Origin of the sequence: Pseudonocardia xinjiangensis, assembly GCF_012911925.1 — a bacterium.
GTDB lineage: Bacteria > Actinomycetota > Actinomycetes > Mycobacteriales > Pseudonocardiaceae > Pseudonocardia > Pseudonocardia xinjiangensis.
Window position 1 is genome coordinate 1 of sequence record NZ_JAAXKY010000002.1, and the last position, 56,484, is coordinate 56,484.

Annotated in this window: 56 protein-coding genes and 3 pseudogenes (1 of these 59 only partly in view); 22 read left to right on the forward strand and 37 right to left on the reverse strand. The window is 69.9% G+C overall.

From position 1 onward, the window contains the following. From HF577_RS01075 to HF577_RS01090, 4 genes are all read right to left on the reverse strand, one after another. On the reverse strand, positions 1–601 hold a 601-nt coding region (locus HF577_RS01075), incomplete at its 3' end, for an FAD-dependent oxidoreductase (RefSeq protein ID WP_169393791.1). Next, complete coding sequence (locus HF577_RS01080; RefSeq protein ID WP_312858866.1) at positions 601–924, reverse strand: ferredoxin; 324 nt, start codon at positions 922–924, stop codon at positions 601–603. The genes HF577_RS01075 and HF577_RS01080, both read right to left, overlap by 1 nt. Positions 925–1,568: 644 nt before the next feature. Next, entirely contained in the window at positions 1,569–2,198 is a 630-nt protein-coding gene (locus tag HF577_RS01085) for a maleylpyruvate isomerase family mycothiol-dependent enzyme (RefSeq protein WP_169393793.1), read from the reverse strand. After that, positions 2,191–3,099, reverse strand: coding sequence for an alpha/beta hydrolase (locus tag HF577_RS01090; protein ID WP_169393794.1), 909 nt, complete (start codon positions 3,097–3,099; stop codon positions 2,191–2,193). Before HF577_RS01090 ends, HF577_RS01085 begins: the two co-directional genes overlap by 8 nt. Before the next feature lie 79 nt (positions 3,100–3,178). Between HF577_RS01090 and HF577_RS01095 the strand changes: the two genes are divergently transcribed. The 4 genes from HF577_RS01095 to HF577_RS01110 all read left to right on the forward strand — a co-directional run bounded on the left by HF577_RS01095 (position 3,179) and on the right by HF577_RS01110 (position 5,863). Then, a complete protein-coding gene (locus tag HF577_RS01095; RefSeq protein WP_169393795.1) occupies positions 3,179–3,832 on the forward strand; it encodes a TetR/AcrR family transcriptional regulator in 654 nt (217 codons plus the stop codon). A gap of 305 nt (positions 3,833–4,137) precedes the next feature. Continuing rightward, positions 4,138–4,698 (forward strand): MBL fold metallo-hydrolase, encoded by a 561-nt coding sequence (locus tag HF577_RS01100; RefSeq protein WP_169393796.1) that lies wholly within the window; start codon positions 4,138–4,140, stop codon positions 4,696–4,698. A 694-nt stretch (positions 4,699–5,392) separates the two neighbouring features. Further along, entirely contained in the window at positions 5,393–5,620 is a 228-nt protein-coding gene (locus HF577_RS37270; protein WP_211173627.1) for a hypothetical protein, read from the forward strand. Between the two features lie 33 nt (positions 5,621–5,653). Continuing rightward, positions 5,654–5,863, forward strand: a complete 210-nt coding sequence (locus HF577_RS01110; protein WP_169393797.1) for a DUF4177 domain-containing protein — start codon at positions 5,654–5,656, stop codon at positions 5,861–5,863. A 438-nt stretch (positions 5,864–6,301) separates the two neighbouring features. Here the strand turns inward: HF577_RS01110 and HF577_RS01115 are convergent, their stop codons facing one another. Beyond that, on the reverse strand, positions 6,302–6,679 hold the full coding sequence (locus HF577_RS01115; protein ID WP_169393798.1) for a putative quinol monooxygenase: 378 nt from the start codon (positions 6,677–6,679) through the stop codon (positions 6,302–6,304). A 199-nt stretch (positions 6,680–6,878) separates the two neighbouring features. On the opposite strand from HF577_RS01115, the gene HF577_RS01120 reads away from it, so the two are divergent. After that, the gene (locus HF577_RS01120) at positions 6,879–7,637 is read left to right on the forward strand and encodes a MerR family transcriptional regulator (protein WP_169393799.1); all 759 of its coding nucleotides are present in this window, start codon (positions 6,879–6,881) and stop codon (positions 7,635–7,637) included. Positions 7,638–7,923: 286 nt separating this feature from the next. Here the strand turns inward: HF577_RS01120 and HF577_RS39555 are convergent, their stop codons facing one another. The 3 genes from HF577_RS39555 to HF577_RS01135 form a co-directional block, all read right to left on the reverse strand. Next, positions 7,924–8,844 (reverse strand): CPBP family intramembrane glutamic endopeptidase, encoded by a 921-nt coding sequence (locus HF577_RS39555; protein ID WP_211173628.1) that lies wholly within the window; start codon positions 8,842–8,844, stop codon positions 7,924–7,926. Between the two features lie 88 nt (positions 8,845–8,932). Further along, positions 8,933–9,574: a hypothetical protein gene (locus HF577_RS01130; RefSeq protein ID WP_169393801.1), complete on the reverse strand. Its 642-nt coding sequence runs from the start codon at positions 9,572–9,574 to the stop codon at positions 8,933–8,935. 8 nt (positions 9,575–9,582) lie between these two features. Continuing rightward, a complete protein-coding gene (locus HF577_RS01135) occupies positions 9,583–11,133 on the reverse strand; it encodes an alpha/beta hydrolase (protein WP_211173629.1) in 1,551 nt (516 codons plus the stop codon). Positions 11,134–11,281: 148 nt separating this feature from the next. Between HF577_RS01135 and HF577_RS01140 the strand changes: the two genes are divergently transcribed. Then, positions 11,282–11,950: a DUF3159 domain-containing protein gene (locus HF577_RS01140; protein WP_169393802.1), complete on the forward strand. Its 669-nt coding sequence runs from the start codon at positions 11,282–11,284 to the stop codon at positions 11,948–11,950. Positions 11,951–12,081: 131 nt separating this feature from the next. Here the strand turns inward: HF577_RS01140 and HF577_RS01145 are convergent. After that, positions 12,082–12,375 (reverse strand): annotated as a pseudogene (locus HF577_RS01145) (cupin domain-containing protein); the annotation flags it as partial. Between the two features lie 231 nt (positions 12,376–12,606). Between HF577_RS01145 and HF577_RS01150 the strand changes: the two are divergent. Next, complete coding sequence (locus HF577_RS01150) at positions 12,607–13,200, forward strand: class I SAM-dependent methyltransferase (RefSeq protein WP_169393804.1); 594 nt, start codon at positions 12,607–12,609, stop codon at positions 13,198–13,200. Positions 13,201–13,477: 277 nt separating this feature from the next. Here HF577_RS01150 and HF577_RS01155 read toward each other — a convergent pair whose 3' ends face one another. The 17 genes and pseudogenes from HF577_RS01155 to HF577_RS01230 all read right to left on the reverse strand — a co-directional run bounded on the left by HF577_RS01155 (position 13,478) and on the right by HF577_RS01230 (position 27,407). Beyond that, on the reverse strand, positions 13,478–13,735 hold the full coding sequence (locus HF577_RS01155) for a monooxygenase family protein (protein WP_246265314.1): 258 nt from the start codon (positions 13,733–13,735) through the stop codon (positions 13,478–13,480). 124 nt (positions 13,736–13,859) lie between these two features. Continuing rightward, positions 13,860–14,228, reverse strand: a pseudogene (locus HF577_RS01160) (SDR family oxidoreductase); the annotation flags it as partial. Positions 14,229–14,288: 60 nt separating this feature from the next. Beyond that, complete coding sequence (locus HF577_RS01165) at positions 14,289–14,681, reverse strand: ester cyclase (RefSeq protein ID WP_169393805.1); 393 nt, start codon at positions 14,679–14,681, stop codon at positions 14,289–14,291. 202 nt (positions 14,682–14,883) lie between these two features. Beyond that, positions 14,884–15,741: an SDR family oxidoreductase gene (locus HF577_RS01170; protein WP_169393806.1), complete on the reverse strand. Its 858-nt coding sequence runs from the start codon at positions 15,739–15,741 to the stop codon at positions 14,884–14,886. Positions 15,742–15,838: 97 nt separating this feature from the next. Continuing rightward, positions 15,839–16,054 (reverse strand): hypothetical protein, encoded by a 216-nt coding sequence (locus tag HF577_RS01175; RefSeq protein WP_169393807.1) that lies wholly within the window; start codon positions 16,052–16,054, stop codon positions 15,839–15,841. Further along, the gene (locus HF577_RS01180; protein WP_169393808.1) at positions 16,051–16,401 is read right to left on the reverse strand and encodes a hypothetical protein; all 351 of its coding nucleotides are present in this window, start codon (positions 16,399–16,401) and stop codon (positions 16,051–16,053) included. The genes HF577_RS01175 and HF577_RS01180 overlap by 4 nt, the downstream gene beginning before the upstream one ends. An 11-nt stretch (positions 16,402–16,412) precedes the next feature. After that, positions 16,413–17,729 carry a Rieske 2Fe-2S domain-containing protein gene (locus tag HF577_RS01185; RefSeq protein WP_169393809.1) on the reverse strand — a complete coding sequence of 439 codons (1,317 nt, stop codon included), beginning with the start codon at positions 17,727–17,729 and terminating at the stop codon, positions 16,413–16,415. Positions 17,730–17,759: 30 nt separating this feature from the next. Continuing rightward, positions 17,760–18,890 carry an ABC transporter substrate-binding protein gene (locus HF577_RS01190; RefSeq protein WP_169393810.1) on the reverse strand — a complete coding sequence of 377 codons (1,131 nt, stop codon included), beginning with the start codon at positions 18,888–18,890 and terminating at the stop codon, positions 17,760–17,762. A gap of 25 nt (positions 18,891–18,915) precedes the next feature. Further along, positions 18,916–20,019 (reverse strand): ABC transporter ATP-binding protein, encoded by a 1,104-nt coding sequence (locus HF577_RS01195; protein ID WP_169393811.1) that lies wholly within the window; start codon positions 20,017–20,019, stop codon positions 18,916–18,918. Between the two features lie 2 nt (positions 20,020–20,021). After that, the gene (locus tag HF577_RS01200; protein WP_169393812.1) at positions 20,022–21,869 is read right to left on the reverse strand and encodes an ABC transporter permease; all 1,848 of its coding nucleotides are present in this window, start codon (positions 21,867–21,869) and stop codon (positions 20,022–20,024) included. A gap of 226 nt (positions 21,870–22,095) precedes the next feature. Then, complete coding sequence (locus tag HF577_RS01205) at positions 22,096–23,049, reverse strand: IclR family transcriptional regulator (protein ID WP_169393813.1); 954 nt, start codon at positions 23,047–23,049, stop codon at positions 22,096–22,098. A 139-nt stretch (positions 23,050–23,188) separates the two neighbouring features. Continuing rightward, the gene (locus tag HF577_RS01210) at positions 23,189–23,755 is read right to left on the reverse strand and encodes an IclR family transcriptional regulator (protein WP_312858867.1); all 567 of its coding nucleotides are present in this window, start codon (positions 23,753–23,755) and stop codon (positions 23,189–23,191) included. A gap of 42 nt (positions 23,756–23,797) precedes the next feature. Further along, positions 23,798–23,962 (reverse strand): annotated as a pseudogene (locus HF577_RS40055) (helix-turn-helix domain-containing protein); the annotation flags it as partial. Between the two features lie 31 nt (positions 23,963–23,993). Next, the gene (locus HF577_RS01215; RefSeq protein ID WP_169393815.1) at positions 23,994–24,659 is read right to left on the reverse strand and encodes an RraA family protein; all 666 of its coding nucleotides are present in this window, start codon (positions 24,657–24,659) and stop codon (positions 23,994–23,996) included. Then, on the reverse strand, positions 24,656–25,345 hold the full coding sequence (locus HF577_RS01220) for an RraA family protein (protein WP_169393816.1): 690 nt from the start codon (positions 25,343–25,345) through the stop codon (positions 24,656–24,658). Before HF577_RS01220 ends, HF577_RS01215 begins: the two co-directional genes overlap by 4 nt. A 13-nt stretch (positions 25,346–25,358) precedes the next feature. Continuing rightward, positions 25,359–26,393, reverse strand: a complete 1,035-nt coding sequence (locus HF577_RS01225) for a DODA-type extradiol aromatic ring-opening family dioxygenase (RefSeq protein ID WP_169393817.1) — start codon at positions 26,391–26,393, stop codon at positions 25,359–25,361. Between the two features lie 12 nt (positions 26,394–26,405). After that, positions 26,406–27,407, reverse strand: a complete 1,002-nt coding sequence (locus HF577_RS01230) for an amidohydrolase family protein (protein WP_169393818.1) — start codon at positions 27,405–27,407, stop codon at positions 26,406–26,408. A gap of 184 nt (positions 27,408–27,591) precedes the next feature. Between HF577_RS01230 and HF577_RS01235 the strand changes: the two genes are divergently transcribed. Further along, the gene (locus HF577_RS01235) at positions 27,592–28,815 is read left to right on the forward strand and encodes a cytochrome P450 (protein WP_169393819.1); all 1,224 of its coding nucleotides are present in this window, start codon (positions 27,592–27,594) and stop codon (positions 28,813–28,815) included. Positions 28,816–28,877: 62 nt separating this feature from the next. Beyond that, on the forward strand, positions 28,878–29,972 hold the full coding sequence (locus tag HF577_RS01240) for an alpha/beta hydrolase (protein ID WP_169393820.1): 1,095 nt from the start codon (positions 28,878–28,880) through the stop codon (positions 29,970–29,972). Between the two features lie 248 nt (positions 29,973–30,220). Here the strand turns inward: HF577_RS01240 and HF577_RS01245 are convergent, their stop codons facing one another. Continuing rightward, entirely contained in the window at positions 30,221–31,123 is a 903-nt protein-coding gene (locus HF577_RS01245; RefSeq protein WP_169393821.1) for a LysR family transcriptional regulator, read from the reverse strand. A gap of 100 nt (positions 31,124–31,223) precedes the next feature. Here HF577_RS01245 and HF577_RS01250 point away from each other — a divergent pair, with 100 nt between their 5' ends. Together HF577_RS01250 and HF577_RS01255 are read left to right on the forward strand one after the other, a co-directional pair. Beyond that, a complete protein-coding gene (locus HF577_RS01250; protein WP_169393822.1) occupies positions 31,224–32,063 on the forward strand; it encodes an oxidoreductase in 840 nt (279 codons plus the stop codon). Between the two features lie 69 nt (positions 32,064–32,132). Beyond that, positions 32,133–33,527, forward strand: coding sequence for an FAD-binding oxidoreductase (locus HF577_RS01255; RefSeq protein WP_312858868.1), 1,395 nt, complete (start codon positions 32,133–32,135; stop codon positions 33,525–33,527). Positions 33,528–33,718: 191 nt separating this feature from the next. On the opposite strand, the gene HF577_RS01265 is transcribed toward HF577_RS01255, so the two are convergent. The 3 genes from HF577_RS01265 to HF577_RS01275 are packed head-to-tail and all read right to left on the reverse strand — an operon-like array spanning position 33,719 to position 36,140. Continuing rightward, positions 33,719–33,886, reverse strand: a complete 168-nt coding sequence (locus HF577_RS01265; protein ID WP_169393824.1) for a hypothetical protein — start codon at positions 33,884–33,886, stop codon at positions 33,719–33,721. Between the two features lie 59 nt (positions 33,887–33,945). Further along, complete coding sequence (locus HF577_RS01270) at positions 33,946–34,587, reverse strand: hypothetical protein (protein WP_169393825.1); 642 nt, start codon at positions 34,585–34,587, stop codon at positions 33,946–33,948. A gap of 50 nt (positions 34,588–34,637) precedes the next feature. Then, on the reverse strand, positions 34,638–36,140 hold the full coding sequence (locus HF577_RS01275; RefSeq protein ID WP_169393826.1) for an alpha/beta hydrolase: 1,503 nt from the start codon (positions 36,138–36,140) through the stop codon (positions 34,638–34,640). A 130-nt stretch (positions 36,141–36,270) separates the two neighbouring features. On the opposite strand from HF577_RS01275, the gene HF577_RS01280 reads away from it, so the two are divergent. The 3 genes from HF577_RS01280 to HF577_RS01290 all read left to right on the forward strand — a co-directional run bounded on the left by HF577_RS01280 (position 36,271) and on the right by HF577_RS01290 (position 39,441). Next, entirely contained in the window at positions 36,271–37,416 is a 1,146-nt protein-coding gene (locus tag HF577_RS01280; RefSeq protein ID WP_169393827.1) for a sensor histidine kinase, read from the forward strand. A 29-nt stretch (positions 37,417–37,445) separates the two neighbouring features. Further along, positions 37,446–38,105, forward strand: a complete 660-nt coding sequence (locus HF577_RS01285; RefSeq protein WP_312858887.1) for a response regulator transcription factor — start codon at positions 37,446–37,448, stop codon at positions 38,103–38,105. A 790-nt stretch (positions 38,106–38,895) separates the two neighbouring features. Beyond that, the gene (locus tag HF577_RS01290) at positions 38,896–39,441 is read left to right on the forward strand and encodes a nuclear transport factor 2 family protein (protein WP_211173631.1); all 546 of its coding nucleotides are present in this window, start codon (positions 38,896–38,898) and stop codon (positions 39,439–39,441) included. A 131-nt stretch (positions 39,442–39,572) separates the two neighbouring features. On the opposite strand, the gene HF577_RS01295 is transcribed toward HF577_RS01290, so the two are convergent. Together HF577_RS01295 and HF577_RS01300 are read right to left on the reverse strand one after the other, a co-directional pair. Beyond that, on the reverse strand, positions 39,573–40,466 hold the full coding sequence (locus HF577_RS01295; protein WP_211173632.1) for a zinc-binding dehydrogenase: 894 nt from the start codon (positions 40,464–40,466) through the stop codon (positions 39,573–39,575). An 8-nt stretch (positions 40,467–40,474) separates the two neighbouring features. Further along, positions 40,475–40,774 (reverse strand): hypothetical protein, encoded by a 300-nt coding sequence (locus HF577_RS01300; RefSeq protein ID WP_169393789.1) that lies wholly within the window; start codon positions 40,772–40,774, stop codon positions 40,475–40,477. A gap of 1,323 nt (positions 40,775–42,097) precedes the next feature. Between HF577_RS01300 and HF577_RS01305 the strand changes: the two genes are divergently transcribed. The 3 genes from HF577_RS01305 to HF577_RS01315 all read left to right on the forward strand — a co-directional run bounded on the left by HF577_RS01305 (position 42,098) and on the right by HF577_RS01315 (position 45,600). Further along, positions 42,098–42,976, forward strand: a complete 879-nt coding sequence (locus HF577_RS01305; protein WP_169393829.1) for an amidohydrolase family protein — start codon at positions 42,098–42,100, stop codon at positions 42,974–42,976. A 182-nt stretch (positions 42,977–43,158) separates the two neighbouring features. Then, positions 43,159–43,896 (forward strand): amidase family protein, encoded by a 738-nt coding sequence (locus tag HF577_RS01310; protein ID WP_312858869.1) that lies wholly within the window; start codon positions 43,159–43,161, stop codon positions 43,894–43,896. An 816-nt stretch (positions 43,897–44,712) separates the two neighbouring features. Further along, positions 44,713–45,600, forward strand: coding sequence for a helix-turn-helix transcriptional regulator (locus tag HF577_RS01315; RefSeq protein WP_312858870.1), 888 nt, complete (start codon positions 44,713–44,715; stop codon positions 45,598–45,600). A gap of 881 nt (positions 45,601–46,481) precedes the next feature. Here HF577_RS01315 and HF577_RS01325 read toward each other — a convergent pair. From HF577_RS01325 to HF577_RS01340, 4 genes are all read right to left on the reverse strand, one after another. Then, positions 46,482–46,799, reverse strand: a complete 318-nt coding sequence (locus HF577_RS01325) for a hypothetical protein (RefSeq protein WP_169393831.1) — start codon at positions 46,797–46,799, stop codon at positions 46,482–46,484. 623 nt (positions 46,800–47,422) lie between these two features. Next, on the reverse strand, positions 47,423–48,769 hold the full coding sequence (locus HF577_RS01330; RefSeq protein WP_169393832.1) for a glycine cleavage T C-terminal barrel domain-containing protein: 1,347 nt from the start codon (positions 48,767–48,769) through the stop codon (positions 47,423–47,425). A 24-nt stretch (positions 48,770–48,793) separates the two neighbouring features. Next, positions 48,794–49,171, reverse strand: coding sequence for a cobalamin-dependent protein (locus HF577_RS01335; protein ID WP_169393833.1), 378 nt, complete (start codon positions 49,169–49,171; stop codon positions 48,794–48,796). Positions 49,172–49,231: 60 nt separating this feature from the next. Beyond that, entirely contained in the window at positions 49,232–50,002 is a 771-nt protein-coding gene (locus HF577_RS01340) for an IclR family transcriptional regulator (protein WP_169393834.1), read from the reverse strand. 335 nt (positions 50,003–50,337) lie between these two features. Here HF577_RS01340 and HF577_RS01345 point away from each other — a divergent pair, with 335 nt between their 5' ends. Genes HF577_RS01345 through HF577_RS01360 form a run of 5 tightly spaced genes read left to right on the forward strand, consistent with a single transcriptional unit; the run spans position 50,338 to position 55,935 of the window. After that, positions 50,338–52,848 (forward strand): GcvT family protein, encoded by a 2,511-nt coding sequence (locus HF577_RS01345; RefSeq protein WP_169393835.1) that lies wholly within the window; start codon positions 50,338–50,340, stop codon positions 52,846–52,848. A gap of 5 nt (positions 52,849–52,853) precedes the next feature. Then, on the forward strand, positions 52,854–53,057 hold the full coding sequence (locus HF577_RS37275) for a hypothetical protein (RefSeq protein WP_211173634.1): 204 nt from the start codon (positions 52,854–52,856) through the stop codon (positions 53,055–53,057). Then, positions 53,054–53,311, forward strand: coding sequence for an electron transfer flavoprotein subunit alpha/FixB family protein (locus tag HF577_RS37280; protein ID WP_211173635.1), 258 nt, complete (start codon positions 53,054–53,056; stop codon positions 53,309–53,311). Before HF577_RS37275 ends, HF577_RS37280 begins: the two co-directional genes overlap by 4 nt. A 30-nt stretch (positions 53,312–53,341) precedes the next feature. Then, the gene (locus HF577_RS01355; protein WP_169393836.1) at positions 53,342–54,238 is read left to right on the forward strand and encodes a methylenetetrahydrofolate reductase; all 897 of its coding nucleotides are present in this window, start codon (positions 53,342–53,344) and stop codon (positions 54,236–54,238) included. Next, the gene (locus tag HF577_RS01360; RefSeq protein ID WP_169393837.1) at positions 54,238–55,935 is read left to right on the forward strand and encodes a formate--tetrahydrofolate ligase; all 1,698 of its coding nucleotides are present in this window, start codon (positions 54,238–54,240) and stop codon (positions 55,933–55,935) included. Before HF577_RS01355 ends, HF577_RS01360 begins: the two co-directional genes overlap by 1 nt. 409 nt (positions 55,936–56,344) lie before the next feature. Here HF577_RS01360 and HF577_RS01365 read toward each other — a convergent pair whose 3' ends face one another. Then, positions 56,345–56,484: the 3' portion of a hypothetical protein gene (locus HF577_RS01365; RefSeq protein WP_169393838.1), read on the reverse strand. 247 nt of this gene lie beyond the right edge of the window; the window shows 140 of its 387 coding nt (coding positions 248–387); the start codon falls outside the window, past its right edge; its stop codon occupies positions 56,345–56,347.

Here is a 56,484-nt window from a genome sequence, read left to right on the forward strand (position 1 = left end):
GTACCTGGGCAGCCCCCAGGCCCGCCGCCCCGCCCAGCGCCCCGGCCAGCGGTGCCGCGGACCGTTCGGCGAGCGTGACCGGCAGGTCGAGCTCACGGCAGATCGAGGCGATCTCCGATCCGGTGAAGCCACCGCCGATCACCAGCACTCGCCGTGGACCGGCAGCCAGCCGCTCCCGCAGCACGGCGGCATCCTGCCGGGTACGCACGCTGATCACCCCGTCCAAGGCGGCCTGCCCGGGATCCGGCCATGATCGGGCGCGGGTTCCGGTGGCGATGAGCAACCGGTCGAACTCGATTCGCCGCCCGTCGGCGAGCCGGACCTGACGAGCCGCGAGGTCCAGCCCGTCGGCAGGCACTCCGAGCAGCCATTCCGCGTCGATGTCGCGGCTCTCCGGCAACGAGGTGTGATCGGCGGGAAGCCGACCAGCGAGCACCACCTTCGACAGCGGTGGCCGGTCGTAGGGCTCGCAGTCCTCATCTCCCACCAACGTCAACCGGCCCGTGAACCCCTCGTCACGCAGCGCCTCCGCCGCCCGCAGCCCGGCCAGCGACGCACCGACCACGACCACCCGCTGCGGGTCCGGCCCACCGGTGGTCATCACCCGTCCCCGCCGGTGCGGACCGGGACCGCATCGCCCACGCTGATCGCCTGTACCGGGCACGCCGCCGCCGCGCGCTCGACCGGTCCCCGCAGGCTCTCGTCGGGTGCGTAGTCGTACTCCAACGACTCCTCCCCGCTCCACCGGAAGACCGGCGGCGCGGCAAAGACACACTGCCCGTAACTCAGGCATCGGTTTAAATCGACAACGACTCGCATGCCCTCTCCTCCCCTGTCCGTAGCTCGAACCCTGTGATCTCTCGAGTGCCGCCGGCGCACGGGTGGTTGCGCACGCGGACGTGGCCGCCGACGGAAACAAGCCATGACCCCGGCGGTATTGGTGCGGTCAGGAAGAAGCCCCCGGGCACCGGTACGGCAACGAGTCGATGCGGTACTCCTGTCCGCTGTTCGACTACGAAGACGCAAACGACTAAACGACAATGATGTTCAGAGCTCTCGTCGCGAACCTTACATCGCCACATCGGTCGAGGCAATGCGTTGGCGATATTGGCTATCTCAGACGCAACCGGATGACCAGGCCTGTTCGGTCCTGGAATACTCATTTACGGAGTTCTGGACTGATATCACACGTCCCCCGGCGGGTGCAGCCCGGCCAGATCCTGTGCACAGGCTCGGCATCGCCGACCAGACGTCCACTCCCACGACGGCGTAATGTGTGAAAAATCCATAGACGTACCATTCGTGGGGCGCGATTGCGACGATCCGGCGAACTCGGAAGATCCGCCGAGCCGCGAACTGCGTCGCCTTACCGTTGAGGTTTCCTCAGTGACGTCTGCATGCCTGGGAGGGTGTTACCTGGAAAGGCGGGACAGGGGACGGCGGCATGCATGCGGCGCAGTTGGCCGACCGGCAGCTCACCGTGCCCGATCACACGCACCATGATCTGCGTGACCAGCTCACCCATCGTGCCGAGCGTCTCCTCGATCGGACGGACTGGTCCTTCCCGGTCACATTCGGTTCTGCAATGTGGCGATGCCGTTGCCTGTCAGGCGTGGCAGGGCATGGGGGCGGCCGGCGAGGACGGAGACGAGGCTGTCCGCGGGTCCGACGACGTCGAGGGCCGGGTTGCCGGGGCGTGACCACGTCGTGTCGGTGGTCCGCAGCGTCAGGCCCCGGGCCCGTGCCGCCGCCGGAACGAACGGGTTGGGGATCCGAGTTTCGACGGCGAGGACGGCGTTGGCGATTTCCGAGGGCAGGACGTCGGACCTACCGAGCGCGAGGGCGATGTCGAGGTGGTGCACGGCGTGGTCGCCGAGCATCAGCGGGGTCGGCAACAGGCGCCCGATCCCACGCGGGCGTACCCGGATGCGGTCGAAGGCGTCAACCAGCTCCGAGGCGGCGTGTCGGTCGGCATGCTCGCGGCTGAGGACCTCGTTTGTCGCGTCGAACGACCACCGATGCCGGCTCATCGCGGCCGCCAGCCGGGGGACGGGCAGCTGTAGGCCGAGCACCAGGTGCGCGAGCACATCCTTGTTCGTCCAGCCCCGACACAGGCTGGGCTCGTTCCACTCCTGCTCGGTCAGCGTGCCGGCGAAGGCGAGGAAGTTCTGGTCCTGGACGGCGACGAGGTCACGCATCGCCCGCTCCCTTCGTCGGTGCCAGATGCGCGCTCAGGAAGGACACCTGGTCGGCGATGACCTGCTCGACCTGCGGTGGGTGGTAGACCGAGAAGTGGTCGGCCGGATAGTGAATGGCCTTTCCGTGAGGAGCGCGCTGCGCGGCCCGCGCGGCGATGCGCGGGTCCATGAGCGTCTCCTGGTCGGACACGCACACCAGCAATGGCGGGCGGATCTGCGGCGCCTTGCTCGCGGCGTTGAGCCGGATCAGCTCGAGCCCGATCGCCGCGGTCACCCGGTTGTCGAACTCGACACCGGGCGGAACCATGCTGTTCCAGCCCTCCTTCGCGCCGGGGACGGTGACGATCGCCGTGCGCCCGGGTTCGTCGACGATGCCGACGTATCGGCGCGGCAGGCCGAGGGTGGACCGGACGAGGTCGCTGGTGATGGGTCCTGCCAGCCGTGCGACTGCACGGGGACCGGAGCTCATCGCAGCGTTGCGCGTGTTGATCACCGGGCACTGCACGACGGCGGCCGCGAGTTCCGGGTGCTGCGCGGCGGTCAGCAGTACGTGGGTCGCCCCCAGCGACGTGCCCCACAGGGCGACGCGGTCGGCGTCGACGTCCGAGCGTCGACGCAGGAAGTGCAGTGCCGCTTCGATGTCGCTCAGTTGGCGCCGGATCGAGATGAGCTGCCGCGGCGTGCCCTCCGAGGCGCCCAGGTGTCGGAAGTCGAACGAGAGCGTGACCATCCCGGCGGCGGCGAACGCGTGCTCGTACTGGGTGAGCCCCATCTCGTGCGTGGCGCCGAAGCCGTGGACGAGGAGCACCGCGGGATGAGGGCCTTCGCCCTCGGGATGAGTGAGCCACGCCGCGCAGCGCTGGCCCTGGGAGCGAAAGGAGGTGGTCTGGGTGGTGATCATGGCGAGCCTCCGCATAAGTACGTTGTACGTGTTGTACGGTACCACTGATACGTACGACGTACGTGAAGGAGTCGTGAGCATGAAGGCCCGTTTCACCCTTGCGGAGATCCAGCAGCACGCGCTGGGCATCGTCGACCGGGACGGCCTGGTGGGACTCACCATGCGCTCGCTCGCGGCGTCCCTGGGAACGGGACCGATGACCCTGTACAACTACGTCGACGGGCGCGAGGCGCTCGAGGAACTCGTGGTCGACGCCGTGGCGGCCCGTGTCGAAACGCCGGAGCCGAGCGACGACTGGCTGGCGGATACCCGCGCCGTCGCTACCGCACTGTGGCGCACCGTCCGGGCGCACCCGGCGACCGTTCCGCTCGTGCTCACCCGCCGAACCTCATCCGCCGGCAGCCTTGCTCCGGCCGAGGCCCTCGCGGCGGCACTGGCACGCGGCGGCTTGCAGGGCGCCGATCTGCTGGTTGCCTTCCGCGTCGTGATGGCCTTCGTCATGGGTATCGCGCAATCCGAACTCGCCGGCCCCCTCGCCCGTGACGAGAGCCAGGACGCTGCGGCCGAGCGCATCGGTGCACTCGCGCACGACACCCTGCCCACGCTCTCCGAACTCGCCTCCATCGGAGCCAAGTTCGCCGATCTGGAGTTCGAACAGGGACTGACCGTCATCCTCACCGGCGTAGCGTCCACAACGCGCCCACGTCAGGCTTACGGTCTCTCCGAACGCTGAGCCGCGAACCCGACCGGGCCCGGTAGGCCAAGTACTACCTCGACGCAGACCGTGAGTCGGCCTTACCTATTGGGTGGTGGCCGGCCGCGCAGCACCCGGATTGGTGGAGCGTTCGATTGAGTCCTTCGGATCGGTGTTGCTCGAAGTACACGCCCGGCGACATGAGCAGGGATGTTGCCGGGAGTAGACGGATCTGTACGAAGCTGATCACCGATCCCGAACACGACCGCACCCGGGCTTTCCTGCGCCGGATCAACGACTCACACTGAGCCCCGCACCGACGAACGAGAGACGGAATGACGGCGATGACCGCAACCGTGCAGATCCTCACCACCGGATACGCCTCCGACCGGGTCGCGGGCACCGTCACCCTCATCCGCGACACGGATGTGACGATCGTGGTCGATCCAGGCATGGTCGCCCACCGAGGACTCATCCTGGATCCCCTGTCCGAGCTGGGGATCGATCCGAACGATGTGACGGACGTGGTGTTCTCCCACCACCATCCCGACCACACCCTCAACGCCGCGCTGTTCCCCGAGGCCCGGTTTCACGACCATTGGGCGATCTACCACCGCGACGTCTGGGAGGACCGCGACGCCGACGGCTTCGAGCTGTCGCCCTCGGTCCGGCTGATCCGCACACCCGGACACACTGCCGAGGACATCACGACACTCGCCACGACCGGCACCGGCCTGGTTGCGGCCACCCACCTGTGGTGGAGCGCCGACGGGCCCGAAGACGACCCCCTGGCCCACGACGGTGACCAGCTGAAGGCATCTCGCGAGCGGCTCCTCGCGATGGAACCGACATTGATCATCCCCGGTCACGGCGCGGCCTTCGCGCCGACCGGCCGGGTCCGCTGATCGTCCGACCGGAGAACCATGCCCGTTACGGCCCGATGTACGACCCCGACGTCACCTTCCTCGGTGTCGACCCCTGCACGCTGATTCTCTGTTTTCGCAGGTCAGCGTGACCTTTTGACCGTACGGGGGGTAAGAGGATCGTGTATGTGCCTCTAACGCGTCGAATGCGCTCTGACCTGCGCCTACTCCGTGGTTTTTGATCTTCGGTCGAAAGACCTCTTGACGATCCGTAAGGTCCGGGTGGACTTGACGATAGGTCAAGTGCGGCCGGCCGGGCGCGCTCGTGCGGTTCGGCTGTGACGATCTCGCCAGGCAGAGCGATGTCCTGCTTTGTCCTCTGGCTGTCAGGTGCTGCCGCGCTGAGTGCGACCGGGGCGGCGAGCGCCGACAAGACTCTCTGGTCAGGCCGGTTTACCAACCGCCTACCTCGTCAGTACCGCGGTCGCGGATGCGCCCCGCATGCGCATGTGGAGGCGCTCGGTCCTTCGGGCCTCCACCCACCGTGCAGCGCCTCCGCCGCAGGGCGCTGGCCGCAGAGCTGCCACCGCATCGGGTCAGGTGAACTCGATCCCCGACCACTGCCGGCACCCCGATGGTCGACAACATTGACACCAGCGAGCACGTTCTGCCCGCGGTGCCAGACTCCCACCCGGACACCCGCGGCCGACGGGCTGAACGCCCTCCCGGTCCGTGGGTGGAGGCGATCGTCGTCAGCAACGCCGCCCGGTGGCTGGCCTCGGACGAAGCCCGGTACGTCACCGGGGTGGCTCTGCCGGTGGACGTCGGCGCGGCCGCTCCGTTCACGGTCGGCACGGCTGACCGGGCCGTCGAGGCGCTGCACGCCGATCGAGCGAACCACCATCGCAGGGCCTCCGTGCAGTCGCGGGACACGGTCGGGTGCTCGGCGTCGCGCCCGGCTTGACCGTGCCGCAACGGCACAGTGTGTGCTGCGTCCATGTCGACGATCGAGCACGGAGTCCTCAAGTTCGAGCACAGAGTCCTCAAGTTCACATGGGGCTGGAAGGGGTTCGACTACGGCGCGATGGAGAAGGAGCTCAATGACCTCGGCGCCCAGGGGTGGGAGGCAGTCGGGACGATCGTGCCCAGCGTGGGGGCGGGGCAGTCGATCGAGATCGGGATCATCCTCAAGCGGAGCCTGGCGTGACGCGGAGCGACGTCGACCGCCTCCACCGGCGGAACCGGTAGCGCGCTGAGCGTCAGGCCGGTCGACGGGCGCGGACGCCGACGGCGGGGTGGCGTTCTGCCCTTCCTGTACGGCGCGGTCGCCACGACCAACCGGCCCGTGGGACCGTCCGGCTGCCTGATGGTCCAGGGAGCTCTGGCCGCCGGGCCGGCGGAGGGGACCGTCCATGACCTGCAGGCCGGCTGGCGCGAGGAGGACCGCTCCCGCCTGGAGGCGAGGTTCCGCCGCGCCCGCGGAGAGGGCGACCTCCCGGCGACGTCCGACCCGGCGCTGCTCGCCCGGTACGTGATGACCGTGGGGGAACGGGATCGCCGTGCGGGCCGCCGGCGGGGCCGGGCTCGACGAGCTGCACCGCGTCGCCGACGTCGCGCCGCGGGCCAGGCCGCCCGCCTGGCGGGCTCAGCGGAACACGTCGAGCACCGTGACGACCCGCGGAGCGGCGTAGGCGTCCTCGCTGATGCGCACGTACTCGCGGTAGTAGTCCTTCTGCAGGACGACGTCGCGGAACTCGACGAGGTCGCGCCAGCTCTCCGAGAGCACGAACACGGTCGGGTCGGCGACGCTGCGGCCCACGTTCAGGTAGAGGCAGGCGTCCTCGGCGCGGGCCGGCGGGAGCACCTTGCGCAGGGCGTCGCCGAACGGGTCGAGCCGGTCGGGTCGGATGGTGAGTGTGACGGTGAGCAGGAGCGGTACCCCGGGCTCGGTCACGGTCCACAGGCGGGACTGAGCCTCCTCCTCGGTCATGGCGGATCGGTGGGCGAGCTCGTGATCGGACATGACGCGGAGCAGACACTGTGCCCACACGGCATGCTCAAGCCCGCTCTCCGATCGTCCGGAACCTGGCAGGAGCGGACCGCACACCAGAGCGCAAACACCGAAGCCCTCGACGGTCGCCCGGAATGGTGACTCCGCTCGTGAGAGGACCGCCGGGATCGCGCGCTTGACCGTGCCGTCGGGGCACGGTGTGAGGTGGGCCATGGCCTGGAGCACGCGGGAGATCGCCGAAATCGCCGGGACCAGCCTCCGGGCGGTGCGGCACTACCACGACGTCGGGCTGCTGCCCGAGCCCGAGCGGCGCCCCAACGGCTACAAGCAATACGGCGTCGCCCACTTGGTCCGGCTGCTGCGCATCAAGCGCATGGTCGACCTCGGGTTCTCGCTGGCCCGGATCGCCGAGCTGCGTGAGGACGACCACCATCCAGAGGAGGCGCTACGTATCCTGGACGCCGAGCTGGGCGCCACCATCGAGCGACTGCAGCGGGTGCGCGTGGAGCTCGGCCTGATCCTGCGGCACCACGCGCCCGCCGACCTGCCCGCCGACCTCACCCCGCCGGCCGTCGCCGCGGGATTGTCGGAGGCCGACCGATCGCTCGTGCTCGTCATGACCCGGGTCCTGGATCCGCGGCGCCTGGACGCCTACGCCGAGATACTGCGCAGCGTGTCCCCCGACCCGACCGACGGCGAGTTCGACACCCTGCCCGCCGACGCCGGCGAGGAAGCGCGCCAAAGCCTGGCCGAACGCATGGTCCCGCACATCCGCCGGATCCTGACCGAGCACCCGGAGATGGCGGACCCGCACGCCGACGCCCCGCGTGGGGCACGGTCGGCCACCCGGATCGCGGCGGCCGCGATCCGGGAGCTCTACAACCCCGCCCAGGTCGACGTCTTCCGTCGGATCCAGCACCTCCTGCGAGCCGAACCCCGACCGACGGACTCCCGAAGGGACAGCACATGAGCCCGGTTCACCACCGGGCCGTCACCCCTCGACCGCCACGAGATCTCCTACCCCGAGCTGGGCCCCGTCGATGCCCGGCGAGCTACACAGCTACCCGACCAGCTCGTTCACGTTCCGCGAGCTCATCCCGCTGCTTGTCGCCGGGGAACGACACGTCGTCGCGCCAGGCCACCTTGGCTTCGGCCACCCCGCCCCCCTTTCGGCGAGTGGACACGGCATGCCTCCTGACACAGGTGATGGTGGCCAGCGGCTCGCCGCCGTCGGACCAGGGCGGGGATCGCACTCGTCACCGGGCTCGCGGAGCACCAGGATGTCCGCTGGTGTGGCGGCGGCGTCGTTCGTACGTCGCGACGAGGGCGACCATGCCGACGTTGACGGCGACGAGGACCAGCAGGGACGCGTCGCCGGTGTCGGTGGCGCGGTCGATGGTGGTGGTCCCCCCACCGGACATGACGTTGCTGATCACGCCGAAGAGGACGTTGTTGACGACGTGGAAGGCGATCGGCGCCTCCATGCCGCCGCTGAGGATCGCCATCAGCCCGGTGCTGACGGCGACCACCGTGAAGTAGCCGGCCAGCCAGGGGTCGGTCGAGCCGTGGACCACGGCGAAGCCCAGGGCGGAGACCACGAGCCCGACGGCCAGCGCCGGCCGGACCGGGCGCACCCAGCTCGCGGCCGCGGGCAGCATGACGCTGCGGTAGATCAGTTCCTCGCCGGCGGCCTGGATGGGGGTGGTGAGCAGGGTGATCGTCAGGAAGGCGATCGTCGTACCGCTGATCGCGAAGGTCGTCCAGCCGGTGGATGTCGGTGCGACGGCGCCCACGACTCCCGCTCCGGCCCCCACCATCAGCGCTGCGCCGATCGCGTAGTGGGCCAGGCGCCCCCGGTCGAACGCCCGCCGCGAGCTGAACAGCGCGCGCCACGGCACCCGGGTCATCCACACCAGGAGCAGGACCGCGACCAGGCCGGTCGCGCCGGTGGCCAGGTTGACGGCCAGGGACTTCAGCGGCGTGAGCTCGGGGGACAGCGGGTCGTCGCTGCCCTCGATGACGCCGACGAGCTGGTAGGCCAGCACCTGGAGGACCACGAGGACGAGCGGCAACGCCAGGACGAGGACGAACGGCTTCCACCAGCTCATCCGCAGGTGGGCGCCGAACGGCCGCGAGGTGTCGACCGCGGACGGAGCGGGCTGCGCTGTACGGCTCACGGTCGCGGGGATCAGCGCCCCGCGGTGGTGGCTGGGATCAGGTGACGGCATGGAACGGCCCTTCCGGGTTCGGGTGTCGGTTCGGCGGTCAGTCCGCCATCCAGGTGCTCTTGAGCCGCAACGCGCGGTCGGTGGCGGCGAGCGCCCCGGCGACGGCGAGCGCGATGGTCGCCCAGAGGGGCAGGCGGATCGGCGAGGTGAACGTGCCGACGTGCTGGGCGACGGCCTCGATGCGGGTGATCTGCTCCGCGACCCCCGACAGCGTGCCCGCGAGCCCCACCAGCAGCACGACGAGACCTACGGCCCCGATCACCGCGCTGGTGCGGGGGAACCGCTGCTCGAACCGCGCTCGCCGCCCCTCCAGGGAACGCGGATCCGGGCGCAGCACCCGCTCGCGGCCGTCGTCGGTGACGTGGTGCATGCGCTTGACGCCGTACTGGCCGACGGCGACCTCGATGACGCCGCCGGGCACCGGGAAGGTCACGGGCAGGTTGGCCTGGAGCACCTGGACGCCGTCGCGGTAGAGCGCGGCCGGTCGCTTGGCAGACGAGCTGTCCCGCAGGTGGTGGACGTCAACCTCGAAGACCTGCGGGCGCCCTGACCCGTCGGGCAGCTCCAGGGCGAACAGCGAGCGGGACAGCAGGTGCCAGAAGCGGAACCGTTGTAGCCGGCTGCCGTCGCCGGGCTTGGCCTTCGACAGCTGCCAGCGCCGCCGGTACTTCTTGAACACGATCTCCTCTACAGGGTGCAGCGGACGTCGGCGGGCGGGGTGCGCAGGTCGATCAGGTACTCGGTGACGGCCTGGTCGACGCAGGTGCTCTGGCCGAACAGCGCGACGCCGTGCTGGGCGCCCTCGACGGTGAGCAGGCTCCCGCCGAGCAGGCGGGCCAGGGTGATGCCGCCCTGGTACGGGGTGCCCGGGTCGCCGGTGACCGAGACCGTCAGGGTGGGGGGCACATCGACGCCGCCGTCGAGCCAGGGCAGGTCCCGGCTCGGCGGCTCCGGCCAGGCCGCGCACTCGTAGTGCGCCGGAGCGGGCGACCGGCCGGGGTCGAGGAACGGGGCGGCGGCGCGCGCCTGGCGGGCCAGTTCGGTGTTCTCCTCGGGGCTGCGTCGCGGGTTGTCCATGCACCGGATCGCGAGGTTCGCGTCGATGTTCAGCCCGGCCCCGTACCGGCCGTCCGGGCCGCGCCCGAGGGCGGCGTCCCGCATTCCGAGCAGGATGTCGCCCCGGCCGGCGGACAGCTCGGCGAGCCCGTGGAGGATCATCGGCCGCTGGGATTCGGCGAAGAGCGCCGTCTGCACGGCCTGGATCGCGTCCGGGTAGGTCAGCGCGCGGCCGTCGGCCGTCGGTGCGGGCCGGTCCTGCAGGGGTCGGACGAGGTCCTGGAACGCCGCGGTCGCGCGGGCCGGGTCGGTGCCCAACGGGCAGGCCGCGTCGGCCGCGCACGAGACGGCCAGCTCGTCGAACGCCCCCTGGAAGGCCACGAACTGGGTCAGCCGGAAGTCGGCCTCGCTCCTCTCGGGGTCGACCGCGCCGTCGATCACCATCGCCCGCAGGTTCCGGCCGAACACCTCGGCGTACATGCCACCCAGTTCGCTGCCGTAGCTGTAGCCGAGGTAGGACAGCTTCTCGTCGCCCAGCACGGCGCGCAGCACGTCCATGTCCCGCACGACGTCGGCGCTGCCGACGCTGGTGAGCGCGTCCACCCCGCCGGTGCGCTCGGTGCACCGCCGGGCCACCTCGGCGGCGGCCTGCTCGTCAGGGACGTCGAAGAGGTAGGCCGCGGGGGGCTCGCCCCCGTCGGTCTCGGCGTCGGTGAAGCACTCCACGCGCGGGGTGGACGCGCCGACGCCGCGCGGGTCGAACCCGATCACGTCGAACCGCTCGCCGACCTGGCCGTTGTCCCACACCGGCCCGAGCGTGGCGACGAAGTTCATTCCCGAGCCGCCGGGACCGCCCGGGTTGACCAGCAGCGACCCGATCTTCTCCCCGCGCGCCTTGGCCCGCAGCAGGGCGACCTCCCCGCGCGGGCCGTCCGGGTCGGCGTAGTCGAGCGGCACCTGCACGCGGGCGCAGTCGAAGCGGCTGTTCGCGTAGAGCCGCTGGTCGATCGCCGACGTCGCGTAGGGCGCGCACGGCTCGAATACGACCTGCTGGCCGTAGAACCCGGCCAGCCCGGACGGCGGTGGACTCCCGATCTGCGCCACGGGTGCGCCGCACGCGCCGACGAGGACCAGCGATGCCGCCACCAGGGCGGCGGCGACCGTCGAGCGGACAGGGAACACAGGAACTCCTTCGGTGGTCGTCGTCCGGAAGGGGACACCGTGCCGTCGCGGCAGGGTCAACCCGCGTGGTTCAGACCACAGCGGCTTGAGTGTGCCGCGACGGCACGGCCTTCCCTGGGGCCACACGCCACGCGACCCAGGAGGACACATGACTGCCACCGACTCCCACCGCGGCCCGGCCGGGGAGGAGCCCGGCGGCCCGGTACCCGCCCCCGCACCGCAGCCGACGCTGCTGGAGCAAACGGGTGGCCCGATGGGGTTCGTCTACTCCGCCGTGCCCGTCGTCGTCTTCGTGGCGGCCAACGCCTTCCTGTCCCTGACCGCGACGATCATCGTGTCGGTCGCCGTCGGGCTGGTTATCACCGGCTACCGGCTCCTGCGCGGGGAGCGGTTCAGCCTCGCGGCCGGCGGGCTGCTCGGGCTCGCCGTTGCCATCGGCATCGTCGCCCTGACCGGGTCGGCGCGGGACTTCTTCGTCGTCGGCATCTGGGCGTACCTGGTGGCGTTCGTCGTCGCGCTCGCCTCGGTGCTGGCCCGCCGGCCGCTGAGCGGCGTCGTGTGGAACCTCGTGCACGGCGGCACGCACGACTGGCGGGCCGACCGCCGCGTGTTGCGCGCCCACGACGTCGCCACGCTCGCCGCGGCGGCGGTGTCCGGCGCCCGGTTCGGCGTGCAGCAGTGGCTCTACGTCAGCTACGAGACCGGTTGGCTGGGCGTCGCCCGCGTCGCGATGGGCTGGCCGCTGACCATCCTGGCCGCGCTGGTCGTGGTCTGGGCCTGGCGGCGCAGCAGCAAGCGCCTGCTGCCGTCGGCCTGACGGTGTCCGGCCCGCTGATCGTCGCGCCGCCCCGGTCGTCGACGTCGCGCATACAGCGCTTTCCACGCCGACTGGCGCGTGCCAGATGGCAGTGAGCATCCACTGAGTGTTTGTTCGAGAGTGGTGGATTGTCAGTCTCGTCGGTAGCGGGCTTTGATGTGGAAGCGTTCGCCCTGGGGGCCGAGGATGCTCAGTAACTCCACGGAGTGTGCGTCGGCGTTGCCGAACCAGTGGGGGAGGTGGGTGTCGAATTCGGCGACCTCGCCGGCGGTGAGGACGAAGTCCTGCTCGCCGAGTTTCACCCGCAGCCGTCCGTGGAGGACGTAGAGCCAGTGGTAACCCTCGTGTGAACGTGGATCGGGTTCGAGATGGTCGGTCAGGCCGGCTGGGAGGATCTGTTTGTTCACCTGCAGTCCGCCGGGGTTGCTCATGCGTCCCACGGTGAACCCGGTTTTGCAGTTTTCGCAAAGACCCGTGCCATCGCGGGCCGGCTGGGCGCAGATTGGTCGCGGAGGTGGTCGTGATGAGTCAGGGAGGTGGCCCCGGCGCCGATGTGCGGCCTGATCATCCGACCGGGCCGCAACCTGGAAAACCACGCCCGCCGAGAACACCCCGGCTCCGGCCGCCTGACACCCACCCCCCGAGAAGAGGACGCCATGGACACACCGTCCTGGGACGAGATGTACCGCAGCCGCGACCAGGTCTTCAGCGGCAACCCCAACGCAGTGCTCGTCACCGAGGCCTCCGGCATGCCGCCCGGACGGGCGCTCGACGTCGGATGCGGCGAAGGCGCCGACGCACGGTGGCTGGCCCGCCGCGGCTGGCAGGTCACGGCGGTGGACATCTCACCCACCGCCCTGACCCGGGCCGCCAACACCAGCGCAGACCTCGCCGACCGCGTGACGTGGACACCTGCCGACGTGATCAGCACAACACCGAGCGGAGCGTTCGACCTGGTCTCCGTCCACTACTTCCCCCTCCCACGCCAGCCGAGCCACGGCGCGCTGCGCGGCCTGCTGGCCGCCGTCGCGCCCGGTGGCACCCTGCTCTTCGCCACGCACGATCTCGCCGACCTGACCCCACGCCCCGGCTTCGACCCGGGCGACTACTACCAGCCGGACGACATCGCCAGGCTCCTCGACGACACCTGGGCGATCCAGGTCAACGGAACCCGCCCGCGCACGACCCCCGCCCCCGCGGGCACCCACCACACCCACGACACCGTCCTGCGGGCGCGACGGCTCCGGTGACGTGCCACGGATACGGGTGGCCGGGTCGGCAGAACGCGCGGCCTGCTGCGGTTCCGTTCCCTGTCCGTGCGGTGAGCGCCCGCGGTCCTGACGTGCACATGTGCACGTCAGGACCGATCTCGCTGATCATGAGCAGCTCGGCGGCCGCCGTCGCACGAGCAGAGGAGCCCGTGGTCAGTCCGTACTCCCGGCGGTCGGATGGCTCCGATCCGCCGGGCTCGTGGGCAGCGTGGTGGCGCCGTCCGCCAGGCGCGCGCGGGCGCGGTGGTGTCGCTTCTCAACGGGCATGATCTTCGTCGCCCGCGGGCAGCCCCATGGCCGGGGTCCCGACGTACATGCTCTCGGCCCGCTCGACGACGAAGGTCTCGTGCCAGATCCCGACCGCGCCGGGGTTCTTCTTCGCCATTGCGTTGAACCGCGTCCAGGCCGGCCGGTGACTCAGCGAGCCGGCGGATGCGTAGTCGTAGAGCTTGTGGAACACCACCAGCTCTCCGCCGTACTGGTGCATGACCCTGCCCGGGACGATCTTCGCCATAGCTCCCCCGAAACTGAATAGTTGCACTGTCGCGTATCCACGCATGTGGCCGGCGCCCCTCGCGGCTCGTACTTCCGGCGACGGGATCCGGCCACCGAGGCCTGCAACCAGGACCAGGCGCGGCTCAGTTGGGTCCGGCGACCATGGCTCCGGTGACTGGCACGACCGCGCCGGACACGTAGGAGCCCGGCTGGACGAGCCAGGTGATCGCGGTGGCGACGTCGTCCGGCGTGCCGAGCCGCCGGACCGGGATGCTCTCCACGACCGACCGGGTGGCGTCCTCGATCGTCGCCCCGGTCGAGGGGGCGACCGGGCCCATCACGTTGATCAGCCAGGACAGGTCCCACCGGTGGTCGGTCAGCTCGATGAACTCACCCACCCCGATGCCTGTTCCCGCGTTGTTGACCAGCACGTCGAGCCCGCCGAAGATGCTCACCGCAGCCTCGACCGCCGCGTCGATCTGAGCGGGCGGCCCTGCAGAGATGTCGTGTTCTACAAGATGTCCTCCTCGAGTTGATGTCCTGAGATGCCGACGAGGGCCAGGCCCCGGACGTCAGGAGCCCAGCTGTCGCTGCACTGCCTGGGCGTCGATCAGGTAGTTCATCTCGTAGAAGCGCCCGTCACGGACCTTGTGGAAGGCGTACTCGGCGAACTCCAGCGTGGCGCCGGTGGGGGCCACACCGAGCCACTCCTTCGTGTGCGTGCCCTTGTTGAACAGGCGGGCTGCCACGCGGTCACCGTCGATGGCGATGTCCTGGACCCGCCAGGTGAAGTCCGGCACCGCAGCGCCGTGCCCCTTGAGCTCGGCGATGACGTCGTCCCGCATGACCGGCTGGCCGTTCTCGATGAGCTCGTCGTGGATGAACTCGGTCATGCGGTCGAAATCATGATCGTTGAGCGCGTCGATGTAGCGCTCGAAGACCTCGCGCACGTCGGAGTCGGACATGATGACCTCCTGTCGCCCCGTGTCGGGGCTGTACTCGTGTGTTCATGACTGGCGATGCCCTTCCGCGCTCTCGTCGAGCGGCCACCGTCGATCGGGGAGAACCTCGGGTCCGCGACTTCTACTCCGATCGGTACAGAAGTCGACATGTCGCGCTGCCGGGGTGTGGCGCCGCAGCAGGGTCAGCAGGGCTTGTGACAGCGGGCTACCGGGAGGACCGGGCGAAGGCTCGGTAGCGCGACAGATAGCGGGGCACCTGCCGGAGGGCGACGGGCCGGGGCCACTCGCCGGGGCGGAACCACGCCTCGGAGCCGCCGTCGACGACAATGACGCTGCCACACAGGAACGCCGCCGCAGGCGAGAGCATCATCATCACCCAGTCGGCGAGGTGCCCGGCATCGCCCACGCCACCGACCGGGACGGGGAACGCGCGGAACGCTCTCGCCGCGACCGGGTTCGCGAGGTCCTCGTCGAGCAAGCGGGTCTGCACCGGTCCCGGAGCGAGCACGTTGAGGCGGATCCCGGCGCCGGCCCACGCCGGGGTCACGGCCGCCCGGCGCGCCCATTCGGTCACCGCGATCTTCGACGCCGCGTAGGCGATGTTCGGGGCGACCGGCCCGAACAGTCGCAGCGCCCGCACCGCGCGGTCGATCTTGCCCGTGCGCAGGGCGCGGAGCACCCGCCGCGGCACTCCAGGGGTGACGGTTGCCGAGTTGCTGCCGAGAACCACGGCTCGGGCGTCGCCGCTCGCCGCGAGCGCCGGTCGCAGAGCAGTCAGCAGCTCGACCGTGCCCAGCTGGTTGACCTGCGCGATCTTCCGTGGACGGTCGGGTCCGGGGGAGGGGCCGATCCCGGCGGCGAGCACGGCGCCGTCGAGCACGCCACCGGAGCGCCCGAGGACCCCGGTGGCCGCAGCCGCGCGGCCTTCCGGTGTTCCGAGGTCGGCGACGACGTCGGCGTCGCGCAGATCCACCTCGATCACGGAGTGCCCGGCGGCACGGAGCCGCTCGGTCACCGCGGCGCCGATCCCCGACGCCGAACCCGTCACTGCATAGCTGCCCATTCGAACCCCTGCCCGATTGAAGCCGTGATCAGCCTCTCCGGAGCAGCAGACGGTATGCCGTCACGGCACACGCAAGTGCCTCGTACCGCGACGCGCCTCACGTCGACATGGCGCGGTTCGGCCCTGGTGGAGGGGGCTCGTCGACGGCGGACGCCGGCGCGTCCTGGGCCTGCGCCGGGAGGAGGTCGCCCTGCTGCGGCCTGCGAAACGGGCCTCCGATGACCGTCGACGACACCAACGTGTACGGCAACGCCTCGAACCGGGCCACGATCATGGCGGCGCACCCGGGCGCGGCGCTCCGGGGCGGGGTCACGTGGATGCGCTGTGTGGGCTCCGCCTCCGATCCGCCTCCGCGATCCGGTCCCGCAGCCTCGTGAGCGCGGCCAGCGCCTGCGTTCGGTCGCCGTCGCCGACGTGGTCGTGCGCCTGCCAGAGGAGTTCGAGCCACTCGGACGCGTCCGTGTCGCCTGCCTGCGCAGCCATGTCCGCGAGAGTCCAGAGCGCGTCGATCTCCGACTCGCGGTAGGCCAGTTGATCGGCTCGCGGCGAGATCTCGACCTGGCGGATGACCAGGGTGACCGTGTCGACGTCCAGCGTCTCCACGTCCACGATGTGCCACGGGTCAGCCCCGCCGGCCCCGTTCTCCTCCCCGTTGATCATCGAGCAGACGCTCATCCGCTCGCTGCCGGCGTCACGCGCGCGGGCGTCACCTCGGACATGTGCTCCGCGAGCACGTCCTCGAACTCCGCATGCCGCGACACCACGTCGTAGCCGCGGGTACGGAAGGCCCACGCCTGCTTGGCGAGGGCCGGCTCCACCCCGTCGGCGAGGTCCCTGGCCATCTTGATCAGGCGGCGACGCATCGCGATGATCGCGATGTCGCTCGTCCCGAGGTGTTCCTTGCTGCGGTCGAGCACCGGTTCCATCGTCTCGGTCATCGCCCGGTCCTCCTCGGGCGGCGTCCCGAGAATTCCACTGAACCGCTTGGTCCTCTGCACGTGCCTGTCGATCTTGAAGTCGTTGTCGCGGTTGAGTGGGGACCGGCGCGTGTCGATCACATACCCGTCGGCGAGCTCCCACGGATGCAGCGGCTGTCCGTTGTTCCGTCCGTTCGCGATGGCCTCTTCTGCCGACAGTGCACGGTGCGGGTGCCAGACGAAGGAGAACGACATCGAGTTGCGGTCGTCGATCGGCACGACGATGCGTCCCGGGCGTTCGGCCGAGCCCGGCGTCTCCGACGTGGACGGCACGAGCCAGTGCGAGAACCGCCAGTAGTAGTCGTCCTCACCACCGACTCGCCGGCCGCCGTAGACGAAGCCGTAGTCGGTGCTCTTCACGGTCAGGGACGGCGACCGGTCCTTGGTGACGTACTCGGTGAAGTTCTCGACGAATCGCGCCCACTTGAGCGTGGTGCTCGGATTGAGCGTGCGGTGCAGGAACGACACGTGCGCCGTGTCGATGTCGCCCTCGAGCGTCTGCAACCAGTTGCATTCGACGAGGCTCGCACTGATCACGCGTTGGTTGGCCGGGACCTCCGCCCACTCGTACTCCGGGAACTCAGGCTGCTTGTCCGGAGGGCCCATATAGGCCCACACAAGCCCGCCGCGTTCCTGCGTGGGATATCCCGGGGCGCGCACCTTGTCCTTGAAGTTCGACCGGGCCGGTTCCGACGGGATGTGCAGGCACCGGCCCGTCACGTCGAACTTCCAGCCGTGGTAGATGCACCGCAGGCCGCCCTCCTCGTTGCGGGCGTAGAACAGGTTGGCCCGCCGGTGGGGGCAGTAGGCGGACAGGACGCCGACCTTTCCGTCGGTGTCGCGGAACGCGACCAGATCTTCACCGAGGATCCGGAGCCGGACCGGAGCGCCGTCGGGGTCCTCCATGTCCTCGCTCGCCACGACCGGGAGCCAGAAGCGGCGGAACAGTTCGCCCATCGGGGTCCCCGGCCCGACCTCCGTGATCAGCTTGTTGTCCTCAGGCCGAAGCATGTGCGCGTCCTCCCGTGCCGGTGGCCGGCGTTATCGGGACCGCCCGAAGACGGTCTGGAACTGTTCGAGGTACTTCTGCTGACGCTCCAGCTCGGTGTAGTCGACCGGCCGGGGCGGGGTGACGGCGTCGAGCTCGTCGAGTGCGGGGAAGCCGGGCGGGCCGGGCACGCCGTCGCGTACCGGGTATTCGTTCCCCTCCTGGGAGAGGCAGGTCTGCCCCTCCTCGCTGAGCAGCCAGCTCTCCAGCAGCCGGGCCGCGTTGGGGTGCGGGGCGTTCGTGATGATGCCGATGAAATGGCCGGTGACCGGCGAGGCGCCCGCTACGGGGAACACCCACTTCAGGGTGGAGCCCTCCGCGAGAGGCGGTCCCGTCATCTGGTCCAGGCCGCCCATCATCACCGCGTACTCGCCGCTGCGGAGCGCCTCGATGGCAGGCTGAACGCCCTGGATCAGCGCCGGTTCGTTGGCGGCGTACCGCTCCAGCCAGGCGTCGTCGGTGGCGCCGCCGGTCTGCAGGAGCTCCTGCAGGATGCTGAGCCCGGCTCCGGGGCCAGTCGGGTCCGGCATCACGATCTTGCCCTTGAGCCGGGGGTCGGCCAGGTCGGTCCAGCTCTTCGGAGCTTCCTCCGGGGAAAGCTGAGCCGTGTTGTAGGCGATCCCCGCCACCCGCTTGGTGTCGACGACGAATGCGTGGCCCGGACCCCACGCTTCCTGAGGGATGCCCTCGACGTCGGCGGGCGTGAACGGGGTCAGGATCCCGCTCCTGGTGAGAGCGAGCATCGACGTGGAGCCGGTGCGCAGAACGTCGCCGACGTTCTGACCGCTCACGTGCTCCTGCTCGAGCCGGGCCTGCGTTTCTCCGACCATGTACTGCGACTCCACGGCGATACCCGGGAAGCGCTGGGAGAACCGGTCGTAGCAGGCGTTGCCCTTGATCCCGTAGACGACGACCTTGTCCTCACCCGCGGCCTGCGCCGCGGCGTACAACTCCTGAACCGGCGCTCCGACCGCCGACTGCTGGCCACCCCCTCCGGTGTCTCCTCCCGAACCGCACGCCGCGAGCAGGAGACCGACCGCCCCCGCCACGGCCGCCAAGAACCAGCGGGATCGTCGTCGTCCCAGCTTCGTCGCTGCCGACTTCATCGCCGTCTCCTCCGTCACGCCTTCTCTTCGCCACGAGCTCCGCTCAGGCGCCGATCTCCACGAGCTCCTCCGGCCGGATGCTGAGGTTCACCAGGTCGCCGCTGACCGGGACCGTCCCCTGGGTGACGGCCCGGACGTCCACGTCGCGGATCCGGGCAAGCAGCGCAATCTCCCCCGCCTGCACCTGCAACTCGAGGTCCTCCCCGAGGTAGGTCACCGTCCTGACCTGGGCGCGGAACGACTGTCCGGGCTCAGGTGCGGCCGGCGCGAGGCGGAACGCACCGGCCCGCGCAGCGAGCTCGACGACGCTCCCGGGCGGGTGCGCTCTGTCGGTCGCGCAGCGCACCAGGGGGCCGTCGCCACCGAGCCGGACCAGCGCGCCGTCCCGTTCGGATACGACCACCTCGGCCTTCAGCAGGTTGTCGAACCCGATGAAGTCGGCCACGAACCGGTTGGCCGGGCAGGTGTAGATCTCCCGCGGAGTGCCGATCTGCTGGATGACACCGGCCTGCATCACGGCGATGCGGTCCGACAGCGCCATGGCCTCCGTGCGGTCGTGCGTGACGTAGATCGACGTCGAGCCGAGCGCATCGTGCAGCCTTCGCACCTCACGGCGCATCTGGGACCGCAACAGGCTGTCCAGGTTGGACAGCGGCTCGTCGTAGAGCACCACCTGTGGACGGTTGACCAGCGCACGTGCGAGCGCGACGCGCTGCTGCTGCCCGCCGCTGAGCTTGCTCGGCAGCCGCCCGCCGTACTCGGCGAGCCCGACCACGTCGAGCATCTCGGCCACCCGAGCCGCGACCTCGGTGCCGTCCAGACGCGCCCGTCGCAAGGGATAGGCGATATTGCCGAAAGCTGTCATGTGGGGCCACAGGGCATAGCTCTGGAAGACCATTCCCATGTGCCGTTTCTCGGGCTGTACGAACACACCGCGGGACACCATGGGTTCGCCGTCGAAGTAGATCTCCCCGCTCGTCGGCCGCTCGAGGCCCGCCACGCAGCGCAGGGTCGTCGTCTTCCCGCAACCGCTCGGCCCCAGGAGGCTGAGGAACTCGCCGTCCTGCACGGTGAGGTCGAGGTGGTCGACGGCGGCAGCGCCGCTGTCGAACCGCTTGGTGAGTCCGGCGATGTCGATCTGCGCCACAGCTAGTCTCCTTCGGCCGCCGTGCGGATGGGCACCGCAGGCGACGGCTCCCGGGCCGGCGCGGCGGTCGGAACGGACCCGGTGAGCGGGGACGGTTCGGTTGTCGGGGCAGCGAGCGTCGCCGGCGCCGGCCGCGCGCGCAGCACGCGGGTGCCGACCGCGCGCACCGCGAGCGCCACAACCAGCACTGCCGCCATCGCCGCGAGCATGAGCGTGAAGACGGCGGCCGCTTCGGACGAGCGGCCGGACTCGGTCATCTCCAGCAGCACGACCGGGACCGTCTGGCTGCCCGGTCCGGAGAGCAGTACCGGCACTGCCAGCTCACCAGCCATCACGACACCGCAGATCAGCCACCCCGCCAGCAGGCTCGGCAGGATCAGGCGGAGGACCACCCCGATCACGGCGCGCAGCCGACCTGCGCCGTGCACACGCGCGGCCTCCTCGAGCTGCCTGTGCACCTGTGCGATGGCCGCGTTGGCCAGCCGCACAGCCACCGGCGTGGCCACGACGATGAGGCCGAGCATGACCAGCCAGATCGAGGCGAAGAGCGTGCGCAGCCCAGGTACCGAGAGGTACGCCCAGAGCATCCCGAGGCCGAGCACGACACCCGGGACGGCCCATGGCAGCCACGTCGCGCCCTCCAACACCCACCGCATCTTCGACGTGCCGCGCTGGACGATGTAGGCGATGAGCGTGGCCAGTGCCACCGCGAGCAACCCGCCGACGACCACGACGAACGCCGTGTTCTGCAGCGCGGAGATGACCCCGGGCTCGCCGAGGACCGTGCGGTAGTGATCGAGGGTGAACCCGGAGGACAGCACACCGAACACGGACTGAACGGAGCCGAGCACCAGCTGCACCAGCGGGAAGGCCAGGGCCAGGAGCCCGAAGGCGACGATGGCCGCGGTGCAGAGGTACCTGCGAGGCCCGAGGTCGAGAAGCTCGACGCGCTGGCCCTTGCCGCCGAGCGTGGTGAAGTCCCGCCTGCCGAGGAACCGCCACATCAGGACAACCAGGACGACCATGATCGCCATGACCAGCACGGAGAGGGCGCTCGCCTGGGCGTACGCGGGAGGGAAGTGGTTGCGCAGGTAGTCGTAGATCTGGGTGGAGAAGACCTCGATACCGGCCGGGGCGCCCAACAGGAGCGGGACATCGAACGACTCGAGCCCGCGCACGAACCCCATGAGCGCGAGCGCGAGGAGCACCGGCGCGAGTACCGGCAGTTCGACGCGGAAGAACGTCGCCGTCCTGCTCACGCCTGCCATCAGCGACGCCTCCCGAAGCGCCGGGTCCAGCGTGCGGAAGACGCCGAGCATGAGCATGTAGTTGATCGCTGTGATCTTGAGGACGGCGACGGCCACGATCCCGGGCCAGGACCGCACGTCGAGCGGGCCCTCCTCGACGGGCACGACCAGCCTCAGGATCTGGTTGAGCAGGCCGGTGCTCGAGTTGCCGAGCATGGCCCAGCTGATCCCGAAGAACAGGAACGGCAGCGTGATCAGCGTGACCATCATCGGCGTCACGAATCGGCGTCCCGGCGTGTTCGTCTGAGTGACCACCCAGGCGAAGAAGACGGCGAGGACCAGCGAGATCACCATCACCGAGAACGAGTAGGCCGTCGAGTTCCAGAGCAGCTCGTAGGTTGCAGGTTCGGTGTAGGCGTCGACGAAGCCCTGCACCGACCACTCACCGGGGAAGCCGGGGGAGGAGGTCCGGAATGCGCCGACCACGACCATGACGGCCGGGTAGACGAAGAGCACGAGGATCACGAGACCCAGTGCGGTCGCCCCGAGTAAGGCCAGCGGGCGCGCACCGTGGCGGCGCAGCGGCGCCGGCAGCGCGGACATGCGGGCACGGCTGGGTGGTCTGGTGGTCACTGGTGTTCCGCCCGGCATGCGGTTCCTCCACATCGAGGCGCGGCGCAGGATCGTGCGGATCCGGCGGCGCGAGATGAAGGGAACGTATGCGTAGGCGGAACAGTCCAGGGTGTATCTGACCCTGTTTTCCGCTGGCGCGAATAGGCCGGGGTTCGAGCCTCTCAATCGGCGTACGCGCCCCGACGCGCGGAGCGCTTCACAGCGAACTTGCCTCGGCCAGCAGGTCATCGCCGATCCGGGAGACGGCTTCCTGGAGTGGGTCGAGCAGTGCGCGGGTGGGCACGGCACCGATGCGCGTGGTGGGGGCGGACACGGCAACCGCCGCGAGGGCCGTACCGTCGGGGCGCCGAACCGGCATGGCGACGGCCGTGATTCCGTCCTCGGACTCGCCGATGTTGGTGGCGTAGCCCAGCTCCCGCACCGTTTCCAGCTCGTCGCTGAGCTCGTTGAGCGTGGCGATGCTCCGCCGGGTCATCGGCAGCAGCCGGTGGCCGGCGAACAGGGCCCGGAGTTTCCGCGGAGGCAGCTCGGCGAGCAGAGCCTTTCCTCCCGAGACGGTGTGACACGGCAGGACCGTGCCCACCCGAACGATGGTGCGGAGGGGACGCGCACCGCGGACGCCACTGATGAATCGGCAGAACAGTCCGTCGAGCACGATCAGGGTGATCGTTTCTTCGACTCTCTCCGAGAGCCGCCTGAGGTGCGGGCGTAAACGGACTGAAAGATCGTCTGCAGGCTGGGCCGCAGTGGTGAGGGCCCAGAAGGCCGGACCGGTCCGATAGGTCCGCGTGTTCACGTCCGCCGTGACGAACCCGCGGTGGGCGAGCGTCGACAGCAGTCGGTGGGCCGTGGACGGGGCGACGCCGAGCTCCCGGCTGACGTCGGTGACGCGGAGCCGCCGCTGTTCGGGCAGCAGGGCGAGCAGGCGCAAGGCCCGGTCCACCGACTCGAGCGCGTACGGCGGCAGCGCGGCGGATTCGGGTGCAGCGAGTTCGGAGTCCGAGGGCGGCGTGCTCCTGCCGAGCAACGCGTGCCGGCGACGAGTGGGCTGTTCCTGCTCGTGCGCGGCGCGAGCCGCCGTCCGTGAACGGGGAGGGTGATCGAAGGGATCGTGAGCCGTAGTTGCCAGAGGCGGTTCCGTCGCGGCCATCGCTCCTCCTTGAGCAGCACCACACGGGAAGACTCCCGGATCAAGCTACGGACGGTTTCCTTTCAGCGGCAAGATGCCTCCGGCGGTTTCCGCATGGAAGAAAATTGTCGCGCCGGGCGGTGAGCTCGCTCGCCCGGAATCACGGGCCTGACTGCTCGATCAGCCTGTGGACGTCTTCCACCGCAGCAAGCAGCTCGTCGGCGAAACGGCGTTCGGCCGCGTCGTCGGGCATGCGGGTCGACGGAACGGCGATGTTGAGGGCGGCGATCGGCGTGCCTATGCGGTCCCGCAGGCATGCCCCGACCGCGCTGATGCCGATCTCTGCCTGCTCGCGGTTGATCGCGTACCCGCGTCGCCTGATCTCCTCGAGCTCGGCCCCGAGCTCATCGAACGTGCGCAACGAATGCGGGGTGGGAGTCGGCAGGACCAGGTCGGGTAGGTGGTGGGCAAGCTGCTCCGTCGGCAGCGCGGCGAGGATCGACTTGCCACCCGCAGTGCACGTGGCGGGAAGCAGAACACCGGTGCGGCTGCCGACCCGGACGGTCCGGCGGCCTTCCACACAGTCGATGAACCGCACGCAGCCCCGCTCGAGCACGAGGAGGCTCGCCGTCTCGTGGGTGGCCTCTCTGAGCGCTTCGAGCGCAGGGCGTGCCACGGTGCGCAGGTCGATGCGACCGATCACCGCGAAGCCGAGCTCGGCGAGCACCGGGCCGGGCCGATACGGGGTGTTCGGCCGGTCCTGGACAACGAAGCCGTGATGCATCAGCGAGGACAGCAGCCGATGGGCCGTCGAACGGGCGACGCCGAGCGAGTCCGCGGCGTCGGACAGCCGGACCGGCCCACGTTCGGCGACGAGTTTGACCAGGTGGAGGGCGTTGTCCACCGAGGACAGTCGATTGATCGAGTTCGGCATGACGGGCCTCGACCTCCTCGACGGTGGGCGGTCACATTCGCTCGTCCGGCCGCTGCATGTGGTGATAGCCGTGACGCACCCTGGCCTGAGCCAGGGTCGATTTCCCGGCGAGGACGTCGGCCAGGATCGCCTCCTCGCCTGCTGCGATCAGCGTGGCTGTCCCGAGCACCGCGTCCTCCACATCGGAGGGAACGACGACGATCCCGTCCGTATCTCCGAGCACGAGGTCGCCCGCCTTCACCTGGACGCCTCCGATTGACACCGGGCGGCCCACGTCGGACACCTCGACGCGATCCTTTCCCGTGCGCATGAATCGACCGCGGCTGTGGATGGGGTAGCCCAGGTGGAGCGCTCGCGCCACGTCGCGGCAGACCCCGTCGATCACGGTGCCCGCGACGCCCCGGTCGGCCGCGATCGTGGTGAGGATGTCGCCCCAGACCGTGCAGTCCGTGCGCCCGGCGTTGTCCAGCACGACGACCTCTCCAGGGGACACGTCGTCGAGGTAGTCGCCGACCGTGCCGGGCGAGGCTCCTGCGGTCACATATCGAACGGTGAACGCACGGCCCCAGAACCGGGCGGAGTTGTCGGAGAGCGGGCGCAGCCCGTACGCGCTACCGGGCAGACCGAGGCGGTCGAGAGCGTCGGAGACCGTGGCGGTGGAGAACCCGGCCAGGGGGTGAGTGGGTGGAGTGCTCATCGATCACTCTTCTCGGACTCGATCGACGGGAACCGTGAGTCGTGCATGACGTCTGCGACAGGGCGCCCGGCGCGGACCGCGGCCACCATCGCCGCCTCACGCTCGACGATCCGCTCCGCGAGGCCGATCACGTCCCCGACGCGGTCGCGGGGGACGAACACCACGCCGTTGCGATCGGCCAGCACGAGGTCGCCGGGCCTGACCCGGACGCCGGCCACGTCGATGGGCTCGTCCATCGCGAGTTGGACGATGCGGCCGCGCGCGCTCACCGGCACGACAGCGCGGCCGAAGACCGGAAACGCGAGCTCCTCGCTCTCGGCGATGTCGCGGCACGCGCCGTCGATCACCACTCCGCGCAGGCCACGTCCTTGAGCCGCGACGGCCAGGATGCCGCCCCAGCAGGAGACGTCCGTGCGCCCGGCGTTCGCGATCACCAGCACGTCGTCGGCGTGGGCCGCGTCGATCGCCGCGGTGGCGATGTGGCCGGCGGGTCCCTCCGACGGGCGGGGTCCGGCGCGCACGGTCCGGACGAACCCTGCGACGACACCCGGAACCGGCCACAGTGGCCGCAGGCCGGTGGTGGCTCCGGCCAGCCCCAGCGTGTCCAGCGCGTCGGACACCGCGCAGCTGTCCATGGTCCGCAGCCGGTCCAGGAGGTCCACGTCCGGTTCCGTCCCGTCGCTCATGCAGCCTCCTCGCTCACGCCGCGGCCGCCGGTTCGCGGGCCCAGGTGACGAAGCCCATCGCGCATCCCGTTCCCGCCTCGGTCCGGTAGCAGGGCTGGTAGTCCACGACCGCGGGACGCAGACCGGTGCCGGACATCGCGCCTGCCACGACGATCCAGTTCCGCAGTTCGGACGTCCCCGAACGCAGCAGGGCGTCCGGGAGGCCGGCCAGGTACCCGGAGTCGTCCCGGAGCAGGGCGCCGAGGAAGGCCCGGTCGAGCTCCTCGTCCACGACCATGTGGCTCAGCCCACCGGAGGCGACGACGCCCACTCGATCCGCGCCGACGAAGGCCCTGATGCCCGCGCCGAGCGCGCGGCCGAACGCGTAGCACCGGGCTGCGCTCGGCGGGTTGGGCTCCCAGAAGGTGTTGACGAAGACAGGGACGAACGGGATCTCGCCGCTGCCGTCGAGCACCTGCTGGTAGACGAATCCCCAGCCGTGCGGGATCCCGTGGTCGCCGTACCGCCCGGCCGGGAGCGCGCGCGACGCGGCCGGGTCGAATCCCGCCTGTCCCACGTGCTTCACCAGGTGCAGGGCGAGCGCTGGATGGCACTTGCGCGTGACGGGGACGTCCGGGACGTTCGCCACCTCGGCGATCGCCAGCCCCGGCGGCATAGCGTCGAGGTGCTCTTGCGTGAAGGGCACGTGCTCGACGGTGTCGCCGTGATAGATCGCGAACGCGGGGAGCAGCTCGTCGCCGAAGGTCTCCTTGTGGTCGCTGCTCACCACCACCAGCGCGTCGAGCTGCGCGCCGCGCACCACGTCGCCGAGGGCGCGGATTGCCCGACGGCACGAGGCGTGCCGGTTCTGCCAGACGTCGGGCAGGCACTCGTCGGCGAACGTGCCGCTGCCACGCAGCCGGTCGAGCTCGGCGAACGTGTGTTCCTGCCCCTTGTAGACCAGCGCCGGGTTGCCGCGGTCCGCCTTGCCGCGCTCTCCCCAGCTCGCGGGCGGGGTGTTCAGCAGGGGACCGTGCGAGGTCCCGACGCCGACCACGATCTCTGCCATGTCCCTCGCCTCTCAGAGCCGGAACAGCTCGCGTGCGTTCGTCTCCATCAGCTGCTTGCGCTCGCCCGCGGTCAGCCAGTCGATGTCCGTGATCAGGTGATGGATGTCGTCGATCCAGCGGCCGGTCCCGGGATCGCGGACCGAGCCGGTGCCGGGCTTCTCCGTGCCGAACAGGCAACGGTCGACTCCGACGGCGCGCAGCAGCAGCTCGATGGAGTCCTGCGTGTAGAGGCAGGTGTCGTAGTACAGCCGTCGCAGGCGGTCCTCGAACCGGCCGCCGCCGCGGATGGCCCCCGGCTGGAACCGGCCGCGCTGGTAGGGGATCGCACCGCCGCCGTGGGACACGATGATCTTCAGGTCCGGGAAGTCGGTGAGGACGCCGGAGTTCAGCAGGCCGACGACGGCGAGCGTCTCCTCCTGGATGAAATGCAGCGAGTACGTCTCGCGAGCGGGCGCGCGACAGCCGGCCGAGTGGATCAACGCCGGGACGTCGAGCTCACACAGCGCCTCCCACACCGGGTACCAGAACCTGTCGCCGAGGTTCGGCGGCTGCTGGGTGCCTTCGTAGGGGTCCGGGTTGAACGTCGCACCCACGAAGCCGAGCTCCTGGACACAGCGGCGCAGCTCTGCGACCCAGTCGGCAGGCGAGCGCTCCATGCTCTGTGGCAGCCCGGCGATCCCGCGGAACCGGCCCGGTACGAGCGCGCAGACGCGGGCGATGACGTCGTTGGTCTCCGCGGTGAACCACTCGACGAGTTTCGCCGGCGACTCGCTGTGCATCATCTGGTACGGCCGTGGCGAGATCAGCTGCAGGTCGACGCCTGCCTCGTCGAGGTGGGCGAGGTGGGACTGGTTGCCGAAGCTCGGGTTGGGCGCTTCGAGGGCGGCCCGCAGCTGGTCGTCGGAGATCCCGGCGCCGCCGCGCCCGTGCGCACCACGGTGGGAGAGCAGACCGGCCTTGTAGGCGTAGAGCTCGCTGGGTGCGCTGACGTGGCCGTGCACGTCGATGATCATCGGGGTCCCCTTCGCCGAGCTGCCCGCCGTAGACGAGCGGACACTAAATGCCCTGTCGCATCCTGCGGAGCAATCCCGACGACTGTTCTTCTCTGCCGAAAATGCTTTCCCGACCGCGTCCCGGGCGATCACAGTCGTCCGGGTGCGGGGGAGTGGCCTTCGCGCGGACCTCACAGGAGCGGCCGTGCAACTGGCGGATCTTGTCGCCCTCGACCCGGACGGGCTGCGCTGCCCTGCGGCGGCGTACGAGCGGATGCGTGAGCGCGGGGTGCACTACGCCCCTGAGGTGGACGCCTACGTCGTCAGCCGGCACGCCGACGTCGTCGCGGTACTTCGCGACGGCGAACGGTTCTCGTCGGCGAACACCGTCGGCAACCCGCCCGTGCGCCCGGAGGACGACGACACGGGCCTGCGGCCGCTCCTGCTGCTGTCCGATGACCCCCTGCACGCCCGGCGGCGGTCGATCGTCAACCGCGTCTTCACCCCCGCTCGGGTGGCGGCGTGGGAGCCGCAGATCAGCGAGGTCTGTGCCCGGCTCGTGGACGGGTTGCGAGGACGCACCGACATCGATCTCGTCCGGGACCTGGCGGCCGTGTTGCCGATCCGGGTGATCAGCCTCGTGCTCGGGGTGCCGCAGCGCGACGTCGACCGGTTCCGCGCGTGGTCGGAGGAGATCACGAGCTCTCTGGGCGGCCACTCCGGAGATGCCGCCCGCCGCGAGCGAGTCCAGAATGCGTTCACCGACTACATCGGCACTCTCCTGGACGAGCGCGACGGCATGCCTGGTGAGGACGTCCTGTCGCTCATCGGCGAGGCCGAGCGCCAGGGGGAGCTCTCACGGCGCGAGTGCGTGAGGTTCGTGATCGAACTCCTGATCGCCGGCAACATCACCACCACCCACCACCTCGCCAGCACCATGGCCCTCCTCGGCCGTGTGCCGGGCCTCTTCGACAGGCTGCGCCGCGAGCCGGAGCTGATCGGGCGGTTCATCGAGGAGTCCCTGCGCCTCGAAGCGCCGATCCAGTGCTTCTACCGGCTGGTCACGGTCGACAGTCTCGTCGGAGGCGTGGAGGTACCGGCCGGGTCGCGCCTGCTCGTCTTCTACGGCTCCGCCAATCGCGACCCGCAGGTGTGGCAGCAATGCCCGCACCTCGTGCTGGACCGGCGGAACGGCTCGGCACACCTCGCCTTCGGCAAGGGGGCACATGCGTGCATCGGAGCGTCACTGGCGCGCCTGGAGAGCCGCGTCGTCCTACGAGCCCTGCTCGAGCGGATCGAGTCCGTCGAGTTGCTGCTTCCCCATGAGCAGCAGCCCTACCTGCCGAGCTTCGTCAACCACGGCCCGATCTCCCTGCCTGCGCGGCTGGTGTTCCTGGGCACGCCGGTCGATTCACCGCGTGTGCCTTGATCCGGTCCCGCAGGATTGCCTCACCGCCTTCGGGCCAGACACAATGACGTGGAGGTGTTCGCATGGCTCTGATTCGGTCCCGCTCGGGACTGGCGGTGGCCATTTCCGTGGTTCTCTTCGCGCTTTCCGCATGCGGGGGCGGGTCGTCGCAGGCTCGGGATCCGGACCCGCAGGCGGTCCAGCCGAAGCCGCCCGCCGCGGGCAAGTGGGAGCGCGTCAAGGTGCACGGCACGTCGCTCGAGGGCAACTTGATGGGCGAGACCGCCGACCCAGATGTGTCGGTCTACCTGCCGCCGAGCTATGCCACCGCTACCGACCGCCGGTACCCGGTGGTCTACCTGCTGCACGGCTACACCGGAACGGACCTGTCCTACTTCGGCCCGGGCAGCCGCGGGCTGGACCAGGTCGCCGACCGGGTCTTCGGCAACGGCAGCGCGCAGGAGATGATCCTCGTGATGCCCAACTGCATGAACCGCTACGGCGGCTGCATGTACTCGAACTCGGTGACTGCGGGGGACTGGGAAAGCTACGTCGCCGATGATCTCGTCAGATTTGTGGACCAGAACTACCGCACGCTCGCGGCGCGTGAGAGCCGCGGGCTCGCGGGCCATTCGATGGGCGGCTACGGGACGATCCGCATCGGCATGAAGCGCCCCGACGTGTTCAGCGCGGTCTACGCCCTCAGTTCCTGCTGCCTGAACGAAGGGACCATCCGCCCGCCGGGCAGCGGTGTGACCCCCCTGGCCGAGGCGATCAAGAGTCCGGAAGAGGCGCAGGGAAACCGTGACGTGATGGGCACGCTGGCCCGAGCCGCCGCCTGGGCCCCGAATCCGACAAATTCGCCGTTCTTCTTCGACCTGCCGACAAAGAACGGCGAGGTGCAACCGGACATCGCCGAGAAGTGGGCGGCGAACTCGCCGGTCGCCATGCTCGACCAGTACGTCGGGAACCTCAAGAAGTACAAGGCGATCGCGCTCGACATCGGACTGCAGGACAGCCTGCTCGCCGGCAACCAGGTCTTCGTCGACCGCCTCACCAGGTTCGACGTGTCGCACACGTTCGAGACCTACGAGGGCGACCACAACAGCGGGGTCCCGCAGCGCCTCGAGGAGAAGGTCCTACCGTTCTTCTCCCGGCAACTGGTGTTCAGCCCGTAGTTCGTCACCGGCCCGGCTCTCGCTCCGTTCGTTGCCCCGTCGCCACCGGGTGGCGGGACGCCGTCAGACCTCGAGCTTCCAGGTGCCGTTGTCGAGGGCGACGATCTTGCCAGCCGACGTCACCTCCCGATCTTGGTCGTCGTTCGCGGCACCGCGACCGACGCTGCCTCGCTGAACAGATGGCCGCCGTGCCGGGTTCGGCGGCGATGACGGCCGGGACGGCGGTCCAGGACTCCACTCCGCTGCGGTCAACCCGACTCGGTGAGGTCGGTGGCGGCGGCCACCTCGGTGACCACGTCCAGCAGAGCGTGCAGAGCGGGCGAGGTGTTGCCGGCCATCCAGGCCATTTCGGTGGGGACGAACTCCCCGGCCAGCGGCACGAACACCACACCGGTGCGACGGAGGCTGCTCGCCGACCGGCCCAGCCGCGTCACCCCGACGCCGGCCGCCACGAGGCCGAGCAAGCCTTGCACGCTCGCGTCCCGCTGGACCACGTCGGGGGTGAACCCGGCCGCGCGGAAGGACGCGTCGAACGCCTGGTGCCACGGATCCCACGAGCTGCGCGGGGTCAGCACCCAGCGCTCGCCGGCCAGCTCACCCAGGGTCAGCTCGGAACGACCGGCGAGCGGATGGCCCTCGGGCAGGACCGCGCACACCGGTTCGCTGACCAGCGTCCTGGTCTCCAGCCCGTCCACCAGCGGAGGCCGGGTGAACGCGACGTCGAAGCGTCCTTTGAACAGCCCCTCGACCAGAGGCGCGATCGTCGTCTCCTGCGTGGTCAGCCGGAGTTCGGGAAGTCGTTGTCGTAGCGCCCGCACCACCGGTGGGAGCAGGTAGTTCGTCGTGGTCGCGAGGAAGGCGAGGCAGAGGCTGCCGATCTCGCCGCGTGCGGCTCGGGCCACGACGTCGACGGCTTCCTCGGCTCGGGCGAGCACCGCGCGGGCCTCGGGGAGGAACAGCGCGCCGACCGCTGTCAGGCCGGTGCCTCGGGTGTCGCGGTCGAAGAGCTTCACCCCCAGCATCCGTTCCAGCAGGGTGATCTGCTGGGACAGCGACTGCTGGCTCATCGTGAGCCGCTCGGCAGCGCGTGTGTAGCTGGACTCCTCCGCGACGGCAACGAAATACCTCAGTTGCCGAAGATCAGGGCTCACAGGAAAAGGCTACAACTGCGACAGGTAGCCGGTGTTGGACGGCATCGGGGTGCCGGGACGACCATCGATCTCGGTGAATACCACCTCGGAAGGAATGTGAATGACGAACGACACACCGGGTCGGGTCTGGCTGATTTCGGGTTGCTCGAGCGGTTTCGGCCGGGAGATCGTGCTGGCCGCACTGGCAGCCGGCGACCGTGTGATGGCCACCGCCCGCCGCCCGGAGACTCTCGCCGACCTCGTGCAGGCCGGGGGTGAGCAAATCAGCACAGCGGCACTGGACGTCACGGACGCGGCATCCATCCGGGCCGCGGTCGACGCGACACTGGCCGTCTTCGGCCGCATCGACGTCCTGGTCAACAACGCCGGGATCAGCGCAATCGGCGCCGTCGAGGAAACCTCGGTCAAGCACATGCGCGACATGTTCGACGTCAACTTCTTCGGTGCTGTGGAGCTGACCCAGGCCGTCCTCCCCGTGATGCGCGAGCAGGGGAACGGCACGATCGTCGTGATGAGCTCTCTCGGCGGCCTGATCACCTACCCGGGGCTGAGCGGCTACAACGCCACCAAGCACGCGCTCGTGGCTCTGGGCGAGGCGCTGTCGCTCGAACTGGCTCCCCTGGGCATCCGGGTCATGGTGGTGGAACCGGGGATGTTCCGCACGCAGTTCAGCACCAGCCTGCAGTGGACCCCCGAGAACCCGGCCTACCACGCGACCTCGGGAGAGCTGCGGCGGATGGTCAAGGACGTCGTGGGCCAGGAGCCGAACGACCCGGCGAAGGGCGCTGCGGCGATCCTCGAGGCGCTCGAGGCAGCGAACCCGCCGCTGCACTTCCTGCTCGGCGAAGACGCGGTCGACGGGCTGCGTGGCCACCACGAGTCCCTGCTGGCAGAGGTCACCACCTGGGAGAAGCTCAGCCGTTCGACAACGGTGTCCTGACCGTCGAGATCAAGCATGTTCAGCAGGCCTGTGGCCTCACAGGACGCGTTCGAAACCACAAGGAATGATGTGACCTCGCAGAGAGACTCCCCGGCCGCCGGCGACCTCGCCGACGCCCTGAAGGAGCTAGCCACCGCAGTCGCCGGGCTGGTCCTCGTACCCGGCGATCCGGCCTACGAGGCCGAGCTGGCCGGCTACAACCTCGCCGTCCGCCAGACACCGGCGGTCGTGGTCGGGGTGACGTCGGTGGACGACGTCACCGCGGCGGTGCGGTTCGCCGCGGGCCACGGTCTGCCGATCGCCGTCCAGGCCACGGGGCATGCCCCGATGCGACCGGCCGACGGCGCCGTGATGATCAGCACCCACCGGATCCAGGACGTCCGGATCGACCCCCAGAAGCGGACGGCGCGCATCGGCGCCGGCGTCCGATGGAGCAGCGTCCTCGAGGCCGCCGCCGCCCACGGACTGGCTCCGCTCAGCGGCGCGGCGCCGTCCGTCGGCGCCGTCGGTTACATCACGGGCGGAGGCATCGGCCCGCTCGCGCGTTCCCACGGATACGCCGCGGACCACGTCCGCTCCTTCGAGATCGTCACGGCCGACGGGACGACACGGACGGCAGGCCCGGACGAGAACACCGACCTCTTCTGGGCCGTCCGCGGTGGCAAGGGCAATTTCGGGGTCGTCACCTCGATCGAGATCGACCTGTTCCCGGTGCGCACCCTGTACGGCGGCGGGATCTTCTTCCCCGGCGAGTCGGCGCGCGAGGTACTGACCGCGTACTGGGACTGGACCGCAACCGTGCCCGACGCGATGACCTCGTCCATCGCGCTGCTCCGGCTCCCGCAGGACCCGGATCTCCCGCCGCCACTGCGGGGCAGGTTCGTCGTCCACCTGCGAGTCGCCTACAACGGCCCCGCCGCAGAGGGGCAGCGAATCGTGGAACCGCTGCGTCAGGCGGCTCCCGTCGTGATCGACACCATCGCAGAGATGCCGTTCTCGGCGGCTGGCAGCATCCACAACGACCCGCCCGGCCCCATCCCGTTCTGGGACACCTCGACGCTTGTCACGCAGCTTTCGGCAGACGCCGTCGACGCGCTGCTTCAGCTCGCCGGACCGGGAGTCGAGAGCCTCACCACCGTGGTCGAGATCCGCCACCTCGGGGGCGCCCTCTCGCGTGAACCGCAGCACGCCAACGCGGTCGAGAACCGCGATGCCGCCTTCCTCGTCTACGCGTGCTCGATCGTTCCACCCGAGTTGGCAGCGGCAGCCGTCGCGGAACACACCGCGTTGCAGTCGGCGCTGGAGCCGTGGAAGACCGGACACGTCCTGCTGAACTTCACCCCCAGCGACTCTCCCGAACGCGTCGCGACCGCCTTCAGTAGTGAGACGCACGCGCGCCTGCTCGAGGTGAAGGCTCGGTACGACCCGCACAACCTGTTCCGCTTCGCCGGTCTGACTCGATGAAGCGATCGCATTGAGACGAGTGGTTCCACCGAGGCCGGCCGCCGACACCCACGGCGCGCCGGCTCGCGGCGGTCCGACGTGATCACCGCCGCCTTCCCCGACGCCGGGGAGGCACTGCTCGTCGCCCCGCTCGACGTCACCGACCAGGCGCAGGCGGCCGCAGCCGTCCAGTCCGGTCTCGACCGGTTCGGCTAGCGGCTCAGGCCCGGGGTCGGCCTCACGTCGGCACGCAGAGCGCGGACTGACGGGCCCAGGGCTGCGGCCGTCTCGATCTGGCCGCCGCTGATGTCGGCGGCGAGGACCTTGGCGCCCTCCTGCACGAAGACCTCGGCGCAGAGCGCGCCGAGGTCTTCGTGCAACGCCCGCTCCGGTGATGACGCAGCAGCCCCGGGGCTCCTGGCGCGGCATTTCGACACCGTCAGTCCGCCATCCAGGTGCTCTTGAGCCGGAGCGCACGGTCGGTAGCGGCCAGGGCCCCGGCGATGGGCAGCGCGATGTTGGCCCAGGCGGGCAGGCGGATCGGTGAGGTGAACGTGCCGAGGTGCTGGGCGACGACCTCGATCCGGGTGATGTGCTCCGTGGCCAGGGAGAGGCTGACCGCGAGACCCATCAGCAGCACGACGAGACCCACGGCGCCGATGACCGCGCTGGTGCGGGGGTAGCGCCGGTCGAACCGGGCCCGCCGCCCCTCCAGGGAGCGCGGGTCCGGGCGCAGGACCTGTTCGTGGCCGTCGTCGCCGATGTAGTGCATGCGCTTGACGCCGTACTGGGTGGTGGCGACCTCGATGACGCCGCCTGGCACCGGGAACGCCACCGGGAGGTTGCCCTGGTGGGTCTGGACGCCGTCGCGGTAGAGCGCGGCTGGGCGCTTGCTGGACGAGCTGTCCCGCAGGTGCCGGACGTCGACCTCGAAGATCTGCCGGTGCCCGGAGGGGTCGGCGAGCTCGAGGGCGAACAGCGAGCGGGAGAGCAGTTGCCAGAGGCGGTACCGCTGTAGCGGGCTTCCGTCGCCGGGCTTGGCCTTCGACAGCTGCCAGCGCCGCCTGTACTTCGTGAACATGGTTCTCCTCCAGAGGGTGCAGCGGGCGTCATCGGCGGGAGGGCGACGTCTCAGGAAGCCCGGCAAGTCACGTCGTCCTCGGGCATCTCGCCGTCGACCAGATAGCGTGTGGTGACGTCCGACGCACAGGCGTTGCCGCCGAGGACGTAGGCGCCGTGACCGCTGGCGTCGACGCTCACCAGGCGGGCGCGGGAGCCGAACTTCTCGCGGAGCAGCTCACCGCCGCGGTAGGGGGTGGGCGGGTCGTACCGATTCTGGACGAGCAGGACGTCGGTCGGTCCCTCGTCGGCGATCTCGACCGGGGCCTCTGCCGGTTCGTACGGCCAGTAGGCGCACGGCGTGATGTTCGCGGCGGCCGCGCCGTAGAGCGGGAACCGTTCGCGGTCCTGCGCGACGGCGCGCTGGTACGTTTGCACGTCCTCGGGCCAATCGACGTCGTTGCAGGTCACGGACAGGAACACCGAGAGGGAGTTCTCCAGGGCCACCAGGTCCGGGGGGCCGCCCGGGGCCGGCGGCAGCGGAGCGCCGGTGCGCATGCTCTGCCAGAGCTGCGCTGTCGAGGCGTACTGCCTCTCGTTGAAGAGACCACCGAACGTGGCGGCCCGGAACGTGGCGCCGTCGATGCCCTGCACCGGTTCGTCGTCGAGGCGCGCGGCGATCTCGGCGTATGTCGCCCGCACCTCGTCGGCGGTGCGGCCCAGGCCGTAGCTGTCGTGCCGCTCCGCCACCCAGCTCGCGAAGGCCGGGAAGGTCTGCTCCATGCCCAGTGCGTAGCGGCGCATGCCGTCGCGGTCGAGGTGGGTGTCGCCGACGTTGCTGTCGAGCACGATCCGGTCGGACCGCTCCGGGAACAGCGACGCGTACGCGGCCCCCAGCGCGGAGCCGTAGGAGTAGCCCAGGAAGCTGGCCTTCTCCTCACCGAGCGCAGCCCGGATCCGGTCCAGGTCGCGAGCCATGTTCGCCGTCGTCAGATGGCGCAGGAGGCCGTCCCGGTCGTTCTGCGCGCACTGCTGCGCCGCCCCCTCGGCGACCGCTGCCCGTTCGACGACCGCCGCGGCGTCGACCGCGTACGGCGGGATGTTGGCGAAGTACGGGCCGTCGACGGTGAACCCGCAGGTCACCGGGGCTGAGTAGCCGATGCCCCTGGTGTCCATGCCGATCACGTCGTAGCTGTCGGTCACGCTCGCGGGCAGCCCCTGGGCCACCAGCAACGCCGCGAGTGTCAACCCGGACCCACCCGGACCACCCGGGTTGAGCAGCAGCACCCCACGCCGTTTGCTCGGGTCCTGGCTGGCCAGCCGGGAGATCATGATGTCGATCTCGCCGCTCGCCGGGTCGGCGTAGTCCACCGGCACCGGCACGGTGGCACAGTCCAACCGGGACGGTGCGGCCTTGGCCACGACGTCCTCGGGACACGCGCCCCACACCACCTGCGCCGCGGGCTCGGCCGCAGCCGAACCGGCCATGGCGGGCGGCGTGGCACAGGCGCCGACGAGAGCCAACGACGCCGCCCCCAGGGCGACGCGCGTCAGCGAAACACGATGTGTGGTCATGATCAGCACGCTAGGGAGATCACCCGGTGCGACGGATCGGTCGACGGCCTCGCCCCGTCCGACCGAAGTCGGGGTGTTCCCGACTTCGGTCGGAGGTGACGGGGGCCGGCGTCGACCTACGCTCGGGCCGATGGACGAGACGACGCGGACCGTGCGGGACCGGCTCCTCGACGGCGTACTGGTCGCGATCACCGCGGTGATCGGCGTGACCAGCGTGCTGGAGCGGGCCGGCGCGGGGGCGTCGCCGTCCTGGCCGCTCGTCCCCGACCTGGCCGCCGTGGTCGTCGCGTGCGCGGCGCTGTGGTGGAGACGGCGCTCCCCGGTGGTCCTGGCCGCCGCGCTGATCGCACTGTCCGCGGTGGCCGACGCCGTCACCGCGGCGGTGGCCGTCGCGCTGTTCACCGTGGCCGCCCGACGCACCGCCCGCGACACCGCGGTGCTGTTCGCCGCCGCCCTGCTCGCCTTCGGGGTGCACCATCTGCTGCGGCCGGACCCGATGTGGCCGCTGCTGGTGGTCGCCGGATGGCTGGTCGCGCTCTACGTCGCGGCAGTGGCCTGGGGACTGGCGGCGCGCAGCCGCCGGCAGCTCATCGAATCGCTGCGCGAACGCGCCACGGTGGCCGAGGTCGAGGCCCGGTTGCGCGCCGAGCGGCTCCAGCACGAGGCGCGCGAGACCCTCGCCCGCGAGATGCACGACGTGCTGGGCCACCGCCTGTCGCTGCTCAGCGTGCACGCCGGGGCGATGACCTACCACCGCGACGCCTCGCGCGAGGAGATGGGGCGGGCCGCTGAGGTGGTGCGGGAGAACGCCCACCGCGCCCTGCAGGACCTGCGCGAGGTCATCGGAGTGCTGCGTGCGCCGGTGGGGGAGCTGCCGACGCCGGGCGTCGTCGACGTTCCCGCACTGGTAGAGGAGGCCGTGCGCGCCGGCACCCCCGTCGAGCTGCACGACGAGGCGGGGGTGACGACCACCGACCAGGCCGTCGGGTCGGCGGTCGGCCGCACGCTCTACCGGCTCGTGCAGGAGGGACTGACCAACGTCCGCGTCCACGCCGCCTGCGCCCCGGTCGTCGTCCGCATCGCCGGCCGGCCCGGTGACCACCTCGCCGTCGAGGTGGTCAACGCGCGACCGCCCGGGCCGCCCGGTGAGCCCGGCAGCGGCAACGGGCTGCGCGGGCTGGCCGAGCGGGCCGCGCTCATCGGCGGGCACCTGGAGCACGGCCCGACCGACACCGGAGGCTGGCGGGTGGGGATGTGGCTATCGTGGCCGAGGTGACCACCCCGGGCCCCACCGTCCCCGGCTCGATCATCAGGGTCCTGGTCGCCGACGACGACCCCGTCGTCCGGTTCGGGCTGGCCATGATGCTGCGCGGCGCCGCCGACCTGCGGGTGGTCGCCGAGGCGGGAGACGGGGCGGAGGCCGTGGCCCTGGCCGCCCGGCACAACCCCGACGTTGTGCTCATGGACATCCGCATGCCCGGCACGGACGGGCTGACCGCCACCGAGACGCTGCGCCGCCGCCCGTCACCACCGCACGTGGTCGTGCTGACCACGTTCGACGCCGACGCCCATGTGCTCCGTGCCCTGCGGGTCGGGGCCGCTGGGTTCCTGCTCAAGGACACCCCGCCCGACGAGCTCGTCGACGCCATCCGCCTCGCCGCGCAGGGCCGCCCGGTGCTCTCCCCGGAGGTGACGCGCCGGCTCATCAACCGGGTCACCGAGCCCGGACCGGACGCGCGCCGGGACAACGCCCGCCGCCGGCTCGCCCAGCTCGCCGAACGGGAACGGGCCGTCGCGCTCGCCGTCGGCACCGGTTCGTCCAACGCCGAGATCGCCGCCGCCCATCACATCAGCCTGGCCACGGTCAAGACCCACGTCTCGGCGATCCTCACCAAGCTCGACCTCAACAACCGCGTGCAGGTCGCCCTGCTCGTGCACGACGCGGACCTCGACCACACCGGCTGACGGGCCCCACGTGGTACCCGCCCCAGCGGCTTGAGTGTGCCGCGGCTTGGCCTGGCGGGGAGCGCTGGGTGGCCCACCCGGGATCGGAACTACACGCAGTGCTGACCTCCGTTCTCGCGCGCGACTATCGCGGGGTGATGGAGTCGTAGTGTCGGTGCCGGGGTCGAGGTGGGTAGCCATGCCCTCCACTGTTGCCCCGGCGATTCCATGGTCGCTGCCCGCCAGCCTGTCCCTGCCGGTGGTAGTCACACGAGACGTAGGCAGAGCAGAGGCCTGTATGACGCCACACGACCGGTGCAACCGGGACCTTCACCGGACACGGGCTCCCGAAACGCACCTGAGGGAGGTCGGACTCCCGGTCGCGACGGCGCTGCCCGGTGTCGGGGAGAACCTCCATGACCACCCGACCTGCGCACTGTCTACCCGACGACCGCCCCGACCTGCAGATCCTCTTCCAGGACAACACGACGGTCGGCCCGAACTGCACGCTCAGCAGCCCCCGATCCGTCCGACCGGCCCCGGCTCGATCCCAACGCCACGCCGACCCGCGCGACGTCGACGCGGTGCGCGACGGCCTGCGGATGGCGCGGGAGATCGTAGATCCGACGCGCCGGCCGACTCGCGGGGGCCCGAGCTCCTCCCCGGCACCGCCACAGTGACGACGAGCCCGACTCCTACAGAGAGCTGTTGGCCGCCGGAAACGAAGGTATCGTTCAGCATACTTCACTGGAAATGTTCTCCCTTTGGACATTTCCATCAGAACAAGTGGTAGCGCTGGTGTCGGAGGGTGATGATGTCTGACCAGAAAGCCATGCTGCGGATGTGGGCGGCGCACACGGCGGCCGAGTTCGTGACTCGGGATGTGGACGCCACGATGCTGACCATGACGGACAACCCGGCCGTTCTTCATGTGCCGACCGGCATGGGTGGTGTCGGATTCGACGAGGTCCGCGACTTCTATCAACAGTGGTTCGTGGGTCGGAATGCGACCGATTTGTCCATCGAGTCGATGAGTCAAACGATCGGAGATGCAAGCATCGTCGACGAGATGCTCGTTACGTTCACTCATGACATCGAAATTCCGTGGATCCTGCCCGCCGTGGCTCCCACGGGCAAGCAGGTGCGTGTCCCGGTGATCGGTATCGTGGGCTTCGAGGGCACCGCTGTCGCGAGCGAGCGCATCTACTGGGATCAGGCTGCCGTGCTCGCCCAGGTCGGTCTGCTGGACAGCGCAGCGGTGGAGCGGCTGCCCTTCGTCACCGCTCCCCATAGGCTGCTGGACGGATCTTTGGCCATGAATCAACTGGCTCAGGCTCGGAGTACACCTTCAGCCTGAGCGCCCGCAGGGTCGGGCGCGGCCAGTTCGTCCCCGCCGACCTCACCGCGAGCTCTGCGCTGAAACGACGGCCGTCGCGGGTTCCGCGGGACCGGCCTGACCGACCTGGCCCGTGGGCCGCCGGTAAGCGGTCAGTCGAAGGTGATGACCGATCGCTTGCCGGAGTCGCCCTTGGCCATGGCGTCGAGCACGGCGTTGGCGTCGCGCAGGCCGATCGGGGTGAACTCGGGCAGGATGCCGTGCGCCGTCGAGAACGCGAGGGTGTCGCGCGTGTCGTGCGGGGAGCCGGACGGGTTGGCCATGACGTGCAGCCGGTTGAGCGCCATCGACTCGGTGGGCAGGCTGAGCGGCTCGGAGCCGTACCCGCACAGCACGAGCGTGCCGTCGGGCGCCAGGCCGGTGAGCGTCGCCGCAGCGGCCGAGGTGGACGGCGAGGCGTTGAGGATCAGGTCCGCACCGCCGTCCCAGGCCCTGAGCGCTTCGGCCGGGTCGGAGTCGTCGGTGGCGACGAACCGCTCGGCGCCCATCTCCCTGGCCGCCGTTTCGCGTCGGTTCGACCGGCTGATGACGGCCACGCGGCAGACTCCGCACGTGATGATCTTGACCAGAACCTCGGGCCTGTTGAGGAAGCGGTGCGGGGTCTGGCCGGTCGCCAGTTTGAACACCCGGAGGAAGTCAAACGGGCTCAGGTTGGCCGCCGCCGCGATGTCGTTGAGAGGGAGCGGCAGGTGATGGTTGTCGTTGATGAACGAGATGGCCCTACGCACTCGCACGTCCTCGCCTCTGACCGGCCACGGAGCGGGAAGTGAGCCGTGCCTGGTCAACAGATGAGCGAGCAGGTACGCGGCGGCCGTTTCCGCGTAGACCGGCTCGGCCCCGGCCAGTGCGGAGTCGCCAAGTCCACCGATCACCGCGGCCAGCACCGGGTCGTCGATCGCGAGTGCATGCGGCCAGGCCACCTGTGCCGCGGAGGATCCGTGCAGGTCGGCCGCGGTGGTTTCGAGCAGGCCGGCGGACAGGAACACGTGCGTAGTCAGGAAACGGTCCTCGCCGCTCCAGCGCAGATGGCCGGCCGGCCTGGCGCGGTCACCTCCACCCGGCCCGGGTGGTAGTCGGCACGGTTCCAGCGCGCACCCTGCCGCGACTCGATGGTCGTCGTACCCCTCGTGACCAGCACCACCATCAGATCGTCGACGGCGGGCAGGTCGAACTGTTCGGCCACCGGGGCGTTGTCCACCAGTTGCACGATCGGGGACAGCCAGCCGTTGTCCCGCCTGCTGCGCAGCCGCAACCGCGCGACGGCACTCTGATCGTCGATCAGTGCGTCGAACACAACACCGCCCGTCAGAAAGGACTTCGCCCCGGCGGACGACGTCGGCGATCGAGTGGCCGGGCACGATTGGAAACGGGGTGGCGCCCCAGCTGTCATGCGCCTGGCGAGCATTCAGGTTGCTCCGGCGGTGGGGCCGTTATCCAGGGCGTTGAACCGGCCAGAGAGGTCAGGTCCACTGCGACGGCGGCCCAAGCGAACCTCTACCAGCGCGCCACCCTCCACGCGAGCCTTGGTCGGGCCGCGTAACTCTTCACGGCACACCGCCGAGGCGGCGCAGCAGAGCGCGGTGCCGTCCGGCGGGACGAGTGGTCGGCCTTGCTCCCAGAACTTCCCACGCTGGTTTCTCGTGTGCTCGTGTCGACCGGGCGAGCCAGCAGCGGGGGAGGCCGGGTGCCTCCAGCTGTGAAATACAGGATCGATGCGTCGCCACCCCTGCAAGCGGGTGTATCGCCCTCACGGACACGGCCGTGGTTGGCACCAGCGCGGCCAGTGATCGCGACCGCTGGAAAAACATCACCATCGAAGGGGCTCGGTCCTGCCATGCACCCAGGATGCCCGGTGAATTCCCGATGGCAAAGACAGCGTCAATCGTCATAGTCCTACTAGCAGGGTGACGAACCGCAGAAGTTGGCATTCGGGTCTGTATTCGCCGGGGATCATCGGCTTCTCGGCTGGGGTACCGGCCAGCTGGAGCGCCTGTGTGATGCAGCACCAGCTCGAGCTGCTGGAGGGATGCTCCGGGGGAGCCGCCCGGGTGGCCTGTTGATCAAGCAGCTCGACAGGGATCGCACCTCCTCGGTCCTGGGCTGGCGGAGCGCGATGGCGATCGGACGAGCTCCGGGCGGCGAACTGAATGCGGGTCGGCCGATGGTCGCCCTGCGACCGCGCGTGCCGGCCGAGTCGGGCCCCGCGAGGCCGTGCGGGTATGAGCTCGTGAGCGCCGCTGCCCGGACCGAGCCTCCGCCACCTGGCCGGCGCTACTTCATGTGATCACGCGCATCGGCGCCAACCGCCAGCATTTCCGTGACGAGGGCCACGACCACGGCGACAGCGGCTAGTGCACCCTGTAGATATGTTATTTGTGTGAACCTGGTTCGCTGGTCCCCGGGTGGGAGCGGCTTGCCGAGCATTGATGACTAATCTCCCGATCCCGCATCCGGCGCCGGATTTTCCTAACATTTGCGTTGAGCCGCGTGTTTGCCCCGGGTACGACTTAACTTCGCCGTCTACCCGTGAGCTGCCACCCGTTCCCTGTATCTGCTGTGTCCGAGCTGCATCGCTCGGCAGTGCGCTCGTTGGAATGCATGGAGGTCAGCCGTACCCGTGAGGAGCACGCAGCCCGTCTGTCTCCCCGAGGCCGTCCCGCACCTCGCCGGAACCGTCGTGCGTGCCCTCCGCGGGGTGCGTCTGCTCGACGGCACCGTGGCCGACCTGCTGGTCGCAGACGGGGTGATCGAGGCCGTGGTGGCGCACGAGCCCGGCGTGCTGTCCGTACCGGATCAGCGGCCCGGTGGCGACGTGCTGGGTTCCGACCTCGACGCCTCCGGGTGGCGTGTCCTGCCTGCGGCCTGTGAACCGCACGCCCACCTCGACAAGGCCCTCACCGCTCCCCGCACCGATCCCGGCGCGGGCAACGACCTGGTCGCCGCGATCGGGCAGTGGCGGGCGGTGGTCCCCGGAATCGACGGTGCGGACATCTCCACGAGGGCGCTCGCCGCCGTGCACCGGTACGTCGCGCGGGGAATCACCGCCGTCCGCACGCACGTCGACGTCCTGCCCGACGGCGACCGGCTTCGCGGCATCGACGCCCTGGTTGCGCTGCGCGAGCGGCTCCGTGGCCGGGTCACCCTGCAGGTCTGCCTGCTGGCCGGCAGCGAGGTGCCCGACGCCGTGATCGCCGAGGCGCTGGCGCGGGGGATCGACATCGTCGGTGGGTGCCCGCATCTCGCGCCCAACCCGCGCCGCGAGATCGGCCGCATGCTCGACGTGGCGGAACGCCACGGTCTGCCTGTGGACCTGCACGCCGACGAGCAGACCGATGTCGGCGGGCCCGATGCGAGCCTGGACATCGTCGGCATGGCCCGGCAGGTCCTCGCTCGAGGCCTGGCGCAGCGCGTGACGGCGAGCCACTGTGTCCGGGCTCCTCGGTCCTGGGCTGGCGGAGCGCGATGGCGATCGGACGAGCTCCGGGCGGCGAACTGAATGCGGGTCGGCCGATGGTCGCCCTGCGACCGCGCGTGCCGGCCGAGTCGGGCCCCGCGAGGCCGTGCGGGTATGAGCTCGTGAGCGCCGCTGCCCGGACCGAGCCTCCGGCTACCTGCTGGCCCTGGGTCGGGCCCTGGACGCGCGGGCGAGAACCGCACGACCTCGCCGTCGAGGACTATGTGGGCGAGCTGGACCGCCCGACCGACGGCCTGCGCATCGGCGTGGTCAGCGAGGGCTTCGGCCACCCCGACTCCGACCCGGCCGTCGACGACGCCGTCCGTGCCGCCGTCGAGATCCTGCGCGACGCGGGGCTCACCGCCGAGGACGTCTCCATCCCCTGGCACCTGCACGGCAAGAACCTGTGGATGATCATCAACGTCGCGGGCGGCGCCGCGCAGATGGTGGACGGCAACGGTTACGGCCTGAGCCAGCACGGCCTCTACGACCCGCAGCTCATGGAGTTCTACGGCGCCAAGTGGCGCGAGGACGGCAGCCAGTTCTCCGAGACCGTCAAGTTGATGCTGCTTGCCGGCTGCTACACGCTCGACCGCCATCACGGCACGCACTACGCCATGGCCCGCAACCTGGCGCCCCGGCTGCGGGCAGCCTACGACGAGGCACTCGACCGCTACGACGTGCTGATCATGCCGACCACGCCGATGCAGGCATCGATCATCCCGGCCGCCGACGCCCCGCGCGAGGAGGTGATCGCCCGCGCCTTCGAGCCGGTGACCAACACCTGTCCCCTGGACGTGACGGGCCACCCTGCGTGCAGTGTGCCCGCTGGCCTGGTGAATGGTCTGCCGACCGGAATGATGATCATCGGCGGGCACTTTGACGACGCCACCGTGCTGCGTGTGGCCCACACGTTCGAGCAGGCCGTCGGGGGCTTCCCGGCACCGGTCGCATGCGTCTGAATGACGCCTTCCGAGAGCCCGTCTGCAGCCGCCGCGGCCGGGACGCTGCGACCGACGCATTCAAGGCCGGTCCTGATGTCGCGCGTGTCGTTGTATGCCGGCCTCGGCTCGTACGGCCCGTCCTCGCTGGAACAGCTTGGTTCTTCGGAGAGCACTGCATGGCAATCCTGGCCGCGGAGCAGGCGGTCATCGCGGCGCGTGGCGTCGCCGCAACCCTGACTGAGGACGCGCTGGAGCGCGACAGGGCGCCGCCGCCTGCCGCTGGATGATCACAGACAAGGGACGACGGAGATCTCGGGCCGAGCGGGGCACCGTGCGCGCGAGGCATGGTCGGGTATCGACCACAGCCGAACGGCTTGGGCGGTCCGATGGCGGGCGAGTGCGGCCATTCCCCGCGCCGCGCTCGACGGCGGTGAGCGGGCATACCCGGGTGTTGTCGGCGAGGGGGTCGCAAGGCCGGAACCGCACCCTGCTCGCCCCGGAACTGAGCGGCCCGATCACCCGCTGCCGGTTGGACATCACGCTGCAGAGCAGCGGTGAAACGATTTTCTTCCTCGTCTGACCAGGAGGGAACCTCCTTCCGAGGAGTGTGATCCCGCATCTGTTCGTGCCTCCGCGCGGTCTGGTTGGACGTCTACTCGCTGACTATCGACACTTCGTAAGGACCACGATGATGCACTGGAGTGACGACCCGTTCGACGTGGATCTGGAACTCTCCCGATCGCGGCGGGTAACGAGCAGAGTGGCAGGGGCGGCCGGGCTCGCGGAGAATTGCGCCGGCTTGTGGATCGGGTACGAGTGTGCCGGTCGTCGAGCGTGATCTCGTCCCAGAGCGGGTTCCGTCGTCAGGAGTTGGGTGAGTTTCTCAAGGCGCGGCGTCGGCAACTGGTGCGCGCTGATCTGGGTCTGCCCCCGGTCTTGGGGAGGGGTGTTTCCCGGGTGCGCCGTGAGGAGGTTTCCTGCCTCTCTGGGGTGAGTGTCACCTGGTACACGTGGCTGGAGCAGGGCCGTCAGATCAAGCCGTCCCGGCAGGTGCTGGACGCGCTGGCCCGGACCCTGCGCCTGTCGCCCGCCGAGCACGGCTACATCCTGTCGCTGGCCGGGTACTCCGCCCCCCAGCCGATCCCCGAGCCGAGCGCTGAGGCTGCCCCGCCACACGTGCAGCGGTTGCTTGAGTCACTCGATGGGTTCCCGGCCTATGCGATCGCCCCGGACTGGGCGATATGGGGTTGGAACGCGGCCTATACGGCCTTGTATCGGGACCTGGCGCGAGTTCCGGCGGCGGACCGAAATTTGCTGTGGTTGATCTTTACTGATCCGTACCTGCGCGAGTTGATGCCGGACTGGGGGTTCATGAGTCGCCGTCACGTTGCCCAGTTCCGGGCCGAGGCCGGACCTCGGCTGGGCCATCCGTCGTTCTCCCGTCTGGTGCAGCGGCTTCTGCAGGCCAGTGCGGCGTTTCGCGCGGCCTGGGAGAGCCACGACATCGAGGGGTTCGCCTCGCGGGAACGGCTCTTCCGACACCCGGTCGTCGGTGACCTTCATCTGGAGCACTACCGTCTGGCGCCATCGGATCATCCGAATTTGCGCCTGGTGATCTACACGCCGGTGCTCGCCACCGACTCTCCGCAACGCCTGCGGCGCCTGGTCGGCGAGGAATCCCGCCCGCAAGCCCCCACATCGGACGCTCGAGGGAAGCCCTGATGGACCGGCGGTACAACTCGTCGTCCCTACTGTCGATACCGGTGGCAGGCAGGACTGTAAGAAGATCGGCTCTGGCGCAGAAGAGGTGGTGCCAGTGGTCAGCTGAGCAGGATTCGCTGCCGGAGTAGGTCAAGCGGACCTGCTCGGTGAGGACCGTCAGGTGCGGGCAAACGGCCAGCAGCTCGTCGAGGTGATAGCGATCGTTCTCGGGCAGGTCCGCGGGCCCGGCCGGGCTCGACGATCACTACCGTCGGGCCTCATGACGACGGTCACGACGCGTACGGTCGAGTACCCGGCCGATGGCCTGACGATGATCGGGCACCTCGCGCTCCCCGCCGGTGTCGACCGCCGGCCCGCGGTCCTGCTCGGGCCCGAGGGGCCGGGGATCGACGACGTCCAGCGCCAGCGGGCCGACGCCCTCGCCGAGCTGGGGTACGTGGCCAGACGCCGGCGACGGCCATCCGTTCGGGCATGGCCGTTGTCTTGGGGTGAGACAACGACAAACCGCTATCTGGGCGGGAACACCTTGGCCCTGGATGTCTTTGATCTGCATGGGGGACCACACGCCGTACGGTCGCCTGCTCGCGAGCCGCTGGAAGGGACTCCGGCGCTCACGATGCACGCCTTGACGTGCGTAAACGGCTACCCGCACGTCCTGGGGGTCAAGGGGTCGCAGGTTCAAATCCTGTCGTCCCGACGGCATGATGGGCGGTTCCCTTTCGTCGGGGGAGCCGACCATCAGCATTTTCGCCTGCGGAAACGGCTGTGTAGACGATCTTTCGTCGCGTGTTCGATGATCTTGGCGGCGGGCCTCACGCTCGCCGACGGCAGCCGGAGTGCACTGCCGTCCACGAGGCCGCGAGGTGTGGGCAAGGTCGGGTTCAGCGAATGCACCAGACCGACGCCCAGGGGCGGGTGCCGTCGTTGTCGCTCTGCCCCTCGACGGTGACACTGCGGGTGCCGGCAGGTAGCTCGCGGTCGGCTGAGGTGTTGTTGTTGGTGCGGACGTCCGTCCACGTGGCCAGCACGGCGCCGGTGTTGGAGAGTGCTGTGACCCGCGACCACGTCGTGCCGCCAAAAGTCGAGCCGAAGGTGACGAAGCCCTTGCTGGCAACCTGTGACCCGGCGCCGACCTCGGCACCGATCGCCTCGTGGAAGGTGCGGGTGGCGTCGAGTCGGAGCGGAATGGCTGCCATCATGAGGTCTTCCTCCAGCTCAGGCGGTGGGCGTGGGGAATCAGGGGCGCAGCACAGTGCGGTGCTTGATCGATGCGATAGTCCCACGGGAAGCCGTCACGGCTCAGCGAATTTTGTGGTCATGCGAGGACCCGCTCGAGGTACGGCCGAACAGACTCGAACACCCTAGGCATGGGGGCGTCCACGCCGGCGAGGCTGAGCCCTTTGCTTCCGGCGAGGTCCTCCTCGTCCCCCACCCAGATCTCGGTGGACTCCACCGGCTGTCATGAACGACCCCGAGTCCGCGGCTGGTGCTGCGCGCAGGGCCACGACACCATCCGAACCGTCTCCGCCTGCGGGTGGGCCAACCCCAGCAGTTTCATCGCGGCGTTCACCACCACCATCATCGGGATGAGCCCGGGCCGCTACCGAGCCGGTCGCCAGACCATTGCCCACGCATCTCCACTCCCGCCGCGGTCAAGTCCTCGGGGTGACTTGCAGGCAGAACCCGGCGCGCCGCCTCGGCGATGACCCGGCCGCGATCCGGGCCGAGCAGGCAGGCCGGTCGGGTCCGAGGAGCGGAGGTCGCCGGTATGCAGTCCTCGACCTGGCGCCGTCGGCGCGGCGCGCCGACCCCCGTCGGTGGCTCAGAGTGCGGCGTCGAGCCCGCGCTTCTTCAGCAGTTCACGCTGATTCGGGTTGAGCGAGGGCCGGAACGGCACCTCGACCACGGTGGCGTCGACAGGCACGCCGGGAATTTCGGCGAACCGATCGGGCAGGCTGACCAATAGCTTGGTGTCGATGGCGGACAGTCTGACCGGCACGTAGCCGAGGGCGATGTTCGTCTCCAACTCGGGCGACCACCACGGCGAGGTCAGGAAGCCGACCGGCTCGCCGTCCAGGGTCTCGCGGATCAGCCAGAAGTCCGGGGCGTACTCGTCGATCGGTCTGCCGCCCAGCCGCAACCCAGCCATGACCAGCTGGAACGGCGGGTTGCCCGCCTCGATCTGCTGCCGGGCACGCTCCAGCGCTGCCTTGCCGATGTAGTCGGCCTCCTTCGTTCGCGGCACCTGGTAGCCGAGATTGACCTGGAACGGCAGGGTCTCGTTGTCCATGTCCTGGCCCCAGGACAGGATGCCCGCGGCCACCCGGCGGTGGTGGGCAGGCGCGATCACCTGCAGGTTGTGCGCCTTGCCGGCCTCCAGGACGGCGTTCCACATGTCCTCGGCGTGCAGCGTGGCGTCGCGCAGGTAGATCTCATAGCCCTTCTCCCCGGTGAACCCGGTCTGGGAGATGATCACCGGGTGGCCGGCCACGGTGGCTTCCATCAGCCCGTAGGAGGGCAGATCGGCCAGCTCGGGTCCGAACAGGTCGACCATCACATCTAGCGACTTGGGCCCTTGGATCTGGACCGGCGCCACGTCGATCTCGGCGATCCGCACGTCGAACCGCTTACCCACGTTCACGCCCTGCAGCCACAGCTGAAGATCCGAGTCGGACAAGCTGAACCAATACTCGTCTTCGGCGACCCGCAGCAGCACCGGGTCGTTGAGGATGCCGCCCGCCTCGTTGCACAGGATCACGTAACGAGCGCGCATCACTGGGATCTTGGTGGCGTCGCGGGTGATCACGAAGTTGACGAACGCCGCCGCGTCCGGGCCCTTGACCTGGATCTGTCGTTCGACCGCGACGTTCCACATGGTGACGTGGTTGACCAGAGCGTCGTACTCGACCATGGCCCCGCCGTCGTCGGGCTTGACGTAGCCGCGCGGGTGGTAGACCCGGTTGTACACCTCGGCCCGCCAGCAGCCCGCGGCCATGGACAGGTGCCAGTAGGGCGACTTGCGGATCCGGGTGGAGATCAGCAGTTCGACCGGGGTCGGGCCTGTCTGACGGAGGTTGATCGGGACCTTGCGGTCCGACTGGTCGACCGAAGGGTGGTTGGGATGCGCCGAAACGGCAGCATCCACAGCGAAGGCAGCGTCGTTCGACATCTCTGCGGCTCCATCACTCGTGCATCAGCGGATTTCCGCGGCGCGGAAGCTACTCCGATTCCGTAAAGTGGTCAATGAGTTCCACATCATGGAACACGCCACATCCGACCGCGGCGTCGGCCGCGACCATGCGATCACCTGATCGCGCAGGCCCGCCTTCTGCAGCACGTTGATGTCGGCCTCGAACATCGGCATGAACGCGGAGAAGCCGACGATGTCGGGCTCGTGCTCGAGGATCTTCTCGACCACCTTCTCCGGCGATACCTGCACGGCGAGATCGATCACGAAAAACCCCGCGCTCACCGCGGCGCCGACCTGCTCCAGCGACGGGATCAGCGCGTCGAACAGCGTCGTCCGGGGCGCCGGACCCGCGCCGAGGCCCTCGCGGGTCGGTTCGAGCACGCGGAGGGCGCGTTGCCGACCAGGCTCTCGTCGGAGAGCTCCGCAGGATGTCGTCGCGGTTCACGCCACGCCTTCCTTCCGAGCGGGGTGATGGCCCAGCAACGCCGACAGGCCGCGGAGCTCGGCCACCAGCAGATCGCCGAGCTTGGGGATGCCGAAGTCGTTGACGCGGCTCGTGGGCCCGGAGACCGATACGGCCGCGATGACGGTGCCGTCGACGGCGCGCACCGGGGCGCCGACCGCTGCCAGGCCGAGCTCCAGTTCGTCGAGCGCGGCCGCCCAGCCGCGGCGCCGCACCTCGACCAGGGCATGGTCGAACTGACGGCGGTCGACGGGCGAGTGTGGCGTGCGGCACTCCAGGTCGCCCGGCGGGAGCTGCAGCGCGCCGTAGGCGTAGAGCACCTTGCCCAGCGCCGTGCAGTGCGCGGGCACGTCGACGCCGACCCAGCTCGTGGCCCCGATCAGGTACCGGCTGTCGACCTGATCGATCTGCACGACCTGGTTGCCGCGGGGTACCGCGAGGTTCACCGTCTCCCGGGAGAGCTCGGACAGGCGTTCCATGGTCGGCCGCGCGAGCTCGGAGAGATCGTGCAGCGCGCTGGGCCGGGCGGCGTGCACCAAGAACAGCACACCCGGCCGGAACGCCCCGGTCCGGTCGCGATGCACCAACCGACTGCGCTCGAGGGCCTGCAACAGCCGCGAGGTGGTGGACTTCGCCAACCCGAGCTCATCGACCAGTGAGCTGAAGGTGCGGGGCGCTCCGGACTCCACGATGAGGCTGAGCAGAGCGCTCGCGCGCTCGACGGCCTGGCTTCCCATCTGCGTCGACATGGTTCCACCCCAATGTTCCATAACATGGAACCAGTGTTCCGTCAATTGAGGTTAGGGTGACGCCGGTCGAGGACCACGTCAAGAGGGGAGGAGCGCGCATGTTCCGCACAGTCATGGCCCGCGGCCGACCCTCGACGGGGGCGGCGGCTGGTCCGGGAGATCGACGCGGGGGTCGGCTCGGCGCGCGACGCCGGGGCTGTTCGGGCAGCCCGGGCAGCAGGTCGAGGCCGACGTGGTCCGGTGCGGTCGCCGGTTCGTCCTAGGCCTCGATCGAGACGAGGACGTCACACGGGCCGCTACGCGTCGGCGTCCCGTCACACGGGAGGGAGAGGTGCATGGTCAGCACCCCGGCCGGTGCACGGGTGGTGGTGATCGGCGCAGGCATCGTCGGCAACAGCCTGGTGCACCATCTCGCGCGGCTCGGCTGGCGGGACATCGTCCAGATCGACAAGGGCCCGCTGCCCAATCCAGGCGGTTCCACCGGCCACGCGTCGAACTTCATCTTCCCCGTCGACCACTCCCGTGAGCTGGCCGACCTCACGCTGGACTCGATGCGCCAGTACAAGGAGCTGGGCGTGTTCACCGAGTCCGGCGGCTACGAGGTCGCCCGCACCGAGGAGCGGATGGAGGAGCTGCGTCGGCGCATGTCGTCGGCGCGGGCGTGGGGGATCGAGACCGAGTTGGTGACACCGGACCACGTCGTGGCGCGCATCCCGTTCCTGGACAAGGACCGGATCCTCGGCGCCTTCTGGACGCCGTCGGTCGGCGTGGTCGACTCGCTGCGGGCGGGCACGCTGATGCGCGAGTCCGCGATGGCACTGGGCGCGCTCACGGTCGTCTCGACCGTCGAGGTGCTCGGCATGGATGTGGAGCAGGGGCGCATCCGGCGGGTGTGCACGACGGGCGGCGACATCGAGGCCGAGATCGTGGTGATCGCCTGTGGGGTGTGGAGCCCGAAGCTCGCGGGGATGGCGGGCGCGGCGATCCCGCTTACCCCCGCCGTGCACCAGATGATCTCGGTGGGGCCCATCCCGCAGCTCACCGAGCGTCCGGGTGAGATCTCGTTCCCGATCGTCCGGGATATGGACACGTTCTGCTATGAGCGCCAGCACGGTGCCGACATGGAGGTCGGCTCCTACGCCCACCGACCGATACTGCACGACCCGCAGGACATCCCGTCCATCGAGCAGGCGAGGCTCTCCCCGACCGAGCTGCCGTTCACGGCCAGCGACTTCGACCCGCAGCTGGAGCAGGCGCTCGAGCTGATGCCGGACGCGCTGGGCGCCGAGGGCGCCGAGATCCACTACGCCATCAACGGCCTGCTCTCGCTGACCCCCGACGGCGCCCCGATGCTGGGTGAGACGCCGGAGGTCAAGGGCCTCTGGTCGGCTGCGGCGGTGTGGATCAAGGAGGGCCCCGGCGTCGGGCGCGCGGTCGCGGAGTGGATGACCCACGGGCACTCCGAGATCGACGTGCACCACTCGGACATCGCGCGCTTCTATCCGCATCAGCGCACCCGCGCGCACGTGCGTTCGCGGACGAACGAGAGCTTCAACAAGACCTACGGCATCGTGCACCCGTCCGAGCAGTGGGCGCACGAGCGCGGCAAGCGGCTGGCCCCGATGCACGCCGCCGAGCGCGAGGCGGGTGCGGTGTTCTTCGAGACCGCCGGCTGGGAACGGCCGATGTGGTACGCGTCCAACGAGCTACTGCTCGGCGAGTACGGCGACGCCGTCATGCCGAGAGAGCACGAGTGGGACTCGCGCTGGTGGTCGCCGATCATCAACGCCGAGCACCTCGCGATGCGCGAGCGCGCCGGGGTTGTGGACCTGTCAGCCTTCGCCATCTTCGACGTCGTCGGGCCCGCCGCCGCTCAGGCGGTGCAGGGGACGGTCGTGGCCCAGGCCGACGTGGCAGAGGGCCGCGTGATCTACACCCCGGTGCTCGACGCCAAGGGCGGGTTCCGGTCGGACCTCACGGTGATGCGTCTCGCGCACGACCGCTACCGCGTGGTCACCGGCGGCCTGCACGGCATGGCCGACATGAAGTGGTTCGTCGACCATCTGCCAGCCGGCGCCCAGGTCGTGGACCAGACCTCGGCGTTCACCACGATCGGGCTCTGGGGCCCGAAGGCCCGTGACATCCTCGGCCGCCTCACCGACGACGACATCAGCCACACCGGCTTCCCGTTCCTCACCTGCCGGGGCATCGAGCTCGGCAGCATCGGGGTGCTCGCCTCGCGGATCTCGTACGTCGGCGAGCTGGGCTGGGAGCTCTACGTCCCGATGGAGCAGGGCGCGCGGGTGTGGGACCTCCTGCACGAGGCGGGGAGGTCCGACGGGGTCGTCCCGGTCGGCATCGGCGTCTACGGCACCACAGGCAGGCTCGAGAAGGGGTACCGGGCCTTCGGGTTCGAGCTCGACGGCGAGCGGACGATCGTCGAGGCGGGGACGGCCCGGCCGAAGGTCAAGAACGCGGACTTCGTCGGGCGCGAGCCCTACCTCGCGCAACGGGCCGCCGAGCCGGCGGCGGTGCTGTGCACGCTCACCGTGGACGACCACACCTCCGCGGGCGGCGGCAGGCGGTACATGCTCGGCGGCGAGCCGATCCTCACCCGCGACGGCGACGTACTCATCGACGGCCACGGCCACCACCCGTATGTCACCTCGGCCGGATCGGCCCCGTCGCTGGGCAAGCACCTGCTGATGGCCTACCTGCCGCCGGACCAGGCGGTGGTGGGCAACGCGCTCGCCGTCTCCTACATGGAGGAGCTCTACCCGGTGACCGTCCGGGCGAACGACGCCACGCCGCTGTTCGACCCGGCCAACGAGCGGATCAGGGGCTGACTGTCATGACGAACGTGCTGGTCTGCATCAAACGGGTGCCCGACACCCTGGGCGAGGTGCTGCTGACGGCCGACGAGCAGGCCGTCGACGCCCGGTTCGTCGGGTGCACCGTCAGCGCCCACGAGAACTGCGCCGTCGAGCTGGCGGTACGAGTCGCCTCGGCCGACGGCGGCACCGCGACCGTGCTGTCGCTGCGGAGCGACGCATGACCAGTCTGGGCTGGCGCCCCCACCACGAGCAGATCGGGCAGACCGGAAGCCGGATCTCTCCCGAGCTCTACATCCCGTGCGGGATCAGCGGCGCCATCCAGCACTGGGCGGGCTGCTCGAGCTCCAAGACCATCCTGACGATCAACACGGACGAGAACGCGCCCATGGTCACCAAGGCAACCTACGTCGTCATCGGCGACATGGCCGAGGTCGTGCCCGCGATCAACGCCGAGATCCGGCGACGGCGCGGTTGACCGGGCGAAACAGGCCTTGGGGAGGATGCGATGACCACACCCTCGGTGACGGCCGTCAATGCGGCGCTTCGCGGGTTGCTGCACCCGTTCAGCGTGGAGGTCACGCCACGGGAGGCGTCGAAGCTGCCGCCGCTGTCGGACGTCCTGGACCCGGGCACGGCCGTGTACCTCACGTTCCTGCCGCGCAACCGGTGGCAGCAGACGGTGGCGGCCGCCCGCTGGGTGGCGGACGCCGGTATGCGGCCCGTGCCGCACCTCGCGGCCCGTGCGGTGCCCGACCACGACTCCCTGCGCCGCATGTTGGCCGACCTCGCCGTCGTCGGTGTCGCGGACCTGCTGGTCGTCGCCGGCGGGGTGGACCCCGTCGGGGAGTTCCACGAGTCGGCCCAGATCCTCGACTCGGGATGTCTGGAGGAGGCCGGGATCCGCCGCATCGGCGTCGCGGGCCACCCCGAGGGGCACCCGGACGTCGCCGACGACGAGCTGGCACGCGCGTTGGCCACCAAGAACAGCATCGCCCGCGAGCGCGGGCTCGACATCCACCTGGTCACCCAGTTCTGCTTCGCCGCGGAGCCGATCATCGCGTGGGAACGGCGGATCCGCGAGGCGGGCAACGAGCTTCCCATCCGCGTCGGCCTGCCCGGGCTCACCTCACCGACCGAGCTGCTGCGGTTCGGCCTGTCCTGCGGGGTGGGCCCCTCACTGAAGGTGCTACGCCAACAGACCGGCGGTCTCTTCAAGCTCGCCACCACATCGACCTACCACCCTGACGAGACCCTGCTGGACGTGGCGGCCGCCGTGGCCGCCGATCCCGGAAGCCTCATCCAAGCCGTGCACTTCTTCCCGTTCGGGTCGCTGGTCCCGACCGCAGAGTGGGCGACGGGCCTGCGCACCCGCCACACCCCGAGATCGAGCAGGAGCGCCTGATGTCCTTCTCTCCCAACCTCCGGATCGCCCAGTCTGCATCGCTCAAGCCGCTCGGTGACATCGCCGACGGGATGGGCATCGGGCCACACCTGCTCGAGGCGTACGGCGAGAACGTCGCCAAGATCAAGCTCAAGGCGATCGCCGAGCTGGCCGACCGGCCGCGGGCCAAGTACGTCGTGGTCTCCGCGGTGACGCCGACGCCGCTGGGTGAGGGGAAGACCACCACGACCGTCGGGCTCGGCCAGGCGATGGCGCACATCGGTCGGCGGGCCACTGTGGCCATCCGCCAGCCGTCGATGGGTCCGACGTTCGGGATCAAGGGCGGGGCCGCGGGCGGCGGCTACAGCCAGGTTGTGCCCATGGAGATCCTCAACCTGCACCTCACCGGCGACTTCCACGCAGTGACCGCGGCGCACAACCTGCTCTCGGCGATCCTGGACAACCACCTCTACCAGGGCAACGATTCCGGCCTCGACCAGCACAACATCACCTGGCGCCGGGTGCTCGACGTCAACGACCGCGCGCTGCGCAACGTGATCGTCGGGCTGGGGAGCCGGATGGATGGCATCCCCCGGCAGACCGCGTTCGACATCACCGCGGCCAGTGAGGTGATGGCGATCTTCGCGCTCGCGTCGTCGCTGCAGGAGATGCGGACGCGCTTCGGCCGGATCGTCGTCGGCTACACCGAGGACGGCAAGCCGGTGACGGCGGAGGACATCGGCGGCGCGGGCGCGATGACGGTGATCATGCGCGATGCGCTGAAGCCCAACCTCATGCAGACCCTCGAGAACACGCCCGTGCTCGTGCATGCGGGCCCGTTCGGCAACATCGCGCACGGAAACTCGTCGGTGGTCGCCGACCTCATCGGGATCCACGGGGGCGACTTCCTCGTCACCGAGGCAGGCTTCGGCGCCGACATGGGTGCCGAGCGGTTCTTCAACATCAAGTGTCGGGCCTCTGGCCTCACCCCGGACGCCGCCGTCGTCGTCGCGACCGTGCGCGCGCTCAAGGCGCACTCCGGCCATCACAATGTCGTCGCGGGCAGGCCGCTGCCCGAGGGCTTGCTCACCGAGAACCCGGACGAGGTGCACATCGGCGGGGCCAACCTGCGCAAGCAGATCGAGAACATCAGGCTGCACGGGGTATCGCCGGTGGTGGCGATCAACGCGTTCCCGGACGACCACCCGTCCGAGCATGCGGCGATCGCGGAGATCGCGGCGGAGATGGGCGCGCGGGTCGCCGTGTGCACCCACTTCGCCGAGGGCGGGCGCGGGGCGCGGGAGCTCGCAGAGGCTGTGGCCGAGGCCGCGGAGGAGTCGTCGGACTTCCGGTTCCTCTACCCGGACTCGGCGTCGCTCAAGGAGAAGATCGAGACGATCGCCACGAAGGTCTACGGCGCCGATGGCGTCGACTACCACCCCGCCGCGGCCCGCCAGCTCGCTACCTACGAGCACAACGGATTCGGCGACCTCCCGGTCTGCATCGCCAAAACGCACCTGTCGCTGTCCTCCGACGCGTCGCTCAAAGGGGCGCCCACCGGCTGGCGCCTGCCGGTGCGCGAGGTGCGTGCCTCGGTCGGCGCAGGCTTCATCTACCCGATCTGCGGCGACATGCGCACGATGCCCGGCCTCGGCGCGCACCCGAACGCCCACCAGATCGACATTGACGCCGAGGGCAACATCGTCAACCTCTTCTGACCCGATTCCGCGAGTAGACCGGCGAGTAGACCGCTGGGTCAGCTCCCAGAGCCGGTCGTCGATCAGTCGCTGCTGTCGAGGCGTCATTGCCGAGGAGGATCAACGACTCGGACACCGACACACGGGTTCTGAAGACCAGGCCCGAGTCGTCCGACCGGGCTAACCCGCGGCCGTTCGTCGGCCGGGCCACCGAGTGTTTCACGTTGTGGAACCTGCGACAGCGATGTCGGTGGCATACTGACACTCCCGCACAAGGACGTAGCGGATGATGATCAGCGTCTTCATGCCTTGCTCTTTGCTGCACGGCACGTCGTACAAGCCGAAGGACACCTCTCCGGTGAGGCGCCGTGTGGCTGGGGGGCGGATATCTACCTGCGCTGTGATGAGTTGCGTGAGGCGCTGTCAAACATCATCTCGGCGGGCCGCGGAGGTGGCGTCGCGCGGTCCGCCACCGCCGGAATCCTGGCAGCAGCCCTATGAGCAGGTTGCGGAGTTCGAGGACCGCCGCGATTTCGCGCTCCTGCAGCAGGCGCCCTTCCAAGACGTTGA

Coding starts and splice junctions, on each gene's coding strand:
- HF577_RS01205 (WP_169393813.1), bottom strand. CDS start 23,049: ATGGCCGCGACGGAACCGCCTCTGGCAACTACGGCTCACGATCCCTTC.
- HF577_RS01120 (WP_169393799.1), top strand. CDS start 6,879: ATGGCCTGGAGCACGCGGGAGATCGCCGAAATCGCCGGGACCAGCCTC.
- HF577_RS01340 (WP_169393834.1), bottom strand. CDS start 50,002: ATGTCGACGCAGATGGGAAGCCAGGCCGTCGAGCGCGCGAGCGCTCTG.
- HF577_RS01345 (WP_169393835.1), top strand. CDS start 50,338: ATGGTCAGCACCCCGGCCGGTGCACGGGTGGTGGTGATCGGCGCAGGC.
- HF577_RS01275 (WP_169393826.1), bottom strand. CDS start 36,140: ATGACCACACATCGTGTTTCGCTGACGCGCGTCGCCCTGGGGGCGGCG.
- HF577_RS01185 (WP_169393809.1), bottom strand. CDS start 17,729: ATGCTTCGGCCTGAGGACAACAAGCTGATCACGGAGGTCGGGCCGGGG.
- HF577_RS01280 (WP_169393827.1), top strand. CDS start 36,271: ATGGACGAGACGACGCGGACCGTGCGGGACCGGCTCCTCGACGGCGTA.
- HF577_RS01140 (WP_169393802.1), top strand. CDS start 11,282: ATGACTGCCACCGACTCCCACCGCGGCCCGGCCGGGGAGGAGCCCGGC.
- HF577_RS01110 (WP_169393797.1), top strand. CDS start 5,654: ATGTCGACGATCGAGCACGGAGTCCTCAAGTTCGAGCACAGAGTCCTC.
- HF577_RS01115 (WP_169393798.1), bottom strand. CDS start 6,679: ATGTCCGATCACGAGCTCGCCCACCGATCCGCCATGACCGAGGAGGAG.
- HF577_RS01325 (WP_169393831.1), bottom strand. CDS start 46,799: ATGATGGCAGCCATTCCGCTCCGACTCGACGCCACCCGCACCTTCCAC.
- HF577_RS01080 (WP_312858866.1), bottom strand. CDS start 924: ATGGCTTGTTTCCGTCGGCGGCCACGTCCGCGTGCGCAACCACCCGTG.
- HF577_RS01225 (WP_169393817.1), bottom strand. CDS start 26,393: ATGGCAGAGATCGTGGTCGGCGTCGGGACCTCGCACGGTCCCCTGCTG.
- HF577_RS01220 (WP_169393816.1), bottom strand. CDS start 25,345: ATGAGCGACGGGACGGAACCGGACGTGGACCTCCTGGACCGGCTGCGG.
- HF577_RS01250 (WP_169393822.1), top strand. CDS start 31,224: ATGACGAACGACACACCGGGTCGGGTCTGGCTGATTTCGGGTTGCTCG.
- HF577_RS01360 (WP_169393837.1), top strand. CDS start 54,238: ATGTCCTTCTCTCCCAACCTCCGGATCGCCCAGTCTGCATCGCTCAAG.
- HF577_RS01085 (WP_169393793.1), bottom strand. CDS start 2,198: ATGCGTGACCTCGTCGCCGTCCAGGACCAGAACTTCCTCGCCTTCGCC.
- HF577_RS01170 (WP_169393806.1), bottom strand. CDS start 15,741: ATGGGCAGCTATGCAGTGACGGGTTCGGCGTCGGGGATCGGCGCCGCG.
- HF577_RS37280 (WP_211173635.1), top strand. CDS start 53,054: ATGACCAGTCTGGGCTGGCGCCCCCACCACGAGCAGATCGGGCAGACC.
- HF577_RS01150 (WP_169393804.1), top strand. CDS start 12,607: ATGGACACACCGTCCTGGGACGAGATGTACCGCAGCCGCGACCAGGTC.
- HF577_RS01290 (WP_211173631.1), top strand. CDS start 38,896: ATGATGTCTGACCAGAAAGCCATGCTGCGGATGTGGGCGGCGCACACG.
- HF577_RS01090 (WP_169393794.1), bottom strand. CDS start 3,099: ATGATCACCACCCAGACCACCTCCTTTCGCTCCCAGGGCCAGCGCTGC.
- HF577_RS01270 (WP_169393825.1), bottom strand. CDS start 34,587: ATGTTCACGAAGTACAGGCGGCGCTGGCAGCTGTCGAAGGCCAAGCCC.
- HF577_RS01355 (WP_169393836.1), top strand. CDS start 53,342: ATGACCACACCCTCGGTGACGGCCGTCAATGCGGCGCTTCGCGGGTTG.
- HF577_RS37275 (WP_211173634.1), top strand. CDS start 52,854: ATGACGAACGTGCTGGTCTGCATCAAACGGGTGCCCGACACCCTGGGC.
- HF577_RS01155 (WP_246265314.1), bottom strand. CDS start 13,735: ATGGCGAAGATCGTCCCGGGCAGGGTCATGCACCAGTACGGCGGAGAG.
- HF577_RS01330 (WP_169393832.1), bottom strand. CDS start 48,769: ATGTCGAACGACGCTGCCTTCGCTGTGGATGCTGCCGTTTCGGCGCAT.
- HF577_RS01165 (WP_169393805.1), bottom strand. CDS start 14,681: ATGTCCGACTCCGACGTGCGCGAGGTCTTCGAGCGCTACATCGACGCG.
- HF577_RS01200 (WP_169393812.1), bottom strand. CDS start 21,869: ATGTCCGCGCTGCCGGCGCCGCTGCGCCGCCACGGTGCGCGCCCGCTG.
- HF577_RS01230 (WP_169393818.1), bottom strand. CDS start 27,407: ATGATCATCGACGTGCACGGCCACGTCAGCGCACCCAGCGAGCTCTAC.
- HF577_RS01240 (WP_169393820.1), top strand. CDS start 28,878: ATGGCTCTGATTCGGTCCCGCTCGGGACTGGCGGTGGCCATTTCCGTG.
- HF577_RS01180 (WP_169393808.1), bottom strand. CDS start 16,401: ATGATCAACGGGGAGGAGAACGGGGCCGGCGGGGCTGACCCGTGGCAC.
- HF577_RS01100 (WP_169393796.1), top strand. CDS start 4,138: ATGACCGCAACCGTGCAGATCCTCACCACCGGATACGCCTCCGACCGG.
- HF577_RS01215 (WP_169393815.1), bottom strand. CDS start 24,659: ATGAGCACTCCACCCACTCACCCCCTGGCCGGGTTCTCCACCGCCACG.
- HF577_RS01095 (WP_169393795.1), top strand. CDS start 3,179: ATGAAGGCCCGTTTCACCCTTGCGGAGATCCAGCAGCACGCGCTGGGC.